At 68.9% G+C, this 57671-nt stretch carries 44 protein-coding genes and 5 pseudogenes (1 of these 49 cut by a window edge); 26 read left to right on the top strand and 23 right to left on the bottom strand.

Going from position 1 to position 57671, the window contains the following annotated elements; all coding sequences use genetic code 11:
* From ACFVYE_RS30010 to ltrA, 4 genes and pseudogenes are all read left to right on the top strand, one after another.
* Nucleotides 1-2916: the 3' portion of a S8 family serine peptidase gene (locus ACFVYE_RS30010; RefSeq protein WP_389607734.1), read on the top strand. 720 nt of this gene lie to the left of the window's left edge; the window shows 2916 of its 3636 coding nt (coding positions 721-3636); the start codon falls outside the window, past its left edge; its stop codon occupies nt 2914-2916.
* A 1490-nt stretch (nt 2917-4406) separates the two neighbouring features.
* A pseudogene (locus ACFVYE_RS30005) lies at nt 4407-5374 on the top strand (reverse transcriptase domain-containing protein); the annotation flags it as partial.
* Between the two features lie 138 nt (nt 5375-5512).
* Nucleotides 5513-6193: a group II intron maturase-specific domain-containing protein gene (locus ACFVYE_RS30000; protein WP_389607742.1), complete on the top strand. Its 681-nt coding sequence runs from the start codon at nt 5513-5515 to the stop codon at nt 6191-6193.
* 147 nt (nt 6194-6340) lie between these two features.
* A complete protein-coding gene (ltrA, locus tag ACFVYE_RS29995; protein ID WP_389607733.1) occupies nt 6341-7930 on the top strand; it encodes a group II intron reverse transcriptase/maturase in 1590 nt (529 codons plus the stop codon).
* Here the strand turns inward: ltrA and ACFVYE_RS29990 are convergent.
* Nucleotides 7902-8806: pseudogene (locus tag ACFVYE_RS29990) on the bottom strand (transposase); the annotation flags it as partial. The gene ltrA and the pseudogene ACFVYE_RS29990 sit on opposite strands and share 29 nt — an antisense overlap.
* Before the next feature lie 234 nt (nt 8807-9040).
* Here ACFVYE_RS29990 and ACFVYE_RS29985 point away from each other — a divergent pair.
* Both ACFVYE_RS29985 and ACFVYE_RS29980 read left to right on the top strand, forming a co-directional pair.
* Nucleotides 9041-9241, top strand: a complete 201-nt coding sequence (locus ACFVYE_RS29985) for a hypothetical protein (RefSeq protein WP_389607732.1) — start codon at nt 9041-9043, stop codon at nt 9239-9241.
* 528 nt (nt 9242-9769) lie between these two features.
* The gene (locus tag ACFVYE_RS29980) at nt 9770-10705 is read left to right on the top strand and encodes a hypothetical protein (RefSeq protein ID WP_389607731.1); all 936 of its coding nucleotides are present in this window, start codon (nt 9770-9772) and stop codon (nt 10703-10705) included.
* A 51-nt stretch (nt 10706-10756) separates the two neighbouring features.
* On the opposite strand, the gene ACFVYE_RS29975 is transcribed toward ACFVYE_RS29980, so the two are convergent.
* Together ACFVYE_RS29975 and ACFVYE_RS29970 are read right to left on the bottom strand one after the other, a co-directional pair.
* A complete protein-coding gene (locus ACFVYE_RS29975) occupies nt 10757-15124 on the bottom strand; it encodes a S8 family serine peptidase (RefSeq protein ID WP_389607730.1) in 4368 nt (1455 codons plus the stop codon).
* A 193-nt stretch (nt 15125-15317) separates the two neighbouring features.
* The gene (locus ACFVYE_RS29970; RefSeq protein ID WP_389607729.1) at nt 15318-16139 is read right to left on the bottom strand and encodes a DDE-type integrase/transposase/recombinase; all 822 of its coding nucleotides are present in this window, start codon (nt 16137-16139) and stop codon (nt 15318-15320) included.
* A 747-nt stretch (nt 16140-16886) separates the two neighbouring features.
* On the opposite strand from ACFVYE_RS29970, the pseudogene ACFVYE_RS29965 reads away from it, so the two are divergent.
* Nucleotides 16887-17129, top strand: a pseudogene (locus ACFVYE_RS29965) (DNRLRE domain-containing protein); the annotation flags it as partial.
* Between the two features lie 67 nt (nt 17130-17196).
* Nucleotides 17197-17409: pseudogene (locus ACFVYE_RS29960) on the top strand (transposase family protein); the annotation flags it as partial.
* 234 nt (nt 17410-17643) lie between these two features.
* Here the strand turns inward: ACFVYE_RS29960 and miaA are convergent.
* On the bottom strand, nt 17644-18582 hold the full coding sequence (miaA, locus tag ACFVYE_RS29955; protein WP_383974056.1) for a tRNA (adenosine(37)-N6)-dimethylallyltransferase MiaA: 939 nt from the start codon (nt 18580-18582) through the stop codon (nt 17644-17646).
* 295 nt (nt 18583-18877) lie between these two features.
* Between miaA and ACFVYE_RS29950 the strand changes: the two genes are divergently transcribed.
* On the top strand, nt 18878-19174 hold the full coding sequence (locus ACFVYE_RS29950) for an antitoxin (protein WP_383974059.1): 297 nt from the start codon (nt 18878-18880) through the stop codon (nt 19172-19174).
* Nucleotides 19175-19266: 92 nt separating this feature from the next.
* Here the strand turns inward: ACFVYE_RS29950 and ACFVYE_RS29945 are convergent, their stop codons facing one another.
* Complete coding sequence (locus ACFVYE_RS29945; RefSeq protein ID WP_383974062.1) at nt 19267-19980, bottom strand: class III extradiol dioxygenase subunit B-like domain-containing protein; 714 nt, start codon at nt 19978-19980, stop codon at nt 19267-19269.
* Between the two features lie 68 nt (nt 19981-20048).
* The gene (gene miaB, locus ACFVYE_RS29940) at nt 20049-21542 is read right to left on the bottom strand and encodes a tRNA (N6-isopentenyl adenosine(37)-C2)-methylthiotransferase MiaB (protein ID WP_383974078.1); all 1494 of its coding nucleotides are present in this window, start codon (nt 21540-21542) and stop codon (nt 20049-20051) included.
* A gap of 181 nt (nt 21543-21723) precedes the next feature.
* On the opposite strand from miaB, the gene ACFVYE_RS29935 reads away from it, so the two are divergent.
* Nucleotides 21724-22722 carry a TAXI family TRAP transporter solute-binding subunit gene (locus tag ACFVYE_RS29935; RefSeq protein WP_383974064.1) on the top strand — a complete coding sequence of 333 codons (999 nt, stop codon included), beginning with the start codon at nt 21724-21726 and terminating at the stop codon, nt 22720-22722.
* 9 nt (nt 22723-22731) lie between these two features.
* Here ACFVYE_RS29935 and ACFVYE_RS29930 read toward each other — a convergent pair whose 3' ends face one another.
* Nucleotides 22732-24126, bottom strand: coding sequence for a sensor histidine kinase (locus ACFVYE_RS29930; RefSeq protein WP_383974066.1), 1395 nt, complete (start codon nt 24124-24126; stop codon nt 22732-22734).
* Nucleotides 24127-24141: 15 nt separating this feature from the next.
* Nucleotides 24142-24834 carry a response regulator transcription factor gene (locus ACFVYE_RS29925; RefSeq protein ID WP_189279749.1) on the bottom strand — a complete coding sequence of 231 codons (693 nt, stop codon included), beginning with the start codon at nt 24832-24834 and terminating at the stop codon, nt 24142-24144.
* A 351-nt stretch (nt 24835-25185) separates the two neighbouring features.
* Here ACFVYE_RS29925 and ACFVYE_RS29920 point away from each other — a divergent pair, with 351 nt between their 5' ends.
* The 8 genes from ACFVYE_RS29920 to ACFVYE_RS29885 all read left to right on the top strand — a co-directional run bounded on the left by ACFVYE_RS29920 (nt 25186) and on the right by ACFVYE_RS29885 (nt 31505).
* The gene (locus ACFVYE_RS29920) at nt 25186-25971 is read left to right on the top strand and encodes an amino acid ABC transporter ATP-binding protein (protein ID WP_383974069.1); all 786 of its coding nucleotides are present in this window, start codon (nt 25186-25188) and stop codon (nt 25969-25971) included.
* Nucleotides 25972-26040: 69 nt separating this feature from the next.
* Entirely contained in the window at nt 26041-26886 is an 846-nt protein-coding gene (locus ACFVYE_RS29915; RefSeq protein ID WP_383974072.1) for a glutamate ABC transporter substrate-binding protein, read from the top strand.
* A 75-nt stretch (nt 26887-26961) separates the two neighbouring features.
* Nucleotides 26962-27627: an amino acid ABC transporter permease gene (locus ACFVYE_RS29910; RefSeq protein WP_389607728.1), complete on the top strand. Its 666-nt coding sequence runs from the start codon at nt 26962-26964 to the stop codon at nt 27625-27627.
* Nucleotides 27624-28535 (top strand): amino acid ABC transporter permease, encoded by a 912-nt coding sequence (locus tag ACFVYE_RS29905; RefSeq protein ID WP_383979833.1) that lies wholly within the window; start codon nt 27624-27626, stop codon nt 28533-28535. Before ACFVYE_RS29910 ends, ACFVYE_RS29905 begins: the two co-directional genes overlap by 4 nt.
* A gap of 209 nt (nt 28536-28744) precedes the next feature.
* Nucleotides 28745-30358, top strand: a complete 1614-nt coding sequence (locus ACFVYE_RS29900) for an FAD-dependent monooxygenase (RefSeq protein ID WP_383970468.1) — start codon at nt 28745-28747, stop codon at nt 30356-30358.
* Nucleotides 30359-30390: 32 nt separating this feature from the next.
* Complete coding sequence (locus ACFVYE_RS29895) at nt 30391-30477, top strand: putative leader peptide (RefSeq protein WP_311605579.1); 87 nt, start codon at nt 30391-30393, stop codon at nt 30475-30477.
* 72 nt (nt 30478-30549) lie between these two features.
* Nucleotides 30550-31101 carry a cysteine dioxygenase gene (locus tag ACFVYE_RS29890; protein ID WP_389607727.1) on the top strand — a complete coding sequence of 184 codons (552 nt, stop codon included), beginning with the start codon at nt 30550-30552 and terminating at the stop codon, nt 31099-31101.
* A complete protein-coding gene (locus tag ACFVYE_RS29885; RefSeq protein ID WP_383970464.1) occupies nt 31098-31505 on the top strand; it encodes a rhodanese-like domain-containing protein in 408 nt (135 codons plus the stop codon). Before ACFVYE_RS29890 ends, ACFVYE_RS29885 begins: the two co-directional genes overlap by 4 nt.
* Nucleotides 31506-31619: 114 nt before the next feature.
* Here ACFVYE_RS29885 and ACFVYE_RS29880 read toward each other — a convergent pair whose 3' ends face one another.
* Together ACFVYE_RS29880 and ACFVYE_RS29875 are read right to left on the bottom strand one after the other, a co-directional pair.
* Nucleotides 31620-34172 carry an FtsX-like permease family protein gene (locus ACFVYE_RS29880; RefSeq protein ID WP_389607726.1) on the bottom strand — a complete coding sequence of 851 codons (2553 nt, stop codon included), beginning with the start codon at nt 34170-34172 and terminating at the stop codon, nt 31620-31622.
* A complete protein-coding gene (locus tag ACFVYE_RS29875) occupies nt 34169-34378 on the bottom strand; it encodes a hypothetical protein (RefSeq protein WP_389607725.1) in 210 nt (69 codons plus the stop codon). Before ACFVYE_RS29875 ends, ACFVYE_RS29880 begins: the two co-directional genes overlap by 4 nt.
* A 205-nt stretch (nt 34379-34583) precedes the next feature.
* Here ACFVYE_RS29875 and ACFVYE_RS29870 point away from each other — a divergent pair, with 205 nt between their 5' ends.
* A complete protein-coding gene (locus tag ACFVYE_RS29870) occupies nt 34584-35222 on the top strand; it encodes a hypothetical protein (RefSeq protein WP_389607724.1) in 639 nt (212 codons plus the stop codon).
* A gap of 31 nt (nt 35223-35253) precedes the next feature.
* Here ACFVYE_RS29870 and recX read toward each other — a convergent pair whose 3' ends face one another.
* Both recX and recA read right to left on the bottom strand, forming a co-directional pair.
* Nucleotides 35254-35979, bottom strand: coding sequence for a recombination regulator RecX (gene recX / locus ACFVYE_RS29865; RefSeq protein WP_383970454.1), 726 nt, complete (start codon nt 35977-35979; stop codon nt 35254-35256).
* 3 nt (nt 35980-35982) lie between these two features.
* On the bottom strand, nt 35983-37110 hold the full coding sequence (gene recA / locus ACFVYE_RS29860) for a recombinase RecA (protein ID WP_114247024.1): 1128 nt from the start codon (nt 37108-37110) through the stop codon (nt 35983-35985).
* A gap of 249 nt (nt 37111-37359) precedes the next feature.
* Here recA and ACFVYE_RS29855 point away from each other — a divergent pair.
* A pseudogene (locus tag ACFVYE_RS29855) lies at nt 37360-38286 on the top strand (SDR family oxidoreductase); the annotation flags it as partial.
* A gap of 32 nt (nt 38287-38318) precedes the next feature.
* Here ACFVYE_RS29855 and ACFVYE_RS29850 read toward each other — a convergent pair.
* A complete protein-coding gene (locus tag ACFVYE_RS29850; protein ID WP_389607741.1) occupies nt 38319-39485 on the bottom strand; it encodes an AI-2E family transporter in 1167 nt (388 codons plus the stop codon).
* Between the two features lie 172 nt (nt 39486-39657).
* Nucleotides 39658-39852: a DUF3046 domain-containing protein gene (locus ACFVYE_RS29845; RefSeq protein WP_383970450.1), complete on the bottom strand. Its 195-nt coding sequence runs from the start codon at nt 39850-39852 to the stop codon at nt 39658-39660.
* Between the two features lie 79 nt (nt 39853-39931).
* Between ACFVYE_RS29845 and ACFVYE_RS29840 the strand changes: the two genes are divergently transcribed.
* Nucleotides 39932-40846: a hypothetical protein gene (locus ACFVYE_RS29840; protein WP_383970447.1), complete on the top strand. Its 915-nt coding sequence runs from the start codon at nt 39932-39934 to the stop codon at nt 40844-40846.
* Nucleotides 40847-40929: 83 nt separating this feature from the next.
* On the opposite strand, the gene ACFVYE_RS29835 is transcribed toward ACFVYE_RS29840, so the two are convergent.
* Entirely contained in the window at nt 40930-42162 is a 1233-nt protein-coding gene (locus ACFVYE_RS29835) for a PucR family transcriptional regulator (RefSeq protein WP_383970444.1), read from the bottom strand.
* A gap of 150 nt (nt 42163-42312) precedes the next feature.
* On the opposite strand from ACFVYE_RS29835, the gene ACFVYE_RS29830 reads away from it, so the two are divergent.
* Entirely contained in the window at nt 42313-43713 is a 1401-nt protein-coding gene (locus ACFVYE_RS29830) for an alkyl sulfatase dimerization domain-containing protein (protein ID WP_383970442.1), read from the top strand.
* Between the two features lie 2 nt (nt 43714-43715).
* The gene (locus ACFVYE_RS29825; RefSeq protein WP_389607723.1) at nt 43716-45047 is read left to right on the top strand and encodes an MFS transporter; all 1332 of its coding nucleotides are present in this window, start codon (nt 43716-43718) and stop codon (nt 45045-45047) included.
* 76 nt (nt 45048-45123) lie between these two features.
* Here ACFVYE_RS29825 and ACFVYE_RS29820 read toward each other — a convergent pair whose 3' ends face one another.
* From ACFVYE_RS29820 to ACFVYE_RS29810, 3 genes are read right to left on the bottom strand one after another with little or no spacing between them, the layout of a single operon-like run.
* A complete protein-coding gene (locus tag ACFVYE_RS29820) occupies nt 45124-45429 on the bottom strand; it encodes an AzlD domain-containing protein (protein ID WP_383970437.1) in 306 nt (101 codons plus the stop codon).
* Nucleotides 45426-46229: an AzlC family ABC transporter permease gene (locus ACFVYE_RS29815; RefSeq protein WP_389607722.1), complete on the bottom strand. Its 804-nt coding sequence runs from the start codon at nt 46227-46229 to the stop codon at nt 45426-45428. The genes ACFVYE_RS29820 and ACFVYE_RS29815 overlap by 4 nt, the downstream gene beginning before the upstream one ends.
* Nucleotides 46230-46239: 10 nt before the next feature.
* Nucleotides 46240-47112 (bottom strand): AraC family transcriptional regulator, encoded by an 873-nt coding sequence (locus ACFVYE_RS29810; RefSeq protein WP_383970431.1) that lies wholly within the window; start codon nt 47110-47112, stop codon nt 46240-46242.
* Between the two features lie 81 nt (nt 47113-47193).
* Between ACFVYE_RS29810 and ACFVYE_RS29805 the strand changes: the two genes are divergently transcribed.
* The 3 genes from ACFVYE_RS29805 (at nt 47194) to ACFVYE_RS29795 (ending at nt 53573) form a co-directional block, all read left to right on the top strand.
* Nucleotides 47194-51876: a DEAD/DEAH box helicase gene (locus tag ACFVYE_RS29805; RefSeq protein ID WP_383970429.1), complete on the top strand. Its 4683-nt coding sequence runs from the start codon at nt 47194-47196 to the stop codon at nt 51874-51876.
* A gap of 95 nt (nt 51877-51971) precedes the next feature.
* Nucleotides 51972-52772 (top strand): DNA-formamidopyrimidine glycosylase family protein, encoded by an 801-nt coding sequence (locus ACFVYE_RS29800; RefSeq protein WP_383970427.1) that lies wholly within the window; start codon nt 51972-51974, stop codon nt 52770-52772.
* A 36-nt stretch (nt 52773-52808) separates the two neighbouring features.
* The gene (locus ACFVYE_RS29795) at nt 52809-53573 is read left to right on the top strand and encodes an SDR family NAD(P)-dependent oxidoreductase (protein ID WP_383970424.1); all 765 of its coding nucleotides are present in this window, start codon (nt 52809-52811) and stop codon (nt 53571-53573) included.
* Here the strand turns inward: ACFVYE_RS29795 and ACFVYE_RS29790 are convergent.
* The 5 genes from ACFVYE_RS29790 to rimO form a co-directional block, all read right to left on the bottom strand.
* On the bottom strand, nt 53521-53853 hold the full coding sequence (locus ACFVYE_RS29790; RefSeq protein WP_389607721.1) for a hypothetical protein: 333 nt from the start codon (nt 53851-53853) through the stop codon (nt 53521-53523). The genes ACFVYE_RS29795 and ACFVYE_RS29790 overlap by 53 nt on opposite strands.
* A 384-nt stretch (nt 53854-54237) precedes the next feature.
* The gene (locus ACFVYE_RS29785; protein WP_018105285.1) at nt 54238-54621 is read right to left on the bottom strand and encodes a helix-turn-helix domain-containing protein; all 384 of its coding nucleotides are present in this window, start codon (nt 54619-54621) and stop codon (nt 54238-54240) included.
* Between the two features lie 109 nt (nt 54622-54730).
* Nucleotides 54731-55240, bottom strand: coding sequence for a CinA family protein (locus tag ACFVYE_RS29780; protein WP_383970417.1), 510 nt, complete (start codon nt 55238-55240; stop codon nt 54731-54733).
* The gene (pgsA, locus tag ACFVYE_RS29775; protein ID WP_389607720.1) at nt 55237-56001 is read right to left on the bottom strand and encodes a CDP-diacylglycerol--glycerol-3-phosphate 3-phosphatidyltransferase; all 765 of its coding nucleotides are present in this window, start codon (nt 55999-56001) and stop codon (nt 55237-55239) included. The genes ACFVYE_RS29780 and pgsA overlap by 4 nt, the downstream gene beginning before the upstream one ends.
* Nucleotides 55998-57479: a 30S ribosomal protein S12 methylthiotransferase RimO gene (gene rimO, locus ACFVYE_RS29770; RefSeq protein WP_383970411.1), complete on the bottom strand. Its 1482-nt coding sequence runs from the start codon at nt 57477-57479 to the stop codon at nt 55998-56000. The genes pgsA and rimO overlap by 4 nt, the downstream gene beginning before the upstream one ends.
* Nucleotides 57480-57671 lie beyond the last annotated feature (192 nt).

The raw sequence follows: 57671 nt of genomic DNA, 5'->3' as shown, positions 1-57671 counted from the left end.
GGGCTGCGCAAGGGCGCGGCACCGAAGACGACCCTGCTGATCGGCAAGGTGCTGAACAACAAGGGATCGGGTTCGGACTCCATGGTCCTGGCCGGCATGGTCTGGGCGGTCGACCAGGGAGCCGATGTCGTCAGCATGAGCCTGGGCGGTCCGTCGCCCGACGACGGTACGAGCCCGCTCGCCCAAGCCGTCAACGAACTGTCGGCCACCTCCGACACCCTGTTCGTCGTGGCCGCTGGCAACGCCGGCGACATGCCTTCCACCGTCGCCAGCCCGGGGTCGGCCGACGCCGCCCTCACCGTCGGCGCGGTGGACGTGCACGACGTCATGGCGAGGTTCTCCAGTCGCGGCCCGCGTCTGAACAACGGCGGGTTCAAGCCCGAGGTGGTCGCACCCGGTGTCAATGTCACCGCCGCCCGCGCCGCAGGAACCGCGCTCGGCCCAGTCGTCGACGACGTCTACACGACGATCAGCGGCACCTCGATGGCCACACCGCACGTGGCCGGCCTGGCCGCAATGATCAAGCAGCAACACCCCGACTGGGACGGTGACCAGATCAAGTCCCTCATCGCCAACAGCACGACTCTCATTGCCAACGCGACCGGGTTCGACGCGGGTACAGGGCGAGTGGACGCTCTCGCCGCGATCAACCAGAAGCTTCTCGCGCCCGCGTCGATGTCCCTCGGCTCGTTCCAGTGGCCCCACACCGACCAGGCGCCGACCCATACGGCTCTGACCTACACGAACACCGCAGACACCGCGGTCACGCTCTCGCTCGCCCTGGCCGGCCAGGACGGGTCGCCGGAGCCGGCTGGCGTGTCCCTGGCCGACGATCAGGTCACCGTTCCCGCAGACGGCAAGGCATCGGTCGATGTCATCCTCGACCCGGCGGTCGCCTCCATTGGTGCGCTCTCCGCGGTCGTCACCGCCACACCGGACAACGGCGGCGGGACCGTCCGCACCGGCGTGTCCTACCAGATCGAGAGGGAGGCCTATGACGTGAAGGTCACGATCAAGCCGCGTACCGGCACGCAGAGCGCCTCCCACGCAATGTTCTTGAGCAGCTTGAAGGCGCCGCGGGTCTTCAAAGACCACTACTTCGACGCGTTGCCCGGCGAGCAGTCTGCAACCTTCCGACTCCCGCCCGGCACGTACGGCACCTACGCCACGTCCGCCGGCCTCGCTGCCGACGGCGCGAAGGAGGGCGTCATCAGCTACGAGCCGTCCTTCACCGTCTCGAAGGACACCGAGATCGTGCTCGACGGAAACGACACCGGGCGCTTCGACTACGACGTCAAGAGGCCGGTCGTCACCGACGGCGCCGCCCTGCTGGTCGGATGGCAGGGCACGAGCGGTGCCACCGGCGAGTACGCCTACTACGGTGCTCCCGACCGCCTCTACGCCCGGCCGTCTGCAGGACTCGACGGGACCGCCAACATCTCGGCGAACTGGTGGCTGAGTCAGCCCGCCGGTGTCCTCACCACCGCACATGGCGAGCCCGTGTCGCTGCAGGCCCTGCCGTCGACTGACGGTGACATCGCCCCCACCCCGCGCCCAGAGATCGACGCCCAATTCAAGGTCGTCGACGCCGGGCGCGCAAGCGCACCGGACACCTCCAGCAAGGTGAAGGGCGCCGTCGCCTTCGTGTCGGGCACCTGTGCCGACCTGACCCAGGCCGCCACGGCCCTCGACCAGGCCGGCGCCGCGGCGATGGTGGCCTACCCCGGCCCCGGACAGGCGTGCGCCGGAACCATCGACAACACAGTCGGCCTGCCGACTCTGCAGGCGCGTGCCATCGATGTGGATGACGTCCTCGCTCACCGGAACAGTGGCCGTGCGGCGCTGGTCACCCACAAGTCGCCCGAGTACATGTACGACCTGTTGCGCTATTGGAAGGATGAGGTCCCCGACGGCGGCTCCGTCGATGGCTCCGCGCGCTCCACCTCGGCCCTCGTGGAGCGGCTCGACGGTCTGGGGAGCTCGAGCAAGGACGGCATGCTGGCGGCCGAGCGCCTGATCGGCTGGGTGCCGGGCCGGGGCCTCGCTCTCTACGGCCTGACGCGCGCGGTACCCTTCCCGACGACCGTGACGCACCACGTGTCCACCGGGGCCAATTGGGAGCGCGAGGTCGGCGTCTACGACGCCAGTTCCGGCAGCGAGCTCGCCTTTCTGTGGGCTCCGCGAACCGCCTACGCCGCCCAGACCACCTACCACGACACGTGGTTCGGTGGGCCGATCAGCACCGGTGTCTCGCCGTTGTGGAACGTGGACAACGGCGCCCCGCCGCCCGTCCGCGAGGGCGGTTGGATCTACCTCAAGACGGGTGCGTATGTCGACGCCGCCGGACACACTGGCCATACGTCGGGCTCGTCGCCCTCGCCGACCGCGTTCTCTGGTCGAATCTATGTCGACGGAGTATTGACCCATACCTCCGCCTACTCGTGGATCATGGCCGACAAGCTGCCTCCGGGTACGCACCGGCTGGACGTTGTCACCGAGACCCGCCACGACGACCCGTTCTGGCACCGTTCGGCCGCCATCAAGACGAAGTGGGGCTTCGACTCCGAACAGCCGACCGGGGCCTACGCCGTCCTGCCCATGCTGAACATCAGCTACAAGTTGCCCGGACTGTCGTCGACCAATACGGCCCCGGCAGGCAAGTACGACTTCGGGGTCGAGTTCTATATGCCTGACACCGTCGAGACCCGACCGGTCGTCGAGCGCAGCGTTGACATCTCGTGGGACGGTGGCCAGACCTGGGGTCCGGCCAAGCTGACCAAGTGCGGCGACACCTCCTGCAAAGCGCACGTCATCAACAAGCCCGGCGGGCAGGCCAGTTTGCGCGTCTCGGCCGCCGACGCCGCGGGGCGCACGGTGACCCAGGAGATCATCAACGCGTACGCAGTCCAGCAGTAGCCGTCAGGCAGTTCACGCACCATGAGGCAGGTCGATCCCGGGCCACGTCCATGACCTTGCGGCCGGCCTCAAGCGGGTCCAGCACCTTGGCCACAAACTCCGTCGGGTATCCACGCCTTCCGATCCTTGCCTCCTGAAGTCCAGGTGGCACAAGAATCCACTAGGGCGTGTGTGAGGTCGTGATCACCGGGTCATCTATGTGAGGTCGTTGATCCAGATCATGGAGGCCCGGAGGTGGAGGCCGGCGTCCTAACTCTCGGGGCTCTTGTCGTAGCGGGTGGGTGCGCCACGAGGCGCCATGGAATCGAGTGAGGTGAGAGACCTTCACCGCCGGGTTGTCGCAGCAATCCGGATGAAGCTGGGGGCAGTTCGGCTCGGGGGATGCCGAGTCGGGCGGTAAGCAGCCCCGACAACGTCGGGACGGGCTGGCACTGCCAGACGGTCCGGGTCCGGCTAGTGAGACGGGAAGGTGTACGCGAGGAATCAGTGCTTGACGCCCCGTAATTACGACACCGGCTCCAACCTGGCGGATGCGGGCCGGATGCAGTGCACGGCCGCCGATGGTCGGCGGCCGACTCCGAAGCCGGATCTACGTACCGGTGGGGAGGCCACGCCGAAAGCCTGCGGCGTAAGCGTGGCGATGCTGCCGGGGTAGAGCTGGGCACCTCACCCGTCGATCGATTCCGTGGTGAACGTGGGAACTGCCCGCGGTCGCCCCAGTCTGGACCTCCAGTCCGGTGGAGGGCAGGCCCATCGCCGGCTGATGGCCGTCGGGCAGGACGGAGGCTCCGTAGTAGTCCGAGGCCGGGGTGCGACACGAGGTCGCACGAGTTGAGTGAGCTTCACTGAAGGAGGTTCGGCTGATGCCGAAGGTGTAGTTACGGATCAGTGTTCGAGGATCTGTCCCCGGGCCTGACGTGCGTCGCTGGTAACGGCGGGGTGCGAAGCTCAGGTCGCCAGACTCAAGGGCTCCCGTTCCATCCGGGGGTTACAAGTCACGGGGAAGGCCGACAGGGTGAACAACCGTGAACCCCTGATGATGCCTCGTCATCGGAAGCCCCCGCAGATGGGTTGTAGCAGCGGGGTCAAGGACTGGTCGCCGGAAAGCGACAGGCGTCGACCGGAAGACTCGAAGCCGGTTGGGAGAACATCGCCGTCCTCGGGGTATAGGGGGCACCCGACCCGGCCGCACCTCACTCGTGCGGAACGTGGCAACCCCGTTGGAGTCCGGGGCGCGTAAGCGCCCTCGGCAAGCCGACCGCAAGGAAGGCCCGATCCTCCAGCGGGAGCTGGATGGCCCAAGAAGCCAATGCCGACCGCCGAAAGGCAACGGGAAACCGAGGCAGCAGGCCGGCTCCTTCGCCGGACGCCTCGCATAACCGGTCGGATACGGGCGGATGCCCGGACCCGAAAGGGTGCTGACGCGGGCCAGGTGAGCCTGTGAAGAGACGAAGGGAACGACACCGGAACCGAAGGGCAAGTTGGACGCCATGACGAACACGCGGGCGCACGCCGGTGCGGACGTGATGGTGAACGGACCGGAGGACGACAACCCCGACTGGCACGAGATCGACTGGCGTGCCGTCGAGGACGAAGTACGGCGTCTGAGACAGAGGATCTTCACGGCATCGCAGGCAGGCGACCTCAAACGGGTTCGCAGTCTGCAGAAACTGATGCTCCGTTCGCGGGCCAACACGCTGTTGAGCGTGCGGCGCGTGACGGAGGTCAACGCTGGTCGCAAGACCCCGGGATTGGACGGTCGAACGGCGCTACTGCCCCAGTCGAAGGCCACGTTGGCCAACTGGGCGCAATACCGCTCCTCGGCCTGGACGCCCCTGCCGGTCAAGCGAGTGCATATTCCGAAGGCAGGCGGCAAGAAGCGCCCACTGGGCATCCCCGTGATCGCCGACCGGGTCCTCCAAGCGCGAGTCGTCAACGCGCTGGAACCGGAGTGGGAGGCGCGGTTCGAGCCGAAGTCGTACGGCTTCCGGCCCGGCCGGGCTGCCAGGACGCAATCTCCGCCGTCTATCTGACGCTGAAGGGCAAGAACCCCCAGCGGACGTGGGTGCTGGACGCGGACCTGAAGGCGGCGTTCGACCGCATCGAAGACGAGCACCTTCTCGCCCAGCTCGGCACGTTCCCCGCCAGGGATCTGGTCCGGTACTGGCTGAAGGCTGGAGTGGTCGATCGCGGCCGGTTCGCCCCGACTGAGGAAGGCACCCCGCAAGGCGGGGTGGTCAGCCCTCTGCTGCTGAACGTGGCCCTGCACGGATTGGAACAGGCCGCCGGAGTCCGCTACCGAAAGCTCGGCACGCACGCCGCCGAGTCGGTCGAGGGCGCCCCGGCGCTGATCAGATACGCTGACGACCTGGTCGTGCTCTGTCACAGCCGTGATGAAGCCGAGCAGGTCAAGGCGAAGCTCGCCGTCTGGCTGGCTCCCAGGGGGCTGGTGTTCAACGAGGACAAGACGCGCATCGTCCACGCTGACTCCGGTTTCGACTTCCTGGGATTCAACGTCCGTCGATACGACGGCAAGCTGCTGATCAAACCGAGTCCGGCGGCCCTGAGACGGATCCGGGAACGGCTACGCACGGAGATGAAGGCCCTGCGCGGGGCCAACGTCAGTGCGATGCTGCACAAGATCGACCCGATCGTGCGCGGCTGGTCGGCCTACTACCGGACGGTGGTCTCCAGCGATGCGTTCACCGCGCTGGACGACTACATGTGGAAGCTCACTTACAAGTGGGCCAAGCACGGCCATCAGAACAAGTCGAGGCACTGGATCGTCAATCGGTACTTCGGCCAGTTCAACCCGTCCAGCAAGAACCGCTGGGTGTTCGGTGACCGGGAGACCGGCGCCCACCTGCGGAAGTTCTCCTGGACGAAGATCGTTCGACACCAGATGGTCGCGGGCACCTCGTCTCCGGACGATCCGGCCCTGACCGAGTACTGGGCCAAGAGGCGACGCAAGGGGACACCCTCGCCACTGGACGCGTTCGGACTGCGGCAGTTGACGCTGCAAGACGGCCGTTGCCCACTGTGTCGGGAGTTCCTGCTGCACGCCGATCACCAACCGCAGAGCCCATCTGAGTGGGAACAGTGGATGGTAGTCATCCGGCGGGCGCTGACGAAGCAGTACATCGCCATCTCCCCGGAACAGGGCATGTCGAACGTGGTCCTCCGCCTCGTGCACACCGCCTGCCGCCGTCGACGCTCAGCCGAGATCGCCGCAGGCCCAGCACCTCTGCATGCCGACGAGCCTTCAGGGCTTGCTTGAGCCGGATGCGGGGACGACTCGCACGTCCGGTTCTTAGGGGGCGGGGACGCAGTAATGCGTCCCCGCTACCCGACAAAGCCGGCCACATGGGGAAGGGGGCCAGCAAGTCAGCAGTAAGGACACTGGAATGCCAGGAGGTTGTCGCCGGTGAATACCGACGAGCTGGAATGGGCCTTGATGAAGGCCGAACGCCGGGTACTGGAGATCCAGACCAAGCTGCACCGTTGGGCTGATGATGATTCTCATCGCAGGTTCGACGATCTGTTCAACCTCGTGGCCGATCCCTCCTTCCTGTTGGTGGCGTGGGACCGTGTCCGGGGAAACAAGGGTGCCCGCACGGCCGGAGTGGACGGGAAGACCGCACGCTCCATCGAGGCCGGGCAGGGAGTCGAGATGTTTCTCGGCAGGCTGCGGACTCAGATTAGAGACCGCAGCTTCCGACCGGTTCCCGTCCGTGAGCGGATGATTCCCAAGGCGAACGGCAAGCTTCGTCGTCTTGGTATTCCGACCGTGGCGGACCGGGTAGTCCAGGCGTCCTTGAAACTGGTGCTGGAGCCGGTGTTCGAAGCGGAGTTCCTCCCGTGTTCCTATGGGTTCCGCCCGAACCGCCGGGCTCATGACGCGATCGCTGAGACTCGCTATCTCGCCAGCCACGGGTATGAGTGGGTGGTGGAGGGCGACATCACGGCGTGCTTCGACGAGATCTCGCACCCGGCTCTTATGAAACGGGTGAGGAATCGAATCGGGGACAAGCGGGTGCTGTCCTTGGTGAAGGCGTTCTTGAAGTCTGGGATCCTGTCCCGGGACGGAGCCTTCACGGACACACGCACTGGGACCCCGCAGGGCGGAATCCTGTCGCCGCTGCTGGCCAACATCGCGCTCTCGGTCCTGGACGAGCACATCGCCCAGGCCCCCGGAGGGCCAGATAGCACCTCCGAGGATCGGCGCAGGAGACGGCGCCGGGGATTGCCCAACTACCGGCTGGTCCGGTATGCGGATGACTTCCTCGTGCTTGTCTTCGGTCGCTGTGAGCACGCCGAGGAATTACGCGACGAGGTCGCGGAGGCGTTGAAGCCGATGGGCCTTCGCCTGTCGGCGGAGAAGACAAAGATCACGCACATTGACGAGGGCCTTGATTTTCTCGGATGGCGCATCCAGCGTCACCGGAAACTGGGCACTGACCGGCAGTACATCTACACCTATCCGGCACAGAAATCAGTGCGTTCCGCGACGGGCAAGGTGAAGGAACTGACCGGACGCCAGAACGTTGGCTTGTCGCTGGAGTCCTTGCTCCACCGACTGAACTCGGTGTTGCGGGGATGGTGCACGTACTTCCGTCCCGGAGTGTCGAACGTCGCTTTCTGTTACCTCAGCCACTACACGTGGATGAGGGTGACACGATGGATCCGACGCAAGCATCCCGGGATCACTTGGAAGCAGCTCCGTCGACGCTATTACGGCGGTGGCTGGTGGCCTACCACGGAGGAAGCGGAACTGTTTAACCCGGCAAAGGTAAGCACGACCAGATACCGATACCGGGGAAAACTCATCCCGGCCCCGTGGCCCACGACGGCATGGGGAACTGAACACCCCGAAACGGGATTTGCGGAGAGCCCGGTGCCCGGAGACGGGCACGCCGGGTTCGGGAGGCGGCTCGGGGAAACCCACTGGTGGAAACATCAGCAGGGCGCCCCGAGTCGACCTCACCGATGCCTCGCCAGGCTTTCAGTTTGTTGATCATGCGCTCGACGGTGTTGCGGTCCTTGTAGAGATCCGCGTCGTGGGTGACGGGCCGGCCGCCCCTGCTGCCTCTGTTCTTGCGGTGGGCGGACTGGTCCTTCTTCTCCGGGATGACGGCCTTGATGCCGCGTCTGCGCAGGTAGGCGCGGTTGGCACGGGAGGAGTAGGCCTTGTCCCCGGCCACGGCAGCAGACCGGGTGCGCGGGTGGCCGACGGGCAGCCGGACGCGGACCTTTTGCAGGACGGGGACGAACTGCGGGCTGTCGGCGGCCTGTCCGGCGGTCACCACGATCGACAGCGGGCGACACCTGCGGTCGGAGGCGAGATGGATCTTGCAGGTCAGGCCGCCTCTGGATCTGCCGAGCAGGGCCTGTTTCAGACGGGCTCTGCGTCTGCGCCGGACGCGTCGCCGTTCTTCCCGCCCGGGGTCGTCTCCGTCGTCCTGTCCGTTCTGTTCCTCGCGGCCGCCCCCTTTTGCCGGGCCTGCTCCTGTTCGCGCACGGCTTCCTCCAGTGCCTCCATGACCTCGGGACCGATGCGCATCCCGGCGGCGTCGTGATGCGCGCGGGCGGTCGTGGAATCCACGCTGCCCAGCGACAGGTCCGTCTTCCCCTGCCGGGCGGCCTCAGCGATCAGCCCTTCCAGCAGCGCGGTGAACACCCCCGCGTCCCGCCATACCCGGAAACGGCCGTAGACGGTGGGCCAGGGGCCGAACTCCTCGGGCATCTCCCACCACTGAGCGCCGGACCGGAAGCGCCAGATCACTCCCTCGAACTGGTCACGCAGCCTCACCGGGTAAGGGCCGTACTCGCCGATCGACAGGTACGGCTCGATGAGTTCCCACTGGTCATCGCTCAACTGTCGGCGCGTCACACCGTCGTCCTATCGCGATCCACCCCGGCGCGGCAGCGGAATACGAATACTGATCACGACCTCACACACGCCCTAGTGCTGGAGTAACTCCCACGAGGTCATCTGAGCCCACGCCCAGCCAACTATGGACGACCACCGAAACCCTGCGCCGTCTGGCGGCGGCTGGCCTGGCCTGTTGCGATGCCACGGGGCGGTGGTCGGCGGCGGCCGACGTTGTAGAGGACCATGCCGAGCATGGCTGCGGCGGCCTACTCGGCGCTGTCCACGGCGATCGAGGCAGAGCGAGCCGAGTTCCGATCGTCTACCGCCGGCGACTGGTCAGTCGTGCGGGCGGCATCGATCAAGGCGCAACGGGCGAAGGAGACGGCCCGGCGGGACGGACTTCCCCGGCGCGAACAGGTCCACCGGAGAACCGTGTACGCCTCGATGTTCTAGCCAGACCGTTGCTGATCAGGAGCAGTTGAAAGCGCGCTGGGCCAGTCGCCGTGTCTCGGCGGGTATAGACGAGGCACGGCGACATGACGTGTGGCTCGACGGCCTCAGCATGGACGAGATCGTCACTCGTAGCATCCAACGCGCCGCGTGGTTCCAGACACTCCCCCAGCCCCTTCGCGAGGCCTACGCCGCGGCATGGCGCCGTCATCGCGAAGCTCACGGTGTGTCCCGCGGAACCGCCCTCTCGACCCATCGCGTCGAGCACGCGATTGCGCTGCCGGACACCCGGGCGTTCAGAGACGAAGCCTTCCTCGACCAGGTGGACATGCAACTGCCCGGCTTGGCCGTCCGAACGTGGTCGAGTGTTTGGCGTACGTCAGGCCACGGCATCAAGAAAAGTAGCGGCGCCACAGTGGAACAGTCCGGCAGCCCCGGGCGATAATGTCGAGCATCATGGATACCGACCCCGCCATACAGATCCCACCCGGGTCGTTGTCCGGCGTCGGTCTTACGGATGCCCCGGAATCTGTGTACCGAGCGATCGTCGCGCAGCTGGCGATCCAACCGGATGAACTCGTCGAGGCCACTGGGCTGACCGCCGATTCCGTCACCGCGTCCATCGAGGCACTCATCTCCCGTGGCCTGGTCAACGCCAGCGGCGGCACGCTCACCGCTGTTTCCCCTTTGCTGACTCTTGGCGACCTGGTCGCCAAGAGCGAGAGGGACGCCAGAATGGCCCGCGCGGCGCTGGACGAACTCGCCGATCATCATCGGTCGATCCGTCAACAGGAAGAGTTCCGCGGCCTCGAGGTGATCCACGGACGCGCGAACATCGGCGACTGGATCAATCATCTGATGCGCGCCACCGAACGAGAGCTGCGGTTGTTCGCCAAACCGCCGTTCGGAGTGGTCGGTGTTGCGGAAACCGACTCGGAGAAGGAGTTCGCCGTCCGCGGGCTGGCCGAACGGGTGATCATCGAGCGGTCGCTGCTCGACGAACCGGAGGCCGAGCAGGATCTGCTGGCATCCCTGGACCGCGGCCAGCAGATCCGATTGGCCGAGACGCTGCCGAGCAAGTTGCTGATCGCCGACGATTCGATGGCCCTGGTGCAACTCGACGAAGGCGGCCCGTCCCACGATATCGTGGTGGTAGTGCGGCCCGGCGGTCTGCTCACGTCCCTGACGACGCTGTTCGAGTCGTTGTGGGAGCGTTCGATCCAGCTGCGGGAGGCTCCGGGACGGCGGATCGAGCCGTATCCGGCGTCCGAGGACGCCCTGGACGATCCCATGGATCGGAAGGTGCTGGCCTTGTTGCTCGCCGGGCACACGGACGGGGTGGTGGCGACCCGGCTCGGCGTCGGGCTGCGGACAGTTCAGCGTCGGGTCCGGCATCTGATGGACATGGCCGGCACCGACTCCCGGATCCTTCTCGGCTGGTACGCACGCGACCGCGGCTGGCTCTGAGTCGCCTCGGGCCGGCCGCGGTCGCGGCTGGTGCAGAAGAGCTATTCGGATCTATTCGGCGATCAGATCCGGAAGGTGCAGCAGAACGGTGCTCGACGACGAGCCGTTGGGTCCGCCCTCGCCGTAGATCATCAGATCGTGCTGGTCGTTGATGCCAAAGGTGTAGGTCGGCAGGAACCAGTCATTGCCGGGAATCATCGACGACAGATCCCACAGCCGGCCCTGCGGATCCCACAGTGCCGCGACCTCGAAGTCGGGCTGCAGTTCCACCGTGCCGAGGATCCAGCCGTCGGTGGTGATCTTCTCCGCCGTGGCGTTGAATCCGTAGTCCGGCAGGCGTTTCATGCCGGCCGACGGCGTCCAGACGAACGCGTCGTCCCCGCTGGCGCCGACCACCGAGCCGGCCGCGTTGATCCCGATGGCCACCGAATTGAACTGCCCCGAAAGGGTGCCGAGATTCGTGATCTCGCCGGTCGAGGTATTCCAGCTGACGGCCCGTTGCGCACCTTCGGTGGTGAGCGACGACCCGACCGCAGTCCCTTGGGCGTTGATCGCCCTCGGCTGGGTTTCCGTGGTGTTGGCCGACAGCTGAGCCAGTTTGACGAATCCGCCGGTCTTGGTCCAGCTGAACGGGTCAACGTAGGTGTGCCCCTGACTGTTCTCATCCCGATACACAAGGCTCGCGAACCCGACGACGGTGCCTTCGTCGCTAATGCCGGTGGCATATCCGCTGTTGTACGCCTTCTCCCGCCACTCCGGCAGCCCGAGATCGGTCACATTGCCGTCGGCCGCCCACGTTGCCGGACGGTCGTTCTCCCCCTTGTAGTGGAGCATCCCGGCCGCTTCCTTCCGCTCGTTCATGTCCAGCGCCGAGCCGTACGCGCCCGTGCCGAGGTTCAGGTCGGTGAAACCCGCGTCCTTGGTCCAGGTGGTCGGCGTCGTCTTCGCGCTGACCTGTCGATCGCCGGCGACCACGCCGTTGTTGGTGAGTTTCGCGCCGACGAACGGCTTTTCCCACTTCAGCGCCTCCAGCTTCGGCGCGACGACGCTGTTGATCCGGACCTTCGCAGCACCCACGATCGTGCCGTCGGAGTTCGCGACTCGGACCCGGCCGATGACGGGCTCGGTCGTCTGGGTGACTGCGCTCAGGTCGATGTCGGCGGCCACCGGCATCGACTGCCCCGGCCTCAGCAGGGACGCTTCGTCGGACTTGGCAGCGATGGTGCCGATGCCGCGGGAGAACATCTCCTCGTGATAGTCGAAGGTCGCCGGCCCCGATGGGACGTTGGCGCCGGTCACCACCACGAAGTAGGTGCCGGGCGCCGGATCATCCAGGACGATCCGCTCGACACCGGGCCCGATGTTCATGCTGGTGCCCGCGATGCCGCGGGCACCGACGATGTACATGTCGAGATCGGCATCGTCGGCGCGGGACGTCAACGCCACGTCCAGTCGCGTCGACTGCCGCGGCACGTCGACACGATTCGCCGTGAGCTGTCCGTTGGCGACGGTGGAGAACAGGTTCCTGACGAACCCGAGCTCGCCGTCAGTGGCGTGGAGCTTCGCCGTGCCCCAGGTGTTCGTCCCGGTGAACTGGACCGACTCCTTCTGGTGCACGGTGGCCGACTGCAGGGTCGTCACGTCCGGCGCGAACGACATTCCCTGCAGGGCAACCGTTGCGGTAAAGGGATTGTCAGCAACGCTCGAGGTCCGTCGCGCTTCGACCACGAACTCCCAGATGCCCGCCTTCGGTCGCAGCACGGCCCTGGATTTCGCATCACAGCCGGCCGGGTCGGGGTAGCCGGTGTAGCAATGATCGCTGGCGTTGGAGTCGGCCGGGATCCCGTCGGGATCGATGGGCAGGACTCGCATCTGGCTGCCCTTGGCCTGTCCCGCCAGGTTCAGTTGCAGGGCCTCGACACCTTCCGGCACCGCTACCAGGAACGAGTTCGTTCCGGTGCGGCCCAAGGTTCCGGCCCTGCTGACCTGATACCTCGGGCCGCTCAGCGGTTCCGCCGCCAACACGGTCACCGCTACGAACCGGTCGATGCCGGCCGTGGTCGGATCGTCGATGGTCATGATCGCGCTGTGCACGCCGGTCGTCTTCGGAGTGGCGGTCACCGTCACCGTGTTCGAGGCGCCGCGAGGCGACGACAGGGTCTTCGGTGCCCGGAACGTGCCGTCGTTGCCGACCCAGCCGATCCGGCTCGTGGTGTGCCCTGCCTTGCCGTTGGTCCTGGTCACCGTCACCCGGTACGACTTGTCGGTCCCGACCGGCTGGCCACCCGCCCCGGGCAGGCACCGATTGTAGATCCCGGCACCCCTGTTCGGCGTGGCCAGATTGCCTGACAGCGCCGTGCACACCGGGGCGGAGACGGCGAAGTTGCTGGTCCGCACGCCCTTCGAAAGCTCCTTCCAGGCTGCCGGAATGTCGACCAGCCCGGCACCCTGGGCGGTGGTCGGCACACCGTGGATCGGCGTCGCCGTTCCGGTGAGCACGGAGCGGAGCGCCGTCGGACCGGCTTCGACGTCCCGGGACTTCGCCGCCGACAGCAGCAGGGCCGCGGCCCCCGTCACCTGAGGTGCTGCCATCGAGGTTCCATTCATCATGCCGTAGCCGACCGGCAGCGAGTAGCCCGCCTCCGGCACGGCCTGTCCGTCCAGCCAGCCGGGGATCGAGGAGATCGCCGCTCCCGGGGCGCTGACCGCGGGTGCGAGCGCACCGTCCTCGGACGGGCCGTGCGAGGAGAACCCGAACAGGCCTTGCGGTGCATCGACCGCGGAACCGTAGTCGGCCCACCAGGTTTCCTTGCTCACCGACGCTGCAACAGCCAGCACCGAGGAGGAGACGGACGGGGAGCCGACGGTATTGGTGCCCGCACCCTCGTTACCGGCCGCCACCACGATCTGCACGCCGAAGCGGCTGGTCAGCTTGTTGTACAGCTGGGATATCACGTCGGATCCGTCGTTGAGCGCCGGCAACCCGCCGATCGAGAGGTTCACCACGTCGACGCCGCGATTGACGACCAGGTCGATCATCCCTTCGGTGAGGGACGCCTCGGTGCAGCCGCCGCCCCAGGTGCAGGCCCGGGACGAGACGATCTGCGCGCCGGGAGCCACACCGTGCATCGCGCCGCCGAGCAGAGATGTGCCGGCGATGATCCCGGCGACGTGCGAGCCGTGCGACCCCGACGGCAACCCGATGTTCACATAGTTCATCACCTTGCCGACGTTGCTGCCGCCCAGTGGCGACAGGTCGACGTTGTCGCGGTAGTCCACGACGAACGGAATCCGTTCGGTGACAGCGGTCTGCGGATCCTCGGTGCCGAAATGGCCGATCTGCCGTTGCTGGCCGTAGGGCAGCATCGCCGGCGTATCGGTGAAGTCGTGGTCGCCGTCGGAGTCCACCCACACCCGGTGGGTCTGCGGGTCGTACAGCACGCCGAACCGGTCGTTGGTACTGCGGTTGTTGTTGAGGTCGCCACCGAAATCGCTCTGGGTGGTGGTCATCTCGTAGAACAGGCCGAGTTGGAACTTTCCTTCCGGGGCCGTCCAGGTGGCCCCGGCGTAGTCGAACCGGGGACCCGTCACCGCCTTGCTCATCTGCACCCAGGTTCCGTCGCCATCCGTCACCGGATCGGTGGCCGTCACCCAGTCGACCACCTTCGGCCGACCGTCGCTGGTCTTCTGAAGGGCTGCGTGATCGAGGTCGACGCCGGTGTCGAGCACCCCGACGGTGATGCCGCGTCCGTCCCACTTATGGTTTGCCGCAACAAAATCGGTGGCCCCGATGTCGTTGACCGGCAGGTACGGATTGTCGGCAGGGGTGGTCGCGTTCGGCGCCGCCGGGTGAGCGGCGCCGGCCTTGGCATCGACCGGGCTGACGGCGTTGCCCAGCTGCGGGCTCGGCACACGGTAGGTCTTGTCGAGATCGATGGCCTTCACCACCGGGAGCGCAGCCAAGCTCTGTACCTTGCCGGTCGGGACGGTGGCCCGGACGTAGCCGATCTCCGGCTGGATCTTGCCAACTGTCCCGCCGGCTTTGGCGACGGCGGCGGACACCTCCTTGGTGTTGCCGGAGTTCGCGAGCAGCATCACCGTCACGGTCTTGGCCTTGGTGGCCTGCGCCTGCTGCAGCACCTGGGTGTCGTGGGCGCCGAGCTTCTCCGAACTCCGGCCGGCGGGCGCCGTGGCGTCCAGCGGCTGGAATCCCTTGTCGTCCGTGGGTGGCTGATACGGATCGCTGTCAGCGGGCGACGCCGCGGAAAAGGGCACCCGAGGGCCGCTGGTCGCCGGACCGTCGGTACCTGGACCGTCCGGTGCCGCGGCGGCGATGGTCGGTTGCCCGATGCCGAGGGCCGCGGCGGCCATCACTGCGGTGCCGATGATGATGAGTGAGCGGGGTCGCCGTCGTCTCATATCGCTCCTTCGGGTTCCGTTGCCGGGCTCGGTCGTCGCGGGCCCGTCCTGGAAACCTCGCAGTTGGAACAGGCACGCAGCAATGACCAGTGCCCGGCGGACGTGTGACATGGCGGCATTCCGCCACGACCCGGGAATGCAAGACGAGCAGGACGGCGGCGAAGATGGCCCAGGACAGGAGGAACTCGAACGACTAGCTCGAGAAGAGTCCGCCGATGACGTCGGGAATCAGGCCGAAGACGCTGCGGGTGTTCCGCACCAGCCACACGGCAGCGAGCAAGGAGTGAGCTTCCTCCGCTTTGACGGACACCATTGGTGTGGTGGTCAGGCTGCGAGTGCGGTCTCGTACTCGGCGGGGCTGAAGTAACCGAGGCTGCTGTGCAGTCGGTGCACGTTGTACCAGCCTTCGATGAAAACGAGGATCGCGGTGCGGGCGCCGGGCCCGGCTGGGCCAGACGGAGGTGCCGAGCAGTTCGCGTGTGATGGTCGAGAGGAACAACTCTGCGAGCGCGTTGTCCCAGCACTGGCCGGTGCGGCCGACCGACAGCCGGACCCCGAACTGGGCTGCCAGGGCGGCGAATTGCTTGCTGGTGTATTGACAGTCGCGATCCGAATGGAAGATCACGGGATGGGTGGGGCGACGCTGCCGGCAGGCGGCTGTCAGCGCGTCGGCCACCAGTTCGGTTCGCAGGTGATCGGCGGCTGCCCAGCCGACTACGCGCCGGGAGGCGATGTCGATGACTGTGGCCAGATAGAGCCAGCCCTCCTCGGTCGGGACGTACGTGATGTCGCCGCACCAGCGGGCATCGAGCCCGGTGCGGTCGGGCTGGAAGTCCCGGACGACGAGGTCGGGACGGAAGGCAGCCCTGGGATCAGGGATCGTGGTCAGAACACGGCCACCGGCGAGACGTACACGTGGCAGCCGCAGATCCCCGAGACCGCGTCCTACCGGGTCGAGGGGCGCTTCCCGCCCGCTTCCGACGCGGCGACCGCAGCCCCGTACACGATCAGCCACCGCGATGGCACCGCGACCGGCACGGTCAACCAGACCGGTACCGCCGCGTCGTGGAAGACCGTCAACAGCACGCAGTACTACTTCGCCCGCAGCAACGCGGGCAAGGTCGTCCTGGGCGACACCGGATCGTCCACCACGCGCAACATCGCCGACTCGATCCGGCTGGTGAACCCAGCCCAGATCGTCAAGAACACCGGCGAGTACAACGCCTGGCACAAGTTCCCGGTCACCGACACCGTCCAGAAGTGGCTCTCGGGCACCGCCGTCAACCACGGATTCGTGCTCCAGGCCAAGGACGACACCGCCGCCACCCTGACCGGCGGCCCCCGCTACGAGGCCGGCGACGGCTCCACGTACGGCGACGAGACGGCCAGCTTCCCGCGGCTCACCATCACCTACGGCAAGATCGGCTCCGCACTGAGCTCGCCGACGGTCGTCCACGACACCGGCCCCGAGCTGAGCTGGTCCGCGTACTCGAACAAGTCCGGCGACACGGGCCAGGACATCGTCGAGTACCAGCTGCACCGCTCCACGCAGCAGGTGTTCACACCCTCCGCCGCGACGCTGATCGCCCCGGTGGACAAGGCCACCACCGCCTACACCGACACCACCGCCACGCCGACACCACCGTCCTCGGCGGCGGAGATCAGCCGCACGTACTACTACCAGATCGCGGTGAAGACGAAGGACGGCTCGGTCATCGGGTCGCCCACCCGTGTGGTCGGCGTTCCCAAGTCCGGCCGCACGATGAAGCTGGTCCAGGGCACGGCCGGCGGAGTCACCGACACCACGTTCTCCTCCCAGCAGCCCACCACCAACCAGGACACCATCCAGTCCTTCGGCGTGGGCCAGAAGTGGCTCAGCGTCGGCAACAACTCCGGCACCTACGGAAAGACCCGCACCGCCCTGAAGTTCCCCACGGCTTCCATTCCGGCGACAGCCACCGTCCTCGAGTCCAAGCTGTACATGCGCGCGTCCAGTCCTCGGCCCCCTCGGCCGCGCCGGCTCGCGGGGTCGACCCAGCAGCGGCGCCCCTGGACGCCGCAAGGGGTGGGGCTGGGCGGACAAGCCGTACCAGGGAACTGGCTACCCCGTCCGAGTCCCGTTCCGAGGCCGTCGGCTCAAGCGGTGGAAACGCCGACACAACAGCAGTCAGGCCAAGATCCGCTGCCTGGCCGAGCAGGCCATGGCGGCCCTGAAGAGCTGGCGACTCCTACGGAAGCTCCGCTGCAGCACCAACCGCATCACCACGATCGTCCAGGCCGTACTCGCCCCCATCACGCGTCAGTGTGAGGTTGGAAAAGCTCACTCCGGCACCGCGCCCACAGCCACCACAGAAACTGACGGCCCATCAGCGAGGTCAGCAATGGGTCAGCACCAATACCCGACAGGGTTGTCTCTGATTGTCGAAGTCTGATGAAGCCCCGCAACCCAAGATCCTCTCTGACCTGCTTCGATGCAGCACTGAGGGTCCCTTCTACGCCATCGTTCTTTCGTCACGCCATCAGGCTGTAACCGCTCGTTCGACCAACGCCAGCGCCTGGTGCGGGAGTTCCCCGCGGTGCTCCGCGGCGCCATTCAGCCAGTGGACCCGCGGGTCGCGGCGAAACCATGAGTCCTGACGGCGCGCGAATCGTTTGGTGGCGCGTACGGTCTCGGCACGCGCCTCGTCCTCGGTGCACTCCTGGGCCAGTGCGCCAAGCACCTGCTGGTAGCCGAGCGCCCTGGACGCGGTCCGTCCTTCGCGCAGACCTTGCGCCTCCAGGGCGCGCACCTCGTCCACCAGTCCGGCCGTCCACATCCGGTCGACCCGCAGCGCGATGCGTTCGTCGAGTTCGGGGCGGGCCACGTCGACGCCGATCTGGACGGTGTCGTACACCGCATCGTTACCGGGGAGATTGGCGGTGAAGGGCTTGCCGGTGATCTCGATGACTTCGAGGGCCCTGACGATTCGGCGGCCGTTGCTCGGCAGGATGGCCCGGCCCGCTTCGGGATCGGCGGCCGCGAGCCGGGCGTGCAGTGCCCCGGAGCCGCACTCGACCAGTTCATCCTCCAGCCTGGCCCGTACGCCGGGGTCCGTGCCGGGGAACTCCATGGCGTCGATGGCGCCCTTCACATACAGCCCTGAGCCGCCGACCAGGACGGGGGTACGGCCCGCGGCAAGCAGCCGGTCGATCTCGGCGCGGGCCAGCCGCTGGTACTCGGCGACGCTGGCAGTCTCGGTGACGTCCCAGATGTCCAGCAGGTGGTGCGGAACGTTTCCGCGTTCGGAGAGCGTCAGCTTCGCAGTGCCGATGTCCATCCCCCGGTAGAGCTGCATGGAGTCGGCATTGACCACTTCGCCGTCGAGCTGCTGAGCAAGAAATACCCCCAGATCGGACTTTCCGGCTGCAGTGGGACCGACAACGGTGATGACCCGCGGTGCGGGAGCTGAACTTCTCACCGCCCCAGTCTCGCAAACCTCCGGCCCTCTTCCGGAACGAGTGGGGCGACCCGCTCCGAAACGGGAGCCGCCTGCCGTTCCGGCCACCTGCCCCCAACCCTGGCCCAGGGCAGGCGAGTGACGGGGTGCGACGCCCCGAGCGGCGCGGTTCTTCGCCCGGACCAGTAGAATTCGTAAGTGAATACGGGCGTTTTTTCACGGTTTGCCGTTCCCTCTCAGGGCTGCCTGATGAGGCCGTCGGCAGCGAGGTCGGAGAGGGCGCCCGACCCTAGTCCCCCAGCAGGGAAGGTGCCCGATGGGCTTCCTGGACAATTTGAAGGCCAAGCTGAGCCCCGCCAAGGACAAGGTCGGCGATCTCGCGCATCAGCACGGACACAAGATCGACCAAGGGCTCGACAAGGCCGCACGGACGGTCGACCAAAAGACCAAGGGCAAGTACAGCGACAAGATCGAGTCCGGCACGAAGAAGGCCAAGGAAGCGGTCGAGCGCCTGTCCCACAAACACGACGAGGGTGGTACCAAGCACGACGAGGGCGGTACGCCGCCGGGTACGCCGGGCGGTACGCCGCCGAGCACGCCGCCCGCTCCCTGAACATCAACTGATCAAGCACGACGGACGGCCGTGGGGCGACGACGCTGCACGGCCGTCGGCCGTATCTGCTCGGGCAGGGGTACGGACGGGGCTCAGGACCAGGTGGCGACCAGGTAGCCCACGCCGTACGGGGCGTCCTCGTACAGCAGCCGGCCGCCCAGGCCCGCCCCTTCGGCAGCGCCCGCGAGTACCTGCCAGGGCGCCCGGCCCGCCGCTTTCAGTTCGTACGCCAGTGACTCGTCCAGCGCGATCAGCGCGTCGGGGTCCGCCATGCCCAGCGCATGGGCGGCCGCCGCGTCGAACGCCTCGGCCCGGTCGTCCAGATAGCCGGGGGCCTTGAGCGTGCGGCAGGCACTGCCGTCGCCCATCACCAGCAGGGCCACCCGGTCCGCCCTGGCTGCCAGGTCCCGTCCGGCGCTCGTACAGCGAACGGTTTCGAGCGGCTCCCCCACGCCGAGCCCTTCGACCGGCGCCTGGGCCCATTGCGCGCGGGCGAGCAGCCAGGCACCGACGGCGAGCGACAGCGGAAGCGGGCGGTCCGCCACCGGCCCCTTTTCGCGCCCCAGCCGTACGCCGAGGTCGACGCCGAAGCCCTTGAAGGTGCCGGTGGCCCCCTCCGGATACGGGCCACGCCCCGCGTGGTCCGCGGGCCCGATCACGATCAGCAGATCGGGCCGGGCGGCAGCGAGCACGCCGAGTGCATCGGCGCAGGCGTCCCGCAGGACGTCGAGCTCGGGCGCGGCACCGGCGGCGACCTCGGGTACCAGCAGGGGCGGGCAGGGGCAGACAGCGGCGGCGACAAGCATGGTGGGCAGCGTACTGCTTGGGTGCGATGCGCCCGTCGGCCACCGTCGCGGTCTGCGTCCTTGCGGTGTCAGTCGCAGCCGCAGCCGGGGGCCGCAGTTGCGGGCAGCGGCGCCGGGGCGCCGATACCGGGAAGCCCGAGCATCACTCCGGCAGGCTTGGCGGCCTCGGTGGCGGTGCGCTTCTCCCAGGCGTCCCCGGCCCGGGTCCGCCGTACGCCCACCGGAACGCCCTCGGCGAGGAGGTGGTGCGGGGCCGCGTAGGTGATCTCGACGGTCACCACATCGCCCGGACGCACTTCCTCGTCCGGCTTGGTGAAGTGGACCAGGCGGTTGTCGGGGGCGCGGCCGGAGAGGCGGTGGGTGGCGCCGTCCTTGCGGCCCTCGCCCTCCGCGACCATGATCTCCAGCGTTCGGCCGACCTGCTCCTTGTTCTCCTCCCAGGAGATCTCCTCCTGGAGGGCGGACAGGCGCATGTACCGCTCCTGGACGACCTCCTTGGGGATCTGCCCCTCCATCTCGGCGGCCGGGGTTCCGGGGCGCTTGGAGTACTGGAAGGTGAAGGCGTTGGCGAAGCGCGCCTCGCGGACCGCGTGCATGGTCTGCTCGAAGTCCTCCTCGGTCTCGCCGGGGAAGCCGACGATGATGTCGGTCGAGATGGCGGCGTCCGGCATCGCGCGGCGCACCTTCTCGATGATGCCGAGGAAGCGTTCCTGCCGGTACGAGCGCCGCATCGCCTTGAGGATCGTGTCCGAGCCCGACTGCATCGGCATGTGCAGTTGGGGCATCACATTGGGTGTCTCGGCCATCGCAGCGATCACGTCGTCCGTGAAGTCGCGGGGATGCGGCGAGGTGAAACGGACCCGCTCCAGGCCCTCGATCTTCCCGCAGGCACGCAGCAGCTTGGAGAATGCCTCGCGGTCGCCGATGTCGGAGCCGTACGCGTTCACGTTCTGTCCGAGCAGGGTGATCTCCGAGACACCCTCGGCGACCAGTGCCTCGATCTCGGCGAGGATGTCGCCGGTGCGGCGGTCCTTCTCCTTGCCGCGCAGCGCCGGGACGATGCAGAAGGTGCAGGTGTTGTTGCAGCCGACGGAGATGGAGACCCACGCCGCGTAGGCGGACTCGCGGCGGGTGGGGAGCGTGGAGGGGAATGCCTCCAGGGATTCGGCGATCTCGATCTGCGCCTCTTCCTGGATACGGGCGCGCTCCAGCAGCACCGGCAGCTTGCCGATGTTGTGCGTACCGAAGACGACATCCACCCAGGGGGCCCGCTCGACGATGGTGTCGCGGTCCTTCTGCGCCAGACAGCCACCGACGGCGATCTGCATGCCGGGTCGCCTGGTCTTCATCGGGGCGAGCCGGCCGAGATTGCCGTAGAGCTTGTTGTCGGCGTTCTCCCGCACCGCGCAGGTGTTGAAGACGACCACGTCGGCGTCGCCGTCGGAGCCCTCGGCGGCACGTACGTAACCCGCGTCCTCCAGCAGCCCCGACAGCCGCTCGGAGTCATGGACGTTCATCTGGCACCCGTAGGTGCGCACCTCGTACGTCTTCAAACCGTCCACTACTCCACCAGCCACGTCGTTGCCGCTCACCCGTCCAGGGTAAGGGCTCCGATCGGGCCGCAATGATGAATACCTCTCCGGCCGGGCTCACGGCCCCTGCGTCCGGGTGCGGGGACTGTGACTCCGTGCCGCCGGGGCCCGGCCCTGGTCATCGCCCCGGCGGGCTGGCAGGATCGCCGCCATGCTCCAGGCCCTGACCCGTATCGGCCGGCGACGCACCCTCCAGGCGTGCGCCGCCCTCGTCGTCGTGCTCGGGCTGCTGCTGTGGTGGCTGCTCCCGCTCGGAGAACCGGCGCCGAGCGGCACGCTGACCTTCAGCACCGGCGTACGCAGCGGGGTCTACCAGCGCTACGGCGAGCGGCTCAAGGGGGACCTGGCCACGGATCTGCCCCAGGTGTCGATACGGCTGCAGACCAGTGAGGGCTCGCAGCAGAACATCGCGCGGGTGGCGACGGGGAAGGCCGACTTCACCATCGCCACCGCCGATGCCCTGGCCACCTATCTGCGCAGCGGCAAGCCGGGCGCCGACCGGTTGCGGGGCTGTGTGCGGCTGTACGACGACTACATCCAGCTGGTCGTGCCCCGGGACTCAAAGGTGCGGAAGGTCTCGGACCTGATCGGCAAGCGCGTCGGGGTGGGGCAGCCGGGTTCGGGCGTACGGCTGGTCGCCGACCGGCTGATGACGGCCGCCGGTCTCGATCCCGCGAACGATGTGACGCCGGTCCCCAACGGTATCGACACCATGCCGAAGCAACTGGAGAACGGCCTGCTCGATGCCTTCTTCTGGTCCGGCGGACTGCCCACCTCCGCCGTGCAGGAGCTGTCGGACCGGTTCGCGATCCGGCTGGTGCCGCTGGAGGCCCCGCTGATCAAGGAGCTTCAGGCCGTGGGCGGGTCCGCCCGCTACTACCGGTCGGCCGTGATGCCCGCCGATGCCTACCACAATGCGCAGCAGGGGCAGGCGGTGCCTACGGTGGCGGTCGCCAACGTGCTGGTGACCACGGACCGTACGGATCCGGCGATGACCGAGGCGTTCACCCGGACCGTGATCGACAGCCGGGACCGGATCGGGCGCGAGGTGCACGCGGCCCAGCTGGTGGATCTGCGTACGGCGATCTACACCGATCCGCTGCCACTGCACGAAGGGGCCAAGCGCTACTACCGCTCGGTCAAGCCCTGATCCCCGCGCTCAGCCCTGCGGTCCCCGGCGTGGCACCGACACCGTCACCCGCAGTCCGTGCGGCTCATGGGCGACGTAGCCGATGGAGCCGCCGCCCGCCACCAGGAGAGCCTGGGCGATGGAGAGGCCGAGGCCGGAACCCTTCACGTTCTGATGCCGGGCGCTGCGCCAGAAGCGGTCGCCGACGCGCTCCATCTCCTGTGCGGTGAGGCCCGGTCCGCGGTCGGCGACGACGACCGTGACGTCATCGCGACCGGAGGCGACCGTGACGAGGACCTCTTCCCCGGCAGGGGTGAATTTCAGGGCGTTGTCGATGATGGCGTCGAGGGCGCTCGACAGGGCGATGGGGTCCACCCAGGCGGTCACGGCGGATGAGCCGTCCGCCCTGAGCCGTACTCCCTTCTCCTCGGCGACCGGACGCCAGGAAGCGACGCGTTCCGCGGTGAGTGCGCCTATGTCCGTGAGCTGCAGATCGGCATCGGCGTGTTCGGCCAGCGCCAGGTCGAGCAGGTCGTCGAGAACCTGCCCGAGGCGCTTGCCCTCCGTGCGCACGGAGGCGATCTCCTCGTTGCCCTCCGGGAGTTCGAGCGCGAGGAGCTCGATCCGCAGCAGCAGCGCGGCAAGGGGGTTGCGCAACTGGTGCGAGGCGTCGGCGACGAAGGCGCGCTGCTGCTCCAGCACGTCCTCGACGTTGTCCGCCATCTCGTTGAACGAGCGGGCCAGGCGCCTCAGTTCCGGCGGCCCTCCGGAGGCCGCGACCCGGGATCTCATCCGGCCGCTGGCGATGTCGTGGGTGGCCGCGTCCAGGGTCCGTACGGGCAGCAGTACCCAGCCGGTGAGCCGGATCGCGGCGCCGACCGCCACCAGCATCGCGACCGCTTCGCCGGCCGCGATGAGCAGCCAGCCGCGCAGCGTGCGTGCGCGCATTTCGGAGGTGGGCGAGTCGATGACCACGACGGCGACGACATCGCCGTCCCGTACGACGGGTGAGGCGACGACGACCCTGCCCCGCTGCCAGGGCCAGACCTGCGGCGGATCGTGGCTGCGACGCCCCAGGAGCGCCTCCTTGAAGGCCTCTCTCCCCTCTCCCTCGAACGGGAGCTGCCAGGTGGCCGGGGCCTTGGCCATGGCGCTGTCGTCGCGGTAGAAGACACCGGCGCGGATGCCGTACACCGATGCGTAGGTGTCGAGTTCGCTCCGCAGGGTGCGGCGCCGCTCGTCGTATCCGGGGGTCCGCTCGGCGATGAACTGGGCGAGCGCGGCGAAGCGTGCCGTGTCGTCGATGCGGTCGATGACGACGCGCTGCTGCTGGGCGCCGGCCACGCTGACGGCCAGCGGGAAGCCGAGGGCGAGCAGCACGCTCGCCATGAGAACGATGAGCAGGGGAAGCAGCCGGGTGCGCACCTGGGACGTACGCCTCTACGCGGACGGGGCGACGAGGCGGTAGCCGACCCCGCGCACCGTCTCGATCAGTGCCGGCAGTCGCAGTTTGGAACGCAGGGACGCGACGTGCACTTCTAGCGTGCGCCCCGTTCCCTCCCAGCTCGTTCGCCACACCTCGCTGATGATCTGCTCCCGGCGGAAGACCACGCCGGGGCGCTGGGCGAGCAGCGCGAGCAGGTCGAACTCCTTGCGGGTGAGCTGGACTTCCGATCCGTCGACGCTGACCCGGCGGGTCGGCAGCTCGATGTGGACGTGCCCGAGGCGCAGAGCGGCGACGGGCGTGGGCACGGTGTCCTCACCCGCCGATTTGCGCCGGCTGACGGCGTGGATACGGGCGAGGAGCTCGCCGGTGTCGTACGGCTTGACCACGTAGTCGTCGGCCCCGAGATTGAGGCCGTGGATCCGCGACCGGACATCGGCGCGCGCCGTAACCATGATCACCGGAGTGGAGGTGCGCTTGCGGATCTTCCCGCACACCTCGTAGCCGTCCTGGTCGGGCAGACCGAGGTCGAGGAGCACGACACCGAAGGGCTCCGTGTCCGCGGGCAGCAGCGCCTGCAGTGCCTCCTCGCCGCTGCGCGCGTGCACGACCTGGAAGCCGTGCCGGGCGAGGATCGCGGAGAGGGCGGCCGCGACGTGGTTGTCGTCCTCGACGAGCAGCAGTCTCATGACCCCCCTTTCCGAAGGTGCGGTATCGGTTTTCCCAAGGTGCGGCACCGGTGCGTGTAGGTGCGGTTTTTTGTACGCCCCTCGTCACTTCCCCGTACCGAGGTGTTTCACGTCATGACGTACCAGGGCATCCACTCCGATGACCGGTACGTCAGTCAAGGGCCCACCCATCACATCCAGCCATCTGTTATGCACCCGGTACGCCCCGGACGCCGCGCACGTCGTCCCCTTCACGCGGAGTGTCCGGTTGCCGCCGGATCGTTATGCTCAATTTCCGCTCAGATGTAATGACGCTGGTCGCACTGCGTCACTAGGGTCCTTCCCAACCGAGGAGGACGGAGCAAGAAGCCGATGAGCGGAGTTTCAGTGACCAAGGGCGCCGAGGACGCCGCACCTGCGGCGAACGACCTTGTCGTACTGAGCAACGTCAACAAGCACTTCGGCGCGCTGCATGTGCTCCAGGACATCGACCTGACCATCGCCCGTGGCGAGGTCGTGGTCGTCATCGGGCCCTCCGGGTCCGGGAAGTCCACGCTGTGCCGCACGATCAACCGCTTGGAGACGATCGACTCGGGCGCCATATCGATCGACGGCAAGCCGCTGCCCCAGGAGGGCAGGGAGCTGGCCAGGCTGCGTGCCGATGTCGGCATGGTCTTCCAGTCGTTCAATCTCTTCGCGCACAAGACGGTGCTCGAGAACGTGATGCTGGGCCAGCTCAAGGTCCGTAGGACGGACAAGAAGGTTGCCGAGGACAAGGCCCGTTCGCTGCTGGACCGGGTGGGCGTGGCGACGCAGGCCGACAAGTACCCCGCCCAGCTCTCCGGCGGTCAGCAGCAACGCGTCGCGATCGCCCGGGCATTGGCGATGGACCCCAAGGTGATCCTCTTCGACGAGCCGACCTCCGCGCTCGACCCGGAGATGATCAACGAGGTGCTGGAGGTCATGCAGCAGCTCGCCCGGGACGGCATGACGATGGTCGTCGTCACCCATGAGATGGGCTTCGCACGCTCGGCGGCGAACCGCGTCGTCTTCATGGCGGACGGAAAGATCGTCGAAGAGGCCACGCCCGACCAGTTCTTCAGCAACCCGCGCAGTGACCGGGCCAAGGACTTCCTGTCGAAGATCCTTCACCACTGATGGAGCCTTCACCACCGGTTCCCGCACCGGCTGATCACTCACATCGCGTCAACTCTAGGGAAATTCACCATGCAGCTTCGTAAGGTCACCGCCGCCTCGGCCGCCGTGCTCGCTCTCGCCCTGACCGCCACCGCCTGTGGTTCCGACGACAAGGACGGCGGCTCGGACGGTTCGGGCGGCGGCAAGAAGATCACGATCGGCATCAAGATCGACCAGCCCGGTATCGGTCTGAAGACGCCCGACGGCAAGTACACCGGCTTCGACGTCGATGTCGCCACGTACGTCGCCAAGGAACTCGGCTACGACGCCAAGGACATCAACTTCAAGGAGACCAAGAGCGCCGACCGCGAGACGGCGATCGAGCGCGGTGACGTGAAGTTCATCGCCGCCTCCTACTCGATCAACGACGAGCGTCTGCAGAAGGTCGACTTCGCGGGTCCGTACCTGCTGGCGCACCAGGACATCCTCGTCCGCGCCGACGACGACTCGATCAAGTCCCCGGCCGATCTGAACAACAAGAAGCTGTGTTCGGTCGCCGGCTCGACCTCGGCGAAGAACGTCCATGACAAGCTGGCGCCGAAGGCTCAGCTCCAGGAGTACGGCGGTTACTCGGAGTGCCTGTCCGGTCTGGAGAACAAGGCCGTCGACGCGCTGACCACCGATGACAGCATCCTGGCCGGTTTCGCCTCGCAGCAGAACTTCCAGGGCAAGTTCAAGCTGGCCGGCTTCAAGATGAGCAACGAGAACTACGGCATCGGTCTGAAGAAGGGCGACGCCGACCTCAAGAAGAAGATCAACGACGCGCTCACCAAGATGGTCTCGGACGGTTCCTGGGAGAAGGCCGTGAAGGCCAACTTCGGTCCGGCGAACTACAAGAACGAGCAGGCTCCGAAGATCGGCAACATCGTCAAGTGAAGCAGGGCTGACCCGGCGCGCCGTCCGTGAACGGCGGCGCGCCGTGCCCTCCTACACGCGGAAGCGCGGGAGATCGTGTTCGACTTTCTTGAAGGTTACGACCTGCTTGGGGCGTTCTGGGTGACGGTGCAGCTCACCGTCTACTCCGCCCTCGGCTCCCTCATATGGGGAACGCTGCTGGCCGGCATGAAGGTCAGCCCGGTCCCCCTGATGCGCGGCTTCGCCACCTCCTACGTGAACGTGGTCCGGAACATTCCGCTGACCGTGATCATCGTGTTCTCGTCACTGGGGCTCTTCCAGACCCTGAACATCAGCCTCGGTGCCAGTGATTTCAAAGACATCAACTTCCGGCTCGCGGTACTCGCCCTGATCGCCTACACCTCCGCGTTCGTGTGCGAGGCGCTGCGCTCGGGCATCAACACGGTCCCCGTGGGCCAGGCCGAGGCGGCACGTGCCCTTGGGCTGAGCTTCACCCAGGTGCTGCGGCTGATCGTCCTCCCGCAGGCATTCCGTGCGGTCGTCAACCCGCTGTCCAATGTGCTGATCGCGCTGACGAAGAACACCACGGTCGCCGCCGCGATCGGCGTCGCCGAAGCCTCGTACCTGATGAAGGGCATGATCGAGGCAGAGGCACAACTGATCCTGATCTCCGCCGTCTTCGCGTTCGGCTTCATCGTTCTGACCCTCCCGACCGGCCTGATCCTCGGCTGGGTGAGCAAGAAGGTGGCGGTGAAGCGATGACTTCCGTCCTCTACGACGCCCAGGGACCGCGCGCCAAGCAGCGCAACATCCTGTACACGGTGCTGTTCGTGCTGTGTGCCGCGGCCGTGGTCTGGTGGGTGTACGACAGCCTCGCGGCCAAGCACCAGCTCGACTGGATCAAGTGGAAGCCCTTCTTCACCAGCTCCCAGCCCTGGGAGACGTACATCTGGCCGGGCCTCCAGAACACTCTCAAGGCCGCGTTCTTCGCCCTGATCATCGCGCTGCCGCTCGGAGCATTGTTCGGCATCGGACGGCTCTCCGACCATCGGTGGGTACGGGTGCCGGCCGGTGCGGTCGTGGAATTCTTCCGCGCCATCCCGGTGCTGATCCTGATGATCACCGCGAACGCGGCGTACTCCGAGTACACGAACATCAGCGCCGAGTCGCGTCCGCTGTACGCCGTGGTTACGGGTCTGGTCCTCTACAACGCCTCGGTGCTCGCCGAGATCGTGCGGGCCGGTATCCACTCCCTGCCGCAGGGCCAGACGGACGCCGCCAAGGCGATCGGCATGCGCAAGGGCCAGGTCATGGTGTTCGTGCTGCTGCCGCAGGCGGTGACCGCCATGCTGCCCGCGATCGTCAGCCAGCTCGTCGTGATCGTGAAGGACACCGCGCTCGGCGGCGCCGTGCTGACCTTCCCCGAGCTGCTGGCTTCGGTCCGCCCGATGAGCGCGAACTACGGCGCGAACACCATCGCCTGCTTCACCATCGTCGCGTTGATCTACATCGTCGTGAACTTTGCACTCACGTCGTTCGCGAGCTGGCTGGAACGGTGGCTCCGGCGCATGAAGAAGGGATCTGGAGCCGTGGTCGGCGCCGGACCCGGGGGCGGTCAGGAGACGATCGGTACGCCGTCGCTCGTCATCGACGACGGACGCGCCGTCTGACGGCACGTCGAAATGCGTCCCCGAGGGGCGGTGGCACATCTGCCACCGCCCCTCGCCGCGTTCCGGTGTCGCTTGACGCAAGCACCGGCAGTAGGTTGCATACGTTCTGTGATCGCGCACCGAGCCCCCGCCGCCACACCTCCTCCGCCCCCTACACCCGTTTCGCGCCTTTCGCCTGCATTGCCGGCACGCATTCGAGGAGCCACGTCGTGGACCCGGTGATCGTCGTCGGCGCCGGGCCCGTCGGCTTGGCGCTGTCGCTCGCCCTCGCGGCACAGGGCGTCCCTTCCGTCCTTCTCGACGAGGATCCGGCCAAGGACGAGACGCGTCCCGCCCGTACGGTGGTGCTTCGCGAGGACACAGCGGCCCTGGTGGAGCGGCTCGGCTGCAAAGCGCTCCGGCACGAGGGCATGCGGTGGTCCGGCTGGCGGTCCATGCGGCGCAGGCAGCTGGTGCGTGAGCTGCCGCTCGGCGAGGACTCCCCCGACAGCGAGCCGTTGCCGGCCCCCATCCATCTGCCGCAGCACGTCCTGACTCGTGGGCTGCGGGACGCGGTGGCCGCACAGGAGCTGGTGCAGGTGGCTCCGTACGGCCGGATCGACACGCTGGAGCAGGACCCGGCCGGGGTCACGGTGCACACCAGGGAGCCGAACTCGACCTGGTGGCGCGGAAGTTATCTGGTGGGCTGCGACGGCGCCAGGTCCACCGTACGCAAGCTCCTCGACATCCGTTTCCCCGGGCGTACGGCGGTGGAGCGGCATGCCGTCGCCGCGCTGCGCACCGAACTTCCCTGGCCCGGGCAGGCCGTGCTGCACCGGCTGCCGCCATGGCGCACCGGCGGCGCAGAGGTGACCGCGCGGCCACTGCCGGACGGCGCCTGGCGGCTGGACTGGCTGCTTCCCCCGCGTGGCGAGCTCGTCACCCCGGACGCCCTGATCACCCGGGTCCGGGACACCCTGGCGGGCTGGTGCGGCGAGACACCTCCGTACGAACTGCTGGACACAGGTGTGTACACGCTGCACCACCGACTCGCCCTGCGCTGGCGGGTCGACCGGGCCTTCCTGGCCGGGGATGCTGCCCATCTGCTGGGCGCGCTGGGCACCCAGGGGCTCGACGAGGGGCTGCGGGATGCCGAGAACCTGGCCTGGAAGCTGGCCCAGGCCTGGCATCACGGCGCCTCCGACGTACTGCTCGACAGCTACCAGGCGGAGCGCCGGGCCGCGGTCGCCGCACGGCTGCGCGCCGCGGACCAGTCGCTGCCGATACTGCGCGGCGGCGGAGGTCTGCGGACCCTGGTACCGGGGAGCGCACGGGGGCACGATTCACTGCTCACCGACGGACATCTGGGGTGCGGCCCCCTCGGTGCGCCCCCCTCGTACTCGCACTCGCCCCTTGCGCCCGCACGCGCCGAGGCGCACACATCTGTGGGTACGCCCCCGGGTGCGCCGGTCACCGATGTACGGGTGACGGCACCCGACGGCACGACCGTGCGGCTGCGCGAGCGGCTGGGGCAGGGGCATCTGCTGGTGGTCCTGGTGGCTCCCGGAACCGGGGTGTGGGACCGGCGGCACTGGATGACCGCGGGCGTCATGCCCCGCCTCGTCGCGGCTGTCGACGCGCTGCCGGTGAAGGGCGAGTTGCTGGTGACCGAGAGCTATCCGGGGGCGTCGGCGCACACCGTGCTGCTGATCAGGCCGGACGGTCACCTGGTGGCATCGTTCGGCGGGGTACGGCCCCGGGAGCTCTTCGCGGCGGCGGACGCGACGCGCGGCGGCGCGGCACGCGCCTCCGTACGCTCCGACCTGACAGCGGACATCAATTGACCATCGCAGGCGCACATGGTGTACTCCGAATCGTGACCGACACCGATGTGCGCCTGTGGCGGAGGGTCCATATGGACCTCGTCCGCTATGCGGGCTGCGTGTGTCGCCCGTCCTGCTGAATCGTCTCCCCTGCCGCGCCGTGCGCTCTGTCGTGCGGCCGTGCATTCCTGCGAACCCTCAGGACGGTCTCTGTGTCTGCCCCTTCGTCACACTCTGTACGCATATCCTCCTCCACCGCCGACGGTGCTGCCGGTCCCTCGGCCGCGGAGTTGCTCGATTTCGTCCGCCGTGTCGCCGCCGACGCCGAGATCGTCGCCTCGCTCCCTCTCGATCCCGAGGGCCGCACCTGGGTCCAGCTGGAAGGGCCGGGCGGCAGTGAGGCGTGGCTGATCGGCTGGCCGCCGGGTACCGGCACCGGCTGGCACGACCACGCCGACTCGATCGGCGCCTTCACCACCGCAGTCGGCACCCTCAAGGAGCTGTCGCTCGCCGCCCGGCTGCCCACCGACGGCTGGAAGACCCTCGAACTCGCCGAGGGCATCGACCGTTCCCGGCAGTTGGCCACCGGCCAGGGCAGGGCATTCGGCCGCCACCACGTCCACGAGGTGCTGAACGAGTCCGGCACGCAGCACGCCGTCTCCGTCCATGCGTACTTCCCACCGCTGCCGCAGATCCGGCGCTACAGCCGTACCGGTGCGGTGCTCCGTCTCGAGCAGGTCGAGCAGCCCGAGGACTGGCAGTGAGCGACAGCCGTCGGGGTGGTACGGAACCGGTCGGGATCGACGAACTGCTGGAACGGGTCCGGGCCGGGTTCGTCCGGGTCGGCCCGCAGGAGGCGGTCGCCGCCGCTGCGGACGGGGCGCTGCTCGTGGACATCCGCTATGCGGAGCTGCGGGAACGGGACGGACTGATTCCGGGGGCGCTGGTCGTCGAGCGCAACGAGCTGGAGTGGCGGCTCGACCCGCAGGGAAGCCATCGGGCCCCGGAGGCGGTGAGCCACGATCTCCACATCGTGGTGGTCTGCAACGAGGGCTATGCGTCGAGCCTCGCCGTCGCGTCCCTGCGGCAGTTGGGGCTGCACCGGGCGACCGATCTCATCGGCGGGTTCCAGGCGTGGCGTGCGGCAGGACTCCCGGTCGAGGCCTGACGGACGGCGCTGGGACGGGGCAGGAACGATAGCGCCCGGCGGAGGACGGCGTCGGCGCGGAGCCGGGCGGGGCGTCCCCTCCGGAGGACGCCGACGCCGGATCCCGTCGGAGGTTCACTGCCTTGACGTGGCTACCTCCACCGGGCGGGCCCTGAGCGCCAGTCGGCCGGGCAGCGCCGTGGCGGTCAGTGCCAGCAGCGCGGCGGCGCCCACCACTGTCGCGTACACCAGCGGCAGAACCGCGGGCGCCGCACTGCCGGTCATGCCGATGCTGAAGGCGGTCAGTACAGCCAGTGCGATACCGCTGCCGAGGGCAGCGGCGATCAGCAGGACCGACAGGGCCTCGATGCGGAGCATCCTGAGGACCTGACGCCGGGTCGCGCCGGCCAGCCTGAGCATGGCGAACTCCCTGATGCGCTCGGACACGGACATGGCAAGGGTGTTGACGACCGCGATGGCGGTGAAGGCCAGGACCAGGCCCATGGCGAGATGGTTGACCGCCGCATTCTCCTGCTGTCGGTCCGCCTGGAGCCGGTCGGCTGTCGCCGGGGCGAGTACGGAGACGCCGGGGAACTGCTTGAGGGCGGCGGCAAGTTCGTCACGGCCGCTGTCCCCGGCGACCAGGACCGTGGCGGCAAGAGGGTTGTCCATGTGGCGGGCGAGCAGCTCATGGGGCAGGGTCAGGTCACCGAAGCCCAGGCCCCGGCTGTAGACGGCGGCAACGGTGAGGGTGGCGGGGGTGCCGTCGCCGAGGTGGAGTTTCAACTTGCTGCCGGGGTGGAGGCCGAGCCGGTCGGCAGCAAGTTCACTGATCGCGACGGTGCCGGGGCCGGTGGTGAACTCGGTGAGCGATCCGCTCGTCACGTCAGGGTCCCAGGTGCGGGCGAGTCCGGCCTGGGTGACGCCCTGGGCCGGGTACTTGTCGAGGCCGACGCGCACGGTGGTCCGTACGACCTCGGTGGCAGCCGTGACACCCGGCATCCTACGGATGGTCTCGGCGGCTGCGGACGGGACACCTGGCCCTTGTGCGGCCAGTACCCAGGTGGCGCGGACGCCGTCGTGGGCCTGGGCACGGGCGGCGTCGCCGAGCGTCGGCTGAACGAAGAGAACCGTGCAGGTCATCCCGATGAGCAGGGTGAGCGGGGTGACGACGGAGGCCATCCGGGTGGAGTTCCCGCGGATGTTCGCGGTCGCGAGCGGTCCCCCGGAACCTGCCAGTCGAAGTGGTCCCGCGAGCAGTACAGAAGCCAGTCGTACGAGGAACGGGCCCAGCAGTGACACGGCCGTGGCCGACACGACGACGGCCAGGAACGTGACAGGGGTCGCGGCGGCCTCGGTACGCAGGACGCTCAGTACGGCGATGAGAGCGGCGGCGCCCGCGAGCAGCACGAGACCCGCGATGATCCGGCCGCGGGCCGGGCCGCGCTCGACCGTGGACTCGGCCATGGCCTCGGCGGGACGGATACCGGCGATACGGCGGCCGGAGATCCTCGCCGCCGCCCAGGCGCCGAGGAGAGTGACGGCCAGGGCTGCGCAGGCCGGGAAGATACCTGCGGTGTGTTCCAGGGTCGCCGGGATCACATTCATGTCGATGAATCGACTGCGCAGCCAGTCGGCGAGAGGCAGTCCGGCGAGCGCTCCGAGGGCACCGGAAACGAATCCGACGGCCAGGGCCTCACGGCCGAGGAGGCGGCGGACCTGACGCGGGGTGGCAGCGATGGCGCGGAGCAGGGCCAGTTCGCGGTGGCGCTGCTGGATGGAGAGCGCGAAGGTGCCGACGACGACGAGGATCGCGACCAGGAGGGACGTACCACCCATGGCGCCGCCCATGGACACCAGCTTGATACGGGCTCCCGCGGCGTCCAGGAACTCGACGGGCCCGCGGTCGTCGCCGATGGCGACCTGCGCGGTGGTGCCCTTGAGCGCCTGTTCGACCTGCTGCTTCAGCCGGTTGAGGTCGGTGCCCGGCGCGGGCATCACGCCGAGGGCGCTGATCCGGCCGGGGCGGGCGGCAAGTCGCTCGGCCTCGGCGGTGGAGAAGAAGAGCGAGGACTGCTGCCGGAGATCGCCCCGGCCGGCCGGGGCCGCAATGCCACTGATGCGGTACGGGCGGGGGGTGCTGGTGGACTGGACGACGAGCCGGTCCCCGGGCTTCAGACCCTTCTGTTCGGCGAGGCCGCGGTCGATCACCACGTCGTCCTCGGAGGCGGGGGCGCGGCCTGAGACGAGAGCGAAGGGGGTGAGTGGGGCGGAGGCCCACGAGTGCCCGTACGAAGGGTGAGCAGCGGACTGGGGCGCGGACCGAGTCACGGGCTGGGCCAGGAAGGTCAGCTCGGGAACGACCTTCCGTACGCCTTCCAGGTTGCTGATCCGGTCAGCGATGGCCGCGGGCAGCCAGGCGCGCTCGGCGACCGGCTTCGCCTTGTGTTTGACCTTGGTCTTTCCGTTGCCCTTGTGCTTGACGGTGGTGCGGTGGACGTTCTGGTCGGCGGAGACCACGAGCGGCGCGGCGGCATAGCGTTCGGTGGTGATCCTTCCGCGCAGGCCGGTCTCCAACAGCGTGCCGCAGGCGGTGATGAGGGCGGCGGCACACATGAGGGCCAGGAAGGCACCGAGGAAACCTCCCTTACGGTCCCGGATCGTCTGCAGGGCATAGCGCAGCATCATGGTGCGTCCGTCTCTTTTCTGTTGTTGTCCGCCGGGGTCGCGGCCGGGTCCGGGATCCAGGTCGGGTCCGGGGCCGGGTCGCTTCCGCGTCGGAGCTGCTCGAAGAGGGCAAGGCCGGCGCGTAGGGCCAGTGCACGCGGGTGGTAGCCGGTGGCGTGCACGGCGTTCGTGTCGTGCACGGCTGCCATGGGTGGCTTCTCTGCCATGCGTCACAGAGTGCTCTGTGCACAGATGTCCGGGCACTGGAGCGCGCCTGCGTCTTCGTGCGGGGGCTACCCCCCCGCACGCCGTTCGCCGGTCCCCCGTTTCCGCGCCGACACACCCGGACGCCACGCTCCGGTGGAGCAATCCCCGTACCCGACAGACATTCACCTCAACGCCAAGGACCGACGTGACGGAGACCTCGCACCCATGCCGACCCCCACCCTCACCCCCGACCAGCTCGACGCTCAGGCCGCACGCCTCCATGACACCGAGGCATGGCAACAGATCGTCTCCGGCTGGGACCTCACCACCCCCGAACCCGTACTCCCCTCCTCCACCGGCACCGCGGAACAACTGCCGGTCGGCCACCCGGCCGACTGGCGTGACCTGCTGTCCGTACCGGTCGACCAGCTCGTCGCCGACTCCGTCCGTGCCCTGCCGGCGACGGCGCCGCGCGAACGGCCCCTCCCCGGGCGCCTGGGTGCGATCCTCCCCGACCGGCTCCACTCCTGGCGGCGCATCGGTCAGCCCGAGGTGCGTCCCTCCACTCATCTCGCCTACGCACGGCGGATCCTGACCGAGTGGGGCTGGCAGAACACCCCGTACCGGTTGCGCAACGCCCGCGGCGCGCGCTGCATCTGCGGCGCTCTCATCACCGCACACCGCCTGGGCTACGGCTCCCGCGACACCGTGGACCGGGCGGGCGCCTGGCTCGTCGCCGAGCTCCGCTCCCAGGGCTGGAGCGGGCTGATCGGACCCTGGAACAGGCACCCCGGCCGCACCGCCGCAGATGCGCTCGCCCTGATCGACGCCACCATCGGCCGCGCCGCTCGCGCCGGGCAGTAATCACCACAGTCGCCCCCCAGTACGGGCCCGGTCAGAAGGACTCGTCCAGGCCTTCCGTGTCCTCTCCCTCTGCTTCCAGCGCCTGCCGCACCACGCGCAGGGCCATACCTTCCCCGTACCCCTTGCGGGCGAGCATGCCTGCTAGGCGGCGCAGCCGCTTGTCGCGGTCGAGGCCGCGAGTGGAGCGCAGCTTGCGCGCGACCAGCTCTCGGGCTGTCGCCTCCTCCTGCTCGGAGTCGAGCTGCCCGACGGCCTCGTCGATCACGGCGGAATCCACCCCCTTGGTGCGCAGCTCACGGACGAGAGCGCGGCGGGCCAGCCCTCGGCCGTGGTGCCGGGACTCCACCCAGGCGTCCGCGAACGCGGCATCGTCGATCAACCCGACATCCTCGAAGCGCGACAGCACTTCTTCGGCCGCCTCGTCCGGGATCTCCCGCTTGCGCAGGGCATCCGCAAGCTGCTTTCGGGTGCGCGGGGTCCCGGTGAGCAGCCGCAGACAGATGTTGCGCGCCTGCTCGACCGGGTCTCGCGGCTCCCCCTTCTCGGCCCTCGACGAGGAAGGGGAGCCGCTGCTCCTGGAGCGGGAGCGGGCACCACGCCCCGCCCCCTCACCGAATCCGGCGCCCGAGCCGGTGCCGTGGCCGGCCTCCGGCTCGTACGCGCCCTCGGACTCGGCCGTGTGTCCGGCGGCGAATTCGGGGCCGGGACCGGCGCCATGGTCAGTGGCGCTGACCGGCCACTCCGTACGACGCGTCACGGTCTAGCTCTTGGCCGCCGCAGTCTTGGCCGGCTTGGCCTTGCCGGCCGGAGCGGGCACCGACTTCGCGCTGTCGGCCGAAGCCGCGGCGCCGCCCGCCGCATCCGCACCGGGCTCAGCGGCGTTGGCATCGGGCCTGACACCGACGCCCAGCTTCTCAAGGATCTTCTTCTCGATCTCATTGGCGAGATCGGGGTTGTCCTTGAGGAAGTTACGGGCGTTCTCCTTGCCCTGGCCGAGCTGGTCGCCCTCGTACGTGTACCAGGCGCCCGCCTTTCGGACGAAGCCGTGCTCCACGCCCATGTCGATCAGACCGCCCTCGCGGCTGATGCCCTGGCCGTAGAGGATGTCGAACTCGGCCTGCTTGAAGGGCGGCGCGACCTTGTTCTTCACGACCTTGACGCGGGTGCGGTTACCGACGGCGTCGGTACCGTCCTTCAGCGTCTCGATCCGGCGGATGTCGAGGCGCACGGAGGCGTAGAACTTGAGCGCCCGGCCACCGGTCGTGGTCTCCGGCGAGCCGAACATCACACCGATCTTCTCGCGGAGCTGGTTGATGAAGATCGCGGTGGTCTTGGACTGGTTGAGCGCGCTGGTGATCTTGCGGAGTGCCTGGCTCATCAGTCGGGCCTGCAGACCCACGTGCGAGTCGCCCATCTCGCCCTCGATCTCCGCACGCGGCACGAGCGCCGCGACGGAGTCGATGACGATCAGGTCGAGGGCGCCGGAGCGGACCAGCATGTCCACGATTTCGAGGGCCTGCTCACCGTTGTCCGGCTGGGACAGGATGAGGCTGTCGATGTCGACGCCGAGCTTCTTCGCATACTCGGGGTCGAGGGCGTGCTCCGCGTCGATGAAAGCCACCGAGCCGCCGAGCTTCTGCGCATTCGCCACCGCGTGCAGCGTCAGCGTCGTCTTACCGGAGGACTCCGGTCCGTACACCTCCACCACACGGCCGCGCGGCAGGCCGCCGACGCCGAGGGCCACGTCGAGGGCAGTCGACCCGGTGGGGATCACCTCGATGGGCTCGTTCGGCCGCTCACCGAGGCGCATCACCGCGCCCTTGCCGAATTGCCGTTCAATCTGTGCGAGTGCGGCGTCCAGCGCCTTCTCGCGGTCGGTTCCTGCCATGGGTTCCACCCGATTTGCTTGAGTCGATCGCTTCACGTCAAAGACGCTAACCCCTGCCACTGACAATGGGCCTCGACGTCCTCCCGGCCTGTGGACAACTCCACGGTCGGGCCCGGGAAAACCCGGCCGGAATCCCATGAGAATGGATGTTCGATTTTGGTGTCAAGCACACCGCGCCGGACCGAACTGCCCCCAGCGTAGCGCCCTAGCACTCCACCTTCGGGAGAGTCAAGATCAGCGATCGACGCCATACTAAATTCCCGGCAGGTGGGGACAGAACCGACAGGAAAAGTAGCTCTGGTGGCCGGGGCGACGCGGGGTGCGGGCCGCAGCATCGCCGTCCAGCTGGGTGCGACCGGAGGAACCGTCTACGTCACGGGGCGGACGAGCGGGTCGCAGCGCTCGGAGATGAACCGCCCCGAGACGGTCGAGGAGACAGCGGCTCTCGTGGACGAGGCCGGCGGCCGCGGAATCCCGGTCCGGGTGGACCATCTGATGCCCGAGGAGGTCGGCGAGCTCGTGGCCCGCATCCGAAGAGAACGGGGCTGTCTGCATGTTCTCGCGAACGACATCTGGAGAGCGGAGACCGAGTGGTACAAGTCGGTCTGGGAATCCTCCCTGGAAACGCGGCTGCACACCCTGCGCCTGGCCGTGGACACCCACGCCATCACCAGTCATTGCGCGCTCCCGCTCCTCATCGAGACGCCGGGAGGACTGGTCGTCGAGGTGACGGACGGAACCGATGAGTACAACGCCGCCAACTACCGGGGTTCCTTCTTCTACGACTTCTTCTACGACCTGGCCAAGGCGTCGGTGAACCGGATGGCGTTCGCGCTGGCGCACGAGCTGGAACCCCGTGGCGCGACCGCCGTATCCCTCACGCCCGGCCGGCTGCGGTCCGAAGCCATGCTGGAGGCCCACGGCGTCACCGAGGCGAACTGGCGTGACGCGATCGCGCGCTCGCCCCATTTCGCCATCTCCGAGAGCCCGGCGTTCGTCGGCCGGGCGGTGGCCGCGCTCGCGCAGGACCCCCAGGTGCCGCGCTGGAACGGCAAGTCGCTGTCCAGCGGGCAGTTGGCGAAGGTCTACGGCTTCACCGCCCCCGACGGCAGTCGGCCCGATGCCTGGAGATATGTCACCGAGGTCCAGGACCCGGGCCGGCCGACGCAACGGACTGTCGATGAGACGAGCCCCCACCACCGAGCCGGTCAGGCACGTTCCGGATGCTCCCCGGCCCCGTCCTGTCCGCCCCGGCTCTCATTGCTCTCGGCGGTCTGCCAGGACCGGCGCAGCCGCGTGAGCACCGGCTCACCACGTTGCTGGTGGCGGCCGTGCACCCGCGGGTCGTCCGTCACGTCGTACCGCTTCACATAGGCGCCGAGGAACGCCTGGAGCGTGGCGACGGCCGGGATTGCGATCAGCGCACCCACGGCACCCATCAACGCCGTGCCGGCGATGACGGATCCGAAGGCGACCGCCGGATGGATGTCGACGGTCTTGGAGGTGAGCTTGGGCTGCAGCGCGTAGTTCTCGAACTGCTGGTAGACCACGACGAATCCGAGCACCCACAGCGCGTACCAGGGGTCGACGGTGAACGCGATCAGCATGGGCAGGGCGCCTGCCAGATACGTACCGATCGTGGGGATGAACTGGGAGACCAGTCCGACCCAGATGGCGAGCGCGGGCGCGTACGGAACACCGAGGATCACCAGCAGGATGTAGTGCGCGATGCCGGAGATGAGTGCCATCAGGCCGCGCGAGTAGAGGTAGCCGCCGGTCTTGTCGACCGCGATCTCCCAGGCCCGCAGGACCTCGGCCTGCTTGGCGGGTGGCAGTACGGAGCACAGGGCGCGCCGCAGCCTGGGGCCGTCGGCGGCGAAGTAGAACGAGAACAGGAAGATCGTCAGAAGACGGAACAGCCCGCCGAGCACGGTGGTGGAGATGTCGAGCACTCCGGTCGCGCTGTTCTGGACGTACTTCTGCATCCAGTCGGAGTGCAGCACGCTGTCCTGGACCTCGACCCGGGAGAGCTCGGTGTGGAAGCTCTGGTTGACCCAGTTGATCACCGAGTCCAGATACTTCGGGAACTCCTCGACCATGTCGACGATCTGGCCCGCGAGCATCGAGCCGAGCAGCACGACGAAACCGGCCGCAGCTATCAGCACGACGAGGAAGACCAGGAAAGTGGCGAGGCCGCGGCGCATGCCGCGCGACGACATCCGGCTCACCGCGGGCTCGATGGCGAGCGCCAGGAAGAACGCGATCAGAACATTGATCAGCAGCCCGATGAGCTGGTCGAACGCCCAGCTGCCGAGCTGGAAACAGGCGTAGAGCGCCAGGGCGAGCACCATGGCACGCGGCAGCCACGCCGGCATACGGGCAGGCCCGTAGCCGGACGGCGGGACCGGCGGGGCGGGCTGGGTGAGAGGCGTCTGGGTCTGGGCTGTCTCGTCTGTCGGTGACACGGCTCCAGTCTCGCCTACGGCTGTGACAAACAGTCGCCCGCCCCGGACAACATCACAGGTCCGGCCGTTGACGAGCCGGCGATCAGCGCTTGTCGGCGGGGATGCCGACCGCGGTACAGACACCGCGCCAGACATCCTTGGCGTCCCAGCCCGCGGCCAGCGCCTGGTGCACCGTCTGCCCGCCGAGCTCGGCCATCACATGATCGCGCGCGAAGGAATCGGCGTATCCCGCGCCGAAGTGGTCCGCCATCCGTTCCCAGAAAATCGTCAACCGCATGACCCCAGTATCCCGCTCCTGAGAGTGCAGCCAGGCCGCTAGGTCCTGCCGAGAGCGCTTACCGCCCTACGGTCGGTCCATGGCTGGAACCGGAGCAAGTCCCCTCAACCGTGCCGAGCAGTTCATTTGGCTCACGGCCCGTGTCCTAGAACAGCGGCGGTTCGCCCATCACTTCCTGAAAGGAAGTGCGGAGGCTGTGGAGACCGCACTCGCCGCCTATCTGAATGAGGACGGCGGGTACGGGCACGCACTCGAACCCGATCTGCGTGGCCCCGTCAGTCAGCCACTGCACACCGCGCACGCACTCAACGTCCTTGACTCCATCGGCCGCTGCAGTGGGCTGCGGGTGGAGCGGATCTGCCGCTTCCTGACCGAGGTGTCCACCAGGGAGGGGGCACTGCCCGCTCTCCTGCCGTCGCAGCGCGGCTATCCGGCCGCACCGTTCATCCCGATCGTCGACGACCCGCCCGCGGAACTGTTGACCACCGGACCCGTCGTCGGGCTCCTGCACCGCAATGCGGTGTGGCATGCCTGGCTGTTCCGGGCCACCGATTTCTGCTGGGCGGCAGTCGACGCTCTGGACCGGTCGCATCCGTACGAGATCGAGGCGGCGCTCGCCTTTCTGGACGGCGCTCCGGACCGGGCCCGTGCGGAGGCGGCGGCCGACCGGCTCGGGCGGCTGGTGCGGGAACAGCGGCTCGCCGTGCTGGATCCGGAGAGGAGAGCGGAGTACCCGGTGGCAGCCGGATACGCACCGGGCGAGCATCACTTCCCGTACGACTACGCCCGTACACCCGATTCGCTCGCCCGCCGCTGGTTCACCGACGAGGAACTGGCCCGCTCGCTCGACCATCTTGCGGCCGAGCAGCAGGCGGACGGCGGCTGGCCGGTGAACTGGCGGCAGTGGGCGCCTGGGACGGCTCTGGAGGGACGGCCCATCATGACGCTCAAGGCGCTCCTGACACTGCGGGCCCATGGGCGCAGCCTCGACTGAGACCGGGCGGGCAGGGCGGCTCAGCGGGCTCGTAGCCCGGCCCCGTGCACCCGGGTCGTGTCGTCGTGCATGTGCCGTGTCGGTCAGCCTGCTGCGGACACGCCGTCGGCCCCGGCAGCGGTGTCGCGCAGCAACAGGGCCGCGATGGCCAGCGCGGCGCCACGTGGCGACGACGGATCGAGTCCGGTCAGCTCGGTGAGCTTGGCCAGCCGGTTGTCGACGGTGTTGGGATGCAGCCCCAACAGTGCCGCGGTGAGGCGCCTGTCCTGGTTCTGTGCCAGGTGCGTACGGAGGGTCTGCAGCAGTTCCGGGCGGCCCGCGACAGGGTCCAGCAGGGCGGCGATGCGGTGGCTGCTGGGGCCGGGGCGCGACAGATGGAATTCGAGGAGTACGTCGTCGAGGCTGTGCAGCCCGGGCGGCAGCCCGCACGTGCGGGCGACCCGGAGGATCTCCACGGCCGTCCGCGACGCCTCGGGGACCGCCTCGGGTGCCGCTGCCGGGACGGCGGCGATCCGGACTTCGGCCCCGCAGGCACGGGTCAGACGCTCGGCCAGGTCGCCGGGGGGCTCGCAGCCCTGCGGTACGACGGCCCGTCCGGTTCCCGCGTCGAAGAGGAAGAGCAGTTCCGTGCCGAAACCCTGGTCGAGCACGGTCTGGATGCGACGCATCCGACGCCGTACGGTCACCGCGCTCCCCAGCACCGAACCGCCCGATTCCGGATCGGCGTCGGCCTGGGGTTCCAGGACGACGGCGAGTACGAGCGCGGGCCCGTCGAGGCCGAGCTGCTCGAGCAAGGCACGGCCGGGTTCCAGCGTCCCGTCGAGAAAACCGCGTACCAGGGAGCGGCGCTGCTCACGCTGTTCCGCTTCCAGCGCGGATCGCTCGTCCATATAGGTCTCGGCCACTGCGCCGAGCAGAGAGTGGTGCGACTGGAGCAGCAGATCGACCAGTTCGACGAGCGCACCTTCCTCACCCGGCTCGGCGGTCTCACGCAGCGACTGCCACAGGACGTACATGCCGAGCGCGTGACTGCGCAGCAGCAGATGCAGCGGCATCCCTTCCTCGGCACGCTGCGCCGCCCGTTCGCGGAAGAGGCGGAGCCCGCCGGGCCCGGGGTGTGGTTCCGTGGCGCGGCGAAGGAAGAGACGCACGCCGTGCCGGATGGTCGCGGCGATCTCCAGGTCCTTCACGTCGTCCGGGAGTCCGGCGTATCCGGGGAGCTGCTCGAAGGACTGGCGGGTCATGCGCCGCGCCAGCTCATTCACCTTGGGCTCGCAGCGCAGGGCGAGGACCCTGGCCCCGTCGGACAGTGGCATGGCGGCGCTCCCTCTCCCCCGGCGGTCCTTGTGATGCGTCACAGTACGCAGCTCATCGAGGTGTGACGAGGACGGGTGTCGCAGATCACTACTTGGGCCGACACTCAGGTTCCGGGCGATCCGCCGTACAGCACCGAAGGAGCCGCAGGTATGACCGAGCACAAGTCGACGGACTATCTCAGCTACATCGACCGGGTGTGGCAGGGGGAGGACACACTCCTGGCACATCTGTCCGGGGCGTACTCGGGCGCGGAGCTGGTGACCGTGCGCGAGCGGGTCGGTTTCCTGCCCGCCTTCGCCAATGTGGCGGTGTTCGACACCGGCGACGGGCTGGTGCTGGTGGACTCCGGCGACATCCGCACGGCGCGTCCTCTGCACGAGGCGGTGCGCGCCTTCAGTGAACAGCCGGTCAGTACCGTCGTCTATACGCACGGCCATGTCGACCATGTCTTCGGTGTCGCGCCGTTCGACGCGCAGGCGGACAGCGAGGGGCGTACACGGCCCGAGGTGATCGCGCACGAGGCGGTCACGGCCCGCTTCGACCGATACATCAGCACGGCGGGCTACAACTCCTGGATCAACCGCAGGCAGTTCGGCGTACCGTCGCTGGACTGGCCGTCCACCTACCGCTACCCCGACACCACCTACCGCGACCGGATGACCGCCGAGCGCGGTGATCTGACCTTCGAGCTGGTGCATGCCAAGGGTGAGACGGACGACAGCACCTATGTGTGGGTTCCCGAACTCAAGACGCTGTGCACCGGTGACCTCTTCATCTGGAACTCCCCGAACGCGGGCAACCCCCAGAAGGTGCAGCGGTACCCGGAGGACTGGGCGCGGGCGCTGCGCGCCATGCAGGATCTCGGCGCCGAACTGCTGCTCCCCGGCCACGGCGTGCCGATCGTCGGCAGGGAGCGCGTGAACCGGGCGCTCGACGACACTGCGCGGCTCCTGGAGTCGCTCTGTGAGCAGACCAGGGCCTTGATGAACGCGGGTCACCGCCTCGATGCCGTGCTGCACGGCGTACAGGTGCCGCAGGAGCTGCTGGAGAAGCCCTATCTGCATCCCGCCTACGACGAGCCGGAGTTCGTCGTACGCAACCTGTGGCGGCTCTGGGGCGGTTGGTACGACCAGAACCCGGCCCACCTCAAGCCGGCCCCGGACGCCGCGGTCGCCACCGAGTTCGCGGACGCAGCGGGCGGCGCTTCCGTACTGGCTCAGCGGGCGCTGAAGCTGCTGGAGAAGGGTGAGCCGAGGCTCGCCTCGCATCTGGCGGAGACCGCCGCGCTGGCGGCCCCTGCCGATGTGGAAGTGGCCCGGATACGTGCGCGGGTGTACGCGCAGCGGGCAAGGTCCGAGACATCGACCATGGCCCGCGGGGTGTTCAACTGGGCGGCCGCGGAGTCGGCGGCGGTGGCCGAGGGGACCGATCTGGAGACCGAGCTGACGCGCTCCCCGGAAGGCCGGAAGCGGGCCGCCGGAATGATCAGTGTCGGAGTCGCGGACGAGGACGAGTGCGGCTGCGGCGGGGCGCCCGGGGAGGACGGGTGACCGTGGATCGGCTCCGGACGGGAGACGGGGCAGCCGCGGAGGAGCAGGTGTGCAAGGGCGCCTGGGGCACCACCTGGCTGCTGCTCACCTTCATGCTGGTGAACTTCGCCGACAAGACCGTCATGGGCCTGGCCGCCGACCCCATCCGCGACGAGCTGGGACTGACTCGGGGTGAGTTCGGCACGGCGCAGTCCTCGTTCTTCGCCCTGTTCAGCCTGGCCGCGCTGGGGGTGTCGTTCCTGACCCGTCGTGTCCGCACCACCGTGCTGCTGCTCGGGATGGCGTTGCTGTGGTCGGTGGCGCAGCTGCCGATGCTGCTCGGCGCCGCCGGGTTCGGGACGCTGATCGCGACCCGGGTGCTGCTCGGGGCTGCCGAGGGGCCTGCGGCGCCGGTGGCGGTGCACCATCTGCACGGCTGGTTCGGGCAGAAGGAACGGATGCTGCCGACCGCCGTGCTGATGGTCGGTGCGGCGGGCGGAGTGGCGCTCTCGGCTCCGCTGCTGACCGTGGTGATCGATGTGTGGGGATGGCGCTGGGCCTTCGGCGCCGTGGGGCTGGCCGGCCTGGGGTGGGCGGTGTGCTGGTGCGTTCGGGGCGGGGAAGGGCCGCTCGCGCCTCCTTTGGGAAGGGGCCCGTCCGCCGTCTCCGGCGGGGCCGGTCCGTCCGTTCCGTATCGCAGGCTGCTGCTCTCCGGCACCTGGCTGACTGCTGCCTTCGGGGCGTTCGCCGCCTACTGGATGCTCTCGGCGGGTCTGACCTGGGCGCCGGACTATCTGCACGAGGTGTCGGGGCTGACGCTGAAGCAGTCGGGGGCGGTGGTGACCGCAACGGCCGTCGGTAACGCCGTGGTGCTGCTGGGGCATGGGCTGCTGGCACGGCGGACGGCCCGGAACCGGACCGCGCCAAGGCTTCCCGTCGGGCTCGGCGGCGGTCTCCTGATGTGTGTGGCCGCCCTGTCGATCGCGGTGTTCACCGAGGTCGATTCGGTGGGCGCGAAGATCGCTCTGATGGTCGGGCCGATGGCGCTCACGAATGTGATCCTCACCGCCTCGCAGACGGCCGTCGCCCGCATCGCACCGGCCGGGCAGCGCGGGGTGGCGCTGGGCGCGCTGGCCTTCGTCTATGCGCTCGCCGGGATTCTGTCGCCGCTCGTCACGGGCCGGATGGTGGATGCGGCGGCCTCCGTGCCCACGGGCTACCACTCGGCGTATCTACTGATGGCGGGGCTGGTGGCGGTGGCTGGTGTGCTCGCTGTCTGCTTCCTCCGGCCGGAGAAGGATGCGGCACGGCTCGATGTGGCCCAGACCGCGCCGATGGGCCTGGCAGTGCACTGAACGGGTCGACAAGTACGTGTGTAAGGGGCTCGGTCCCTAGGATCGAGCCCCTTACCGATGTATCTCACCAAGGTGTCTAACCGAGGGCACGTACCCCTGCAGCGACGACCACGGCAGCCCCTACGACCACGAGGAAGGGCGCGCGCAGAACCAGTGCGAGCGCCGCCGCCGCGAGCCCCGCGCCCCTGGCGTCCAGCGTCAGGTGCTGTCCGTCGCCGAACGTCTGCTGTGCGGTGAGGGCGGCCAGGAGCGCCACTGGCAGCAGCGCGGCGAGACGCTGCGCGAGCGGACGTTCCAGCACCCCGGCGGGCACCAGCAGTCCGAGCAGTTTGGCGAGGTAGCAGCCGACGGCGGTCAGCGCGATGGCGATCCAGATGTTCATCGGTTCTCCTCCGCCGTGACCGTGCCCCGGCCCGTTCCCTTCCGGCGTCCGCTCAGGAAGAGGACGGCGGGTGCGGCGAGCGCGGACAGCAGGACGGGGACGCCTGCGGGCAGTACGGGCAACAGTCCGAGCGCGAGCAGAACCGCGATTGCGGCGGTGATGCGTTCCGTCGTGCTTTTCAGCATCGGCGCGAGCAGGGCGAGGAAGACCGCGGGCGATGCCGCGTCCAGCCCCCAGGCGTCGGTGTCACCGAGCGCTTCGGCGCCGAGGGCCCCCAGCAGCGTGGTCAGATTCCACAGCACGTAGAGGGTGAGTCCGGTGACGGTGAAGCCGATCCGTGCGGCCCGCCGGGTGGGCTGCGGCAGTGTCACGGCGGTCGTCTCGTCGATGACCCACTGGGCGGCGAAGGGGCGGAGTGCGCGTGGAAGGGCGAGCAGCTGCGACAGCCGCAGGCCGTAGAACGAGTTGCGTACGCCGAGGAAGAAGGCCCCGGCAGCCGCCGTGTACGGGTTGCCGCCCGCCGCGAGAGCGCCCACGAGGGCGAACTGCGAGGCGCCGGTGAAGACGGCGAGGCTGAGCGCGCAGGTCTGCAGCAGGCTCAGTCCGGAGCCGGCCGAGGTCACGCCGAAGGCGAAGCCGGAAAGTCCGACGGCTATGCCGACACCGAGCGCGTCGCGTACGACGGCCGCGTCCGACTTCTCCCCGACAGCGTCCGGCTGCGCCCCGGGAACGGTCGCGCTGCCGTGGGGTGCGCCGGCTGCTTCGCCGACGCCCTCTGGAAGTGTTGTCTGTTCTGCCACGACCGGAACGCTACGTGGGCAGGTCGCGCCCGGTCTTGTACGTTCTTGCACGTTCGCGCCGGTACGCGCCGGGCGGCACTCCCACGATCCGGGTGAAGTGACGGTTGAGATGCGGCTGATCGGTGAAGCCGACCTCGGCGGCCGCCTCCGCAGGTGCCGTCCCCGCGTCGAGCATCCGGCGCGCGGCCCGTACCCGGGCATCGGTGAGCCAGGCGTGCGGCGGCATCCCGTACTGCTTCTTGAAGGCCCTGAGCAGCGCGAACGGGCTGGTTCCGAGCTCCGCGGCCAGCGCCTCCAGGGTGGGCGGCTCCGCCATCCTGCCCTCCAGCACGGCGCGGGCCCGCGCGGCGTCGCGGGCACCCGCCGAGCGGGGCACGCGCGCGGGCAGCGCGCTGCCGTGCAGGCTCAGCAGCCGCGCAACCATCACCCGCAGCACACTGTCCGCGGCGAGTGCGTTGCCCTCCTCGGCTGCCCGGTGGACCTCGCCGATCAGCCGGGCCGCGTACGGGTCCATGACGCTGGTCTCTGTGAAACCGACCGTGCCGCGCAGACTCGTCGTATCGGCCGCGATGTCGTTGATCACCTGCGCGGACGGGTACAGCGTGGCGTACACCCAGCCCTCCGGAACACCCGCGCGGGCGGTGTGCGGCACCTCCGGATTGATCATGACTACGGTGCCGGGGCCCGCGTGTACGACGGCGCCGCCGGGCAACCCGACATCCTCCACCCCTCGGGTGATGGTGCCGAAGACATAGCCCTCATGGCTGTGGCGCGGGAAGGTGTGGCGCACGTACCGGGCACGCAGCAGATCGAGGTCGGGCAGCTCCGCGTACTGCCAGTGCCTCGCCCACTCTCCTGACCCCGACTCCGGTATTGCCACCATGGACGAATTCTCGCAGCTCCCGGGTGCGGTCGGCGATGGCCGTCACAGCCGTTGTCAGTGCCGGGGTGCACGATGGGGGACATGGCCGGCTCTGCGCTCGACTCGTTCTCCCCTGCGACCCGCAGTTGGTTCGCGGGTGCCTTCAGCGCGCCCACCGCCGCGCAGGAAGGCGCCTGGCGCGCCATCGTCGAGGGCTCGGACGTGCTGGTCGTCGCGCCGACCGGCTCCGGCAAGACCCTGGCCGCATTCCTCGCCGCGCTGGACGGTCTTGCGTCCGTCCCGCCGCCCGCCGAGGCGAAGAAGCGCTGCCGCGTGCTGTACGTGTCGCCCCTCAAGGCCCTGGCGGTCGATGTCGAGCGCAATCTCCGCTCACCGCTGACCGGCATCCGCCAGGAGTCGGTGCGTCTGGGGCTGCCCGAGCCCGAGGTCCGGGTGGGAATCCGCTCCGGCGACACCCCACCCGCCGAGCGCCGCTCGATGGCGACCCGGCCGCCGGACATCCTGATCACCACGCCCGAATCGTTGTTCCTGATGCTGACCTCATCGGCGCGGGAGGCGCTGTCCGGCATAGAGACGGTGATTCTCGACGAAGTGCATGCCGTGGCGGGTACGAAGCGGGGCGCCCATCTCGCCGTGTCGCTGGAGCGTCTCGACGAGCTGCTGCCGCGGCCCGCACGGCGGATCGGTCTGTCGGCGACGGTCCGTCCGGTCGACGAGGTGGCGCGCTACCTCTCACCGCAGCGGAAGGTGGAGATCGTCCAGCCGCCGTCCACCAAGCGGTTCGACCTGTCGGTGGTCGTGCCGGTCGAGGATCTGGGCGAGCTCGGCGGCTCCCCCGCCACCGACACCGACCAGGCCGGCCAGGCGGACAAGCCGTCGATCTGGCCCCATGTCGAGGAGCGCATCGTCGATCTCGTCCAGGCGCATCGCTCCACCATCGTCTTCGCCAATTCCCGCCGCCTCGCGGAGCGGCTCTGCAACCGGCTCAACGAGATCGCGTACGAGCGGGCCACCGGCACTGTGCTCGATGAGCACGGCTCCGCCACGACGCTGCCGGAAGCACACTCCCCGGCCGAAATCATGGCCCAGTCGGGCGCGGCGAGGGGCGCCCCCGCGCTCCTCGCCCGCGCACACCACGGTTCGGTCTCCAAAGAACAGCGCGCCCAGGTCGAGGAGGACCTCAAGGCGGGCCGGCTGCCGGCCGTGGTCGCCACCTCCAGTCTGGAGCTGGGCATCGACATGGGGGCGGTCGATCTGGTGGTCCAGGTGGAGTCTCCGCCGTCGGTCGCCTCCGGGCTGCAACGGGTCGGCCGGGCCGGGCACCAGGTCGGTGCGGTCTCCACCGGAGTGGTCTTCCCGAAGTACCGGGGCGATCTGGTGCAGGCTGCCGTGGTCACCGAGCGGATGCGCGAGGGCTCCATCGAGGCGCTCCGGATCCCGTCCAACCCCTTGGATGTGCTGGCCCAGCAGCTCGTCGCCATGGTCGCCCTGGACACGTGGCAGGTGGATGACCTGCTGGCCGTGACCCGCCGCGCCGCCCCCTTCGCCGCCCTGCCCGAGTCCGCGTTCACAGCCGTGCTGGACATGCTCGCCGGGCGCTATCCGTCCGATGCCTTTGCCGAGCTGCGCCCGCGTGTGGTCTGGGACCGGGTGGCCGGTACGGTCACGGGCCGCCCCGGCGCCCAGCGACTCGCCGTCACCTCCGGCGGGACCATCCCCGACCGCGGGCTCTTCGGGGTCTTTCTCGCCGGCGCCGACCCCAAGAAGGGCGGCGGCCGAGTGGGCGAGCTGGACGAGGAGATGGTGTACGAGTCCCGGGTGGGCGACGTCTTCACGCTGGGCACCACCTCCTGGCGCATCGAGGACATCACCCGCGACCGGGTCCTGGTGTCGCCCGCCCCCGGGGTTCCCGGCCGGCTGCCGTTCTGGAAGGGCGATCAACTGGGCCGTCCCCTGGAGCTGGGGCGTGCGCTCGGCGCGTTCCTCCGCGAGATCGGCGGACTGTCCCAGGAAGATGCCCGGCAGCGTCTGCTCGCCGCCGGTCTCGACACCTGGGCTGCCGACAACACCCTGTCGTACATCGACGAACAGCGCCGCGCCTGCGGTCACGTTCCGGACGACCGGACCATCCTCGTCGAGCGGTTCCGTGACGAACTGGGTGACTGGCGGGTCGTCGTCCACTCCCCGTTCGGCGCGCAGGTGCACGCCCCGTGGGCGCTGGCGCTGAATGCCCGCCTCGCCGAGCGGTACGGCATGGACGCCCAGGTGATGCATGCCGACGACGGCATAGTGCTTCGGCTGCCCGACGCAGACCTGATGGGCCTGGACCTCCTGGACTTCGATCCGGCGCAGGACCCGGCCCAGGATCCGGCACCGTTGCCGGGCCCCTCGTACGACAGCGGACAACCGCCCGTCGGCGCTGCGGACGTGACCTTCGACCAGGGCGAGATCAACCAGATCGTCACCGACCAGGTAGGCGGATCAGCTCTGTTCGCCTCGCGGTTCCGCGAATGCGCGGCGCGCGCCCTGCTGCTGCCGCGGCGCAGCCCCGGCAAGCGCACCCCGCTCTGGCAACAGCGCCAACGCGCCGCACAACTCCTCCAGGTCGCCTCCGAGTTCGGCTCCTTCCCGATCGTTCTGGAAGCGGTCCGCGAATGCCTCCAGGATGTCTTCGACGTCCCCGGGCTGACGGAACTCATGGGTGACCTCGAAGCACGCCGTGTCCGGCTGGTCGAGGTGACCACCCCGGAGCCCTCGCCCTTCGCCCGCTCGCTCCTGTTCGGCTATGTCGCCCAGTTCCTGTACGAGGGCGACTCGCCTCTCGCCGAGCGGCGGGCCGCCGCCCTCTCCCTCGACTCCCACCTCCTGGCCGAGCTCCTCGGCCAGGCAGAACTGCGCGAACTGCTCGACGCCGACGTCCTGACCGAGCTGGAGCAGGAACTCCAGTGGCTGACCGAGGACCGCCGGATCAAGGACATCGAAGGGGTCGCCGATCTCCTTCGGGTCCTCGGTCCGCTCACCGACGCGGAGTTGGCCGAGCGCGGCGCCCAGCAGCCCTGGGCTCCGGAGCTGTCCGCTGCCCGCCGGGCCATCCGGGTCCGGATCGGCGGAGCGGACCACTGGGCCGCGATCGAGGACGCGGGACGGCTGCGCGACGCACTGGGCACCGCCCTCCCGGTAGGTGTCCCCGAGGCTTTCACCGAACCGGTGAAGGACCCACTCGGCGATCTTTTCGCCCGATACGCGCGTACGCACGGCCCGTTCACCTCCACCGAGGCCGCCACCCGTTTCGGCCTCGGCACCGCTGTCACGGAGGGCGCGCTGCAGCGGCTCGCCGCGACCGGCCGGATCGTCCAGGGCGAGTTCCACCCCGCCGGCATCGGCCAGGAGTGGTGCGACGCCACCGTGCTGCGCCGACTGCGCCGCCGCTCGCTCGCCGCGCTCCGCCATGAGCTGGAGCCGGTCCCGCCCGCTGCCCTCGCCGGCTTCCTTCCGCAGTGGCAGCACCTGGGCAACAACAGCCTGCGCGGCATCGACGGACTGGCCCGCGCCATCGAGCAGTTGCAGGGTGCGCCCGTCCCGGCGTCGGCCCTGGAGAAGCTGATCCTGCCGGGCCGGATCACCGGCTACTCCCCCGCACTGCTGGACGAGCTGACCACCACCGGCGAGGTCGTCTGGGCCGGTGCGGGTGCCCTTCCCGGCAAGGACGGCTGGCTGTCCCTCTACCTCGCCGACAGCGCACCCCTGCTCCTCCCACCCCCGCACCCGCTCGAACTGAGCGCATTGCATGAATCCGTCCTGACGGCCCTGACCGGCGGATACGGACTGTTCTTCCGGCAAATCGCCGACCAGGTCCGCGCCACCACCCACCCGGACTGCACCGATCCGCAACTGGCCGACGCAGTCTGGGACCTGGCCTGGTCGGGCCGGCTCACCAATGACACGCTCGCCCCGCTGCGTTCGCTCCTCGGCTCCGGTCGCACGGCAGGATCGACCGCCCACCGCGCCAAACGGAGCGTCCCGCGCGGGCGTTACGGCTCACTCACCGCCGCCGCCCGGCCCGTGTCCCGCACCGGCCCGCCCACCGTCTCGGGCCGCTGGTCCCTGCTGCCCGCCACCGAGCCCGACCCCACGCACCGTGCGCACGCCCTGGCCCGCGCACTCCTCGACCGCCACGGGGTGGTGACCCGCGGCGCGGTCCAGGCCGAAGGGGTCGAGGGCGGCTTCTCCGCTACGTACCGCGTCCTCTCCGCCTTCGAGGACAACGGGCAGGCCCGGCGGGGCTATGTCGTCGAGGGCCTGGGAGCGGCCCAGTTCGCGATGGACGGCGCGGTCGACCGGCTGCGTGCCACGTCCACCGCCCGCGACCGTACGGAGCCGGGCGCCGCGCCCCACGCCCTGGTCCTCGCCGCGGCGGACCCGGCCAATGCCTATGGCGCGGCCCTGCCCTGGCCCGAGCCGCCGGACGGCGCCGGGCACAAGCCCGGCCGCAAGGCGGGCGCCCTGGTGGTGCTGGTCGACGGCGAACTGGCGATGTACATGGAGCGTGGCGGCAAGACGCTGCTCGCCTGGCCCACCGACCCGGAGGACCCGGCACTCCTCGCGGCAGCCGGGGCACTGGCGGCAGCCGCGCGTGCGGGGGCGCTCGGCACGGTCACGGTGGAGCGCACCAACGGCGCCTCGTCCCTGACCTCCCCGCTCGGCCGCACGCTGGAGGCGGCCGGATTCCTGGCCACCCCGAGGGGGCTCCGCCTGCGCGCCTGAGCCACCTGCACACCTCGTACGCCACTCCGCCCTTCCCTGACACCACCCGCACCGCCCCACGCCACACTCCCCACCCGACCCCGCATCATGGAGGCATGCCCGAAGGAGACACCGTCCTGCAGACCGCCAAACGTCTGCACACCGCACTCGCCGGCCAGGTCCTCACCCACTCCGACCTGCGCGTCCCCCGGTTCGCCACCGCCGACCTCACCGGCCGGACGGTTCTGGACGTCACCTCGCGCGGCAAGCATCTCCTCACCCGTATCGAGGGCGGCCTGACCCTCCACAGCCATCTGCAGATGGACGGCGCCTGGCGCATCTATGCTCCGGGCGAGCGCTGGCGCGGCGGCCCTGCCCACCAGATCCGCGCCGTCCTCGCCAACGCCGAACACACCGCCGTCGGCTACCGGCTCCCTGTCCTCGAACTCCTCCGGACCCGGGACGAGGAGAAGGCGGTCGGTCATCTCGGCCCCGATCTGCTGGGCCCCGACTGGAACGCCGAAACCGCTCTGCACAATCTGCTCAGCGACCCCGCCCGCCCCCTGGGCGAGGCCCTCCTGGACCAGCGCAATCTGGCCGGAATCGGCAACATCTACAAGGCCGAGCTCTGCTTCCTCGCCCGTGCGACCCCTTGGCTCCCCATCGGCGACCTGGCCGCCCCCACCGTCGCCCGTCTTGTCACCACGGCCAAACAGCTCCTCGAAGCCAACCGCGACCGACCCATGCGCACGACCACCGGTGCAGCGCCCCGCGGATACGGCGCGAACGAACGGCTATGGGTCTACGGAAGGGCCAACCGCCCCTGCCTGCGCTGCGGCACGCCCGTCCGTACAGCCGGTCAGGACGCCCGCCCCACCTACTGGTGCCCGCGTTGCCAATCGGGCCCCACAAGCTGATTGACGATCCGTCAGATTCAGTCGTACCGTCCGGTCATGTCTCTCACCGCGTACGACCTCACGGGCCGCTCCGCGTTCATCACCGGCGCGGCGGGTGGCATCGGCCGCGCAGGCGCCATCCTGCTCGCGGCGGCGGGCGCCACAGTGCACTGCGCCGACCGTGACGAGAAGGGCCTGCTGGAGACCCGGGACCTGATCGCCGAAGCGGGTGGCACATCCCATATCCATACCCTCGATGTCACCGACCGCAGTCGGATCAAGGCCGCGGTGGCCGCCGCGGGCGACCTCGACATCCTGGCCGCCGTAGCCGGAATCATGCATACGAGCAGCGTCCTGGAGACCGCGGACGACGACCTCGATCGCGTCCTCTCCGTCAATTTCAAGGGCGTTCTGTACGCCTGTCAGGAAGTTGCCCGCAGCATGGTCGCGCGCGGCGCACCCGGCTCGCTGATCACCATGGCCTCGGGAGCGGTCGACGCCGCGAGCCCCGGGTTGCTCTGCTACAGCGCAGCCAAGGCGGCGGTCGTCCAGCTGACGAAGACCCTCGCAACCGAGCTGGGGCCTCATTCCATCCGTGTCAACGCCGTCGCCCCGGGCTGGATCCGTACGCCCATGACCGCCCGCCACGACGCGGAACAACAACACCGGGCGGAGGCCACGATGGCGCGGTTCTCCCCGCTCGGCCGGGTCGGCGAGCCCGAGGACGTCGCCCACACCCTGGTCTATCTGGCATCCGATGCGTCGGCCTTCATGACCGGTCAGATCCTCCGCCCGAACGGCGGCGTAGCCATGCCCTGGTAGTCCGCCAGGCACGGCCACCGCACCGCATCCCAACAGCGAACCATCGATTCACGCACCGCATCCCAAGAGCGGACCACCGCCCCGCACCCGCATCCGCCCCGCTCGCCGCCGTCGGCCCAGCGGTCGCGGCCACGTGCACGGGCAGGAGGCTCAGCCCCCATCCACCCGCCGCCACCGCACCCTCGACAAGCCCCGCATGGGCCGGTTCCAGCACGAGCCGCAGCACGGCCCACCACCACACCCCGCCGAGAACGAGCGCCGGCACCCATCGCCGTACCATGGCTGCCTCCTCCGGCCGAACCTAGTCCGGCCCGCTCGCCCGGCGGGAGGGCGCACCGGTGCAGCACCGGCGCGCAGTGCGCTGCCGCAGACCGTTGTGCGCTCTCCGCCCGGGACATCCGGGCTTGCTCCGGATCGCGGCTCCACCCGGGCCGGAGGCACTCAGCCACCCCGGCGCAGGTCGCATCGAGACACGTCAGACCACGTCAGACCATGTCGGGTCACCCGTGATCTTCCTGATCGATGCCTCTTACTCGCAGTCTCGCCCAGACACTCCCGAGCCGCATCCAGAACGGGTCACGCCCATCCACCCCTGACCATGCAGGAGCCCCGGCCGCCCCCTGAGGGGCCGACCGGGGCTCCGCTTCACACCGGACCTCGCGGGTCAGGCGGCGACGACATCCACCGCTTCCGCGGGCGCCTTGATGGTCACCCGTCCCGTCGGCACACCTGCCACCGACGTCACGGAGACGGAATTGAGCATTGGACGTACCGGCACAGGCACCGGATCGCTGGCTGCTGCCGACTCGGCCAGTTCGGCCAGCGACAGCTCATCGCTCACTTCACGCATGAGCTCGGACATCCGTACGTCAAGCGCGTCGCAAATAGCGGAGAGCAGCTCGGAGGATGCCTCCTTCTGCCCCCGCTCCACCTCGGAGAGATAGCCGAGCGAGACTCGGGCGGACGAGGAGACTTCGCGCAGAGTACGGCCTTGGCGCTGGCGCTGCCGACGCAGCACGTCACCAAGCAGGCGACGGAGCAGAATCATCGGTGGCTCCCTCCTCGGACCGCGTAGCCGCATCCTTCACGCCCCACCGTACCGCCTTGCGCCGCGGCCGTGCGGGGAGCGATGTCGTGTTCACTCAGGGCTGCAAACATCAATTCCCCCCGTTCTGTTCCGTATCCTGTGCGCTTGCATTCTTGCCGAGTTCGGCGGCGAGCAATGCCAGCACGCTCCGTACACTCTCTCTACGGATGTCCGCACGCCCGCCGTTCAATCGCAGCGCTGTCACATTCTCCGCGCCGTCCGGCCCTGCCACCGCAACATAGACCGTGCCGACGGGTTTGCCGTCCTGCGGCTCGGGGCCCGCAACGCCGGTGGTGGCCATACCCCAGTCCGCCCCGAGAACGCGGCGCACACCTGCCGCCATCTGCCGCGCCACCTCCGGGTCGACCGCACCGCGCTCCGCCAGGAGGACGCCGTCGACACCCAGCAATTCCCGCTTCAGGGGCGTTGCGTACGCCGTCACGGACCCGCGGAAGGAGTTCGAGGCACCCGGTACGGAAGTCAGCTCCGCCGCGACCAGACCGCCGGTCAGCGACTCGGCGACGGCAAGAGTCTCACCGCGCTCCACGAGCAGCTCCAGCACCCGGGCCGCGGCAGTCACCGCTCGGCCCCCGTCGAACCACGGGCACCCGAAGCCCCGGAGACCTGCCCTGCACCCTCAGCAGCCCCGGACACTCCAGACCCACCGGATCCGCCGGCAGCCTCCGCCGCAGCAGCCCGCTCGGCCGCGAGCCCCTTGCGTCGCAGCACGACGGCCTGGCGCACGTAGTCGAGTCCCGTGACGACCGTCAGCACGACAGCCACCGCCATCACCCAGAAGCGCAGGGTGGCAAGTGGTCCGGTCAGCGCCAGGACGTACATCCCGACGGCCGTCCCCTGCGCCAGAGTCTTCATCTTCCCGCCGCGACTGGCCGGGATCACCGCATGCCGTATCACCCAGAACCGCATCAGCGTGATGCCGATCTCGCGGAAGAGGATCACGCCCGTGACCCACCAGGGCAGATCACCGAGATACGACAGGCAGATCAGCGCCGCACCCATGATCGCCTTGTCCGCGATCGGGTCGGCGATCTTCCCGAAGTCGGTGACCAGGTTGTATGTGCGCGCGAGATGACCGTCGAACAGGTCGGTGATCATGGCGACGGCGAACGCCGCCCAGGCGAACGACCGCCAGGCCGGGTCGTAGCCGCCGTTGTGCAGGAGCAGCATCACGAAGCCGGGCACCAGCACCAGCCGCAGCATGGTGAGCAGATTGGCGATGTTCCACAGGCTGGCCTGGTTGACGGCCGCAGTACCCAGCTTGCCGCCGCGGACCGGCTTCGCGCCGGAGCCGCCTGCCGCGGATGCCGGGACTCCCGTCATCTGGCCGCCTCCACGAGCTCGGAACACTCGGCCACCAGGTCCACTCCTTCGGTGCCCACAACCTTTGCCTCGACCATACGGCCGGGCACGAGGCCCTCGCGTGCGGTGAAGAGCACCTGCCCGTCCGTTTCGGGTGCCTGGTGCGCCGCGCGCCCCACCGCACCGTCCTCTTCGTCCACGGACTCGACCAGCACCTGCAGGGACTCCCCCAGTCTCTCCTCGGCGCGCTGAGAGGTCAGTTCCTCGGCCAGCTGCGAGATGTGCGCGAGTCGCTCCGCGATGACGTCGGCGTCCAGCTTGTTCTCGTAACCGACCGCCTCGGTGCCCTCCTCGTCGGAGTAGCCGAAGACACCGATGGCGTCGAGCCTGGCGCCGGTGAGGAAGCGTTCCAGCTCCGCCAGGTCGGCCTCGGTCTCGCCGGGGAAGCCCACGATGAAGTTGGAGCGGGCACCGGCCTGCGGCGCCTTGCCACGGATGGTGTCCAGGAGCTCCAGGAAGCGGTCGGTGTCACCGAAGCGGCGCATCGCCCGCAACACGCCGGGGGCCGAGTGCTGGAAGGACAGGTCGAAGTACGGGGCGACCTTCGGAGTCGAGGTCAGTACGTCGATGAGGCCCGGCCGCATCTCCGCCGGCTGCAGATAGCTGACCCGGATCCGCTCGATCCCCTCGACGTCGGCGAGCTCCGGCAGCAGCGTCTCAAGCAGCCGGATGTCGCCGAGGTCCTTGCCGTACGAGGTGTTGTTCTCGGATACCAGCATGACCTCCTTCACACCCTGCTCGGCCAGCCAGCGCGTCTCCCCCAGCACGTCCGACGGGCGGCGCGAGATGAAGGAACCGCGGAAGGAAGGGATGGCGCAGAAGGAGCAGCGGCGGTCGCAGCCGGAGGCGAGCTTCACCGAGGCGACGGGGCTGGTGCCCAACCGGCGACGCAGGGGCGCCCGCGGCCCGGAGACCGGAGCGACTCCGTCGGGAAGGTCCTCGGGGGCGGGGGCGGGGGCCGGTGCGGCCTCCTGTGCGTGCCCCGGCAGGGCCACGGCGGCGTCCTGCCGCTCTGCCGGGCTGATCGGCAGGAGCTTGCGGCGGTCGCGCGGGGTGTGCGAGGCGTGGATGCCACCGTTGAGGATGGTCTGAAGGCGGTCGGAGATGTCGGCGTAGTCGTCGAATCCGAGGACGCCGTCCGCCTCGGGCAGGGCCTCGGCGAGGTCCTTGCCGTAGCGCTCGGCCATGCAGCCGACGGCGACCACGGCCTGGGTTCTGCCGTGGTCCTTCAGATCATTGGCTTCGAGCAGGGCATCGACGGAGTCCTTCTTGGCGGCCTCGACGAATCCACAGGTGTTGACGACGGCGACATCCGCGTCGGAGGCATCCTCGACGAGCTCCCAGCCGTCCGCTGCCAAGCGGCCTGCGAGCTCCTCCGAGTCCACCTCGTTACGGGCGCAGCCAAGAGTGACAAGGGCGACGGTACGGCGTTCGGGCATGGGCTCAAGACTACTTTGTCCCGGCACTCGCCCTGCCGTGCAGGGTTCCACCGTCACACCGAGTGACAAACACGGCGAGGGCCCGGCCCGGTTTGCCGGGGCGGGCCCGGTTTGTGTTTGCGCGTTGGGAAAAGAGGGGGGTTGGGTGAGGCCCCCCCCCGGGGGGCCCTAGTGTAAGATATCCCCCCGACC

Source organism: Streptomyces sp. NPDC058239, from assembly GCF_042882185.1.
GTDB lineage: Bacteria > Actinomycetota > Actinomycetes > Streptomycetales > Streptomycetaceae > Streptomyces.
Note: the sequence above shows the minus strand (reverse complement) of the source record. Positions and strands in the feature narration are given on the sequence as shown.

Bases quoted from the DNA above. Each gene is read 5' to 3' on its own strand.
- ACFVYE_RS30000 (WP_389607742.1), top strand. From the start codon at position 5,513: ATGAAGGCCCTGCGCGGGGCCAACGTCAGTGCGATGCTGCACAAGATC.
- ACFVYE_RS29985 (WP_389607732.1), top strand. From the start codon at position 9,041: ATGGCTGCGGCGGCCTACTCGGCGCTGTCCACGGCGATCGAGGCAGAG.
- ACFVYE_RS29975 (WP_389607730.1), bottom strand. From the start codon at position 15,124: ATGAGACGACGGCGACCCCGCTCACTCATCATCATCGGCACCGCAGTG.
- ACFVYE_RS29950 (WP_383974059.1), top strand. From the start codon at position 18,878: ATGGGCTTCCTGGACAATTTGAAGGCCAAGCTGAGCCCCGCCAAGGAC.
- ACFVYE_RS29945 (WP_383974062.1), bottom strand. From the start codon at position 19,980: ATGCTTGTCGCCGCCGCTGTCTGCCCCTGCCCGCCCCTGCTGGTACCC.
- ACFVYE_RS29935 (WP_383974064.1), top strand. From the start codon at position 21,724: ATGCTCCAGGCCCTGACCCGTATCGGCCGGCGACGCACCCTCCAGGCG.
- ACFVYE_RS29925 (WP_189279749.1), bottom strand. From the start codon at position 24,834: ATGAGACTGCTGCTCGTCGAGGACGACAACCACGTCGCGGCCGCCCTC.
- ACFVYE_RS29920 (WP_383974069.1), top strand. From the start codon at position 25,186: ATGAGCGGAGTTTCAGTGACCAAGGGCGCCGAGGACGCCGCACCTGCG.
- ACFVYE_RS29915 (WP_383974072.1), top strand. From the start codon at position 26,041: ATGCAGCTTCGTAAGGTCACCGCCGCCTCGGCCGCCGTGCTCGCTCTC.
- ACFVYE_RS29905 (WP_383979833.1), top strand. From the start codon at position 27,624: ATGACTTCCGTCCTCTACGACGCCCAGGGACCGCGCGCCAAGCAGCGC.
- ACFVYE_RS29880 (WP_389607726.1), bottom strand. From the start codon at position 34,172: ATGATGCTGCGCTATGCCCTGCAGACGATCCGGGACCGTAAGGGAGGT.
- ACFVYE_RS29875 (WP_389607725.1), bottom strand. From the start codon at position 34,378: ATGGCAGAGAAGCCACCCATGGCAGCCGTGCACGACACGAACGCCGTG.
- ACFVYE_RS29870 (WP_389607724.1), top strand. From the start codon at position 34,584: ATGCCGACCCCCACCCTCACCCCCGACCAGCTCGACGCTCAGGCCGCA.
- recA (WP_114247024.1), bottom strand. From the start codon at position 37,110: ATGGCAGGAACCGACCGCGAGAAGGCGCTGGACGCCGCACTCGCACAG.
- ACFVYE_RS29850 (WP_389607741.1), bottom strand. From the start codon at position 39,485: ATGCCGGCGTGGCTGCCGCGTGCCATGGTGCTCGCCCTGGCGCTCTAC.
- ACFVYE_RS29845 (WP_383970450.1), bottom strand. From the start codon at position 39,852: ATGCGGTTGACGATTTTCTGGGAACGGATGGCGGACCACTTCGGCGCG.
- ACFVYE_RS29840 (WP_383970447.1), top strand. From the start codon at position 39,932: ATGGCTGGAACCGGAGCAAGTCCCCTCAACCGTGCCGAGCAGTTCATT.
- ACFVYE_RS29835 (WP_383970444.1), bottom strand. From the start codon at position 42,162: ATGCCACTGTCCGACGGGGCCAGGGTCCTCGCCCTGCGCTGCGAGCCC.
- ACFVYE_RS29830 (WP_383970442.1), top strand. From the start codon at position 42,313: ATGACCGAGCACAAGTCGACGGACTATCTCAGCTACATCGACCGGGTG.
- ACFVYE_RS29820 (WP_383970437.1), bottom strand. From the start codon at position 45,429: ATGAACATCTGGATCGCCATCGCGCTGACCGCCGTCGGCTGCTACCTC.
- ACFVYE_RS29810 (WP_383970431.1), bottom strand. From the start codon at position 47,112: ATGGTGGCAATACCGGAGTCGGGGTCAGGAGAGTGGGCGAGGCACTGG.
- ACFVYE_RS29805 (WP_383970429.1), top strand. From the start codon at position 47,194: ATGGCCGGCTCTGCGCTCGACTCGTTCTCCCCTGCGACCCGCAGTTGG.
- ACFVYE_RS29800 (WP_383970427.1), top strand. From the start codon at position 51,972: ATGCCCGAAGGAGACACCGTCCTGCAGACCGCCAAACGTCTGCACACC.
- ACFVYE_RS29795 (WP_383970424.1), top strand. From the start codon at position 52,809: ATGTCTCTCACCGCGTACGACCTCACGGGCCGCTCCGCGTTCATCACC.
- ACFVYE_RS29790 (WP_389607721.1), bottom strand. From the start codon at position 53,853: ATGGTACGGCGATGGGTGCCGGCGCTCGTTCTCGGCGGGGTGTGGTGG.
- ACFVYE_RS29785 (WP_018105285.1), bottom strand. From the start codon at position 54,621: ATGATTCTGCTCCGTCGCCTGCTTGGTGACGTGCTGCGTCGGCAGCGC.
- pgsA (WP_389607720.1), bottom strand. From the start codon at position 56,001: ATGACGGGAGTCCCGGCATCCGCGGCAGGCGGCTCCGGCGCGAAGCCG.
- rimO (WP_383970411.1), bottom strand. From the start codon at position 57,479: ATGCCCGAACGCCGTACCGTCGCCCTTGTCACTCTTGGCTGCGCCCGT.